We start from the raw sequence: 53,234 nt of genomic DNA, 5'->3' as shown, positions 1-53,234 counted from the left end.
TCATGGCAAAAGGGATGCTGGGCAAGCATACTCTGGACGCTGGACTGGGGCAGTTTGTGAATCAAGTTTTGCCTTGGGTCTGTTTCAAGCGCGGAGTCTACTCCGGCAAGGTTGACCCCAATGGCACGTCTCAAATTTGCCCTGAGTGTGGAGCCAGGGTGAAAAAAGATTTGAGTGTGAGAATTCACGAGTGCCATGAGTGCGGGTCGGTCAAGCCGAGAGATGTTGCCAGTGGTCAGGTCATCAAAGCCCGTGGTCTATCGGGTGTTGAAATTGCGAGTGGAGCCGAGGTGTCGGGGGTATTGGAAACAATATCTAGACAACTGGCTATGAAGCTCGAAAGTCTCAAGAGCGATCCTGAGAAGCCCGCGCTGTACTCGTAGAGTCAGCGCTGGGAGAAGTCACCTCTGTCGGCTGAATGATGTTGGATGAGTGAACCATCTCTTATCTTGAGTGGGTTCAAAGACTTTAGGGGTGTAGTAGCACAACCGAAGTACTTTTGACCTCAATTTTGCAATGGAGAGACAAGGATGCAGTATCGACAGCTTGGTAGTAGCGATTTCAACGTTTCGGAAATTAGTTTGGGTTCTTGGCTGACCTACAGCGGTGGAGTGGAACGACAACAAGCAGAAGCTTGTATTCACAAAGCTTTTGATGTCGGCATTAATTTTATCGACACTGCCAACGTCTATGGAAGGGGTGCGTCAGAATCCTTGTTGGGGGAAGTCTTGCAGGGCGTTGATCGCAGCTCGTACATTTTAGCAACCAAGGTCTTTTTTCCCATGTCGGATACAGACCGAGGATTATCAGCAGCCCAAATTCATAAACAAATTGACGCTTCACTCCAGCGTCTACGTACCGACTATGTAGATCTCTATCAGTGCCACCGCTACGACGTGAATACACCGTTAGAAGAAACAATGGCAGCATTGACGGAGGTAGTAAGGCAAGGAAAAGCGCGCTACATCGGGTTTAGTGAATGGAACCCCTCGCAGATTCAAGCGGCATTGGCCCTTCCTGACGTAGAGCATTTTGTCTCTAGTCAACCCCAATATTCCATGTTGTGGCGTAAACCGGAGGGAGAAGTGTTTCCCTTATGTGCAGCTAATGGCATTAGTCAGATTGTGTGGTCACCTCTGGCTCAAGGCGTTCTCACGGGTAAATACAAGCCTGGAACCACCCCACCCCAAGACTCACGGGCAGCAAATGACAAGATGAATGGGTTTATGGAGGATTTTCGTAGCGATCGCATTTTGAGTGCAGTGCAAGACCTCCAACCGATCGCCCAGCGACTCAACCTCTCAATGGCACAACTGGCGTTAGCCTGGGTGTTACGAGATGAACGAGTCGCCTCTACTATTATTGGAGCCAGTCGTCCGGAACAAGTAGTAGATAATGCCGGAGCATCTGGAGTCCAATTGAGTGATGAGGTGTTGCAGGAGATCGATCAGGTGCTTTCGCCCGCCTTGTCTTACGCTACTGCCCGGTAATCTCAGGCAAAGGAAACCAGTTTTTTCTTGAGCCAGATATCAGCCCTAGCGTGCAGGTAGCAAGGATCAGAATGTATGGCAATGGCCTGATCATAAGCCGCTACCGCAGATCCGTACGCTCCCATCTCTGCCAGCAGCAAACCTCGATTGAACCAAGCTTGATGATACATCGGGTTCAAGAACGTGGCTTTGTCATAGCAGGCTAGGGCTTCTGCGGGACGCTGTAAGGCGCTAAAGGCATTGCCTCGGTAGTTCCAGGTTTGGCTGTTATGCGGTTCTAGTCCTAAGGCGCAATCAAACGCCACGATCGCTGCTTGGTATTGCTCCTCGGCACAAAGGGTACAGCCTTGAGACTGCCACTGCATTGCAGAGTTGAGATTTGATTCTTCTGAAGTCATGCGATCGCCCTTCCCCTTCTGTGGTTTCTCTTCCATTATGCAAAAATTGCCGCCGATAGGGACTTCCAACCAGGTAGAGCAATTCCTGTTAGGATGATTCAGGCTAGCCAATATTTGAGCCAGTATTGCAGCAGCTTTTACCCCTCTCAGCCTTGCAAATGACCCTGTCAATGCCTGTATCTCAGATCCTGCCGTCTCCCATCTGTCCAGGGCTTAGCTTAACTGCTCTGGCTCCTATGCAGGATGTAACGGATCTGCACTTCATGAGTGTGCTAGGCCACTATAGTTGTCCCGATTACTTCTTTACTGAGTATTTTCGTGTCCATCCTACTTCTACTTTAGATAAAAATATCCTGCGATCGATTACCGAAAATCCTACAGGTCGCCCCGTCTTTGCCCAGATCATTGGTGATAGCATTCCTGACTTAGTTCGCGCCGCCCGTGAGTTGAGCCATTACCCAGTCGCAGGCATCGATCTCAACTTAGGTTGCCCAGCCCCCCGCATCTATCGCAAAAATGTGGGAGGTGGGTTATTGCGTCATCCAGAACAGGTGAAGCAAATTCTGAGCGAGTTGAGGGAGGCAGTTGAGGGACTGCTAACGGTCAAGATGCGGATTGGCTTCGACAGTACGGCTCATTTTGATCAACTCCTCGACCTGATCAACGCTTGTCACATTGATTTGCTGAGTTTGCATGGTCGTACTGTGAAGGAGGGGTATCATAGTGCGGTTCACTACGACCTGATTGCCCACGCGGCACAGTCGGTGAGATTTCCGGTATTAGCGAACGGTAATGTCATCTCTGCGGCCTCTGCCAGGTCTGTTCTAGAGGCGACAGGAGCCGCAGGGGTAATGATTGGTCGCGCTGCCATCCGCAACCCTTGGATCTTCCAGCAAATCCGCCAATCTTTAAGTGGTCAACCTATCTTGAGCGTCCCTCTGGGTACAGTTCGTGATTATATTGAGCGCTTGCGTCAAACGCCCACCGCATCCATCGTCAGAGAGCAGGATCGGGTCAACCGGATGAAGATGTATCTCAACTTTATCGCTCTCAGCGTCGATGCTGAGGGAGGCTTCTTGAAGGAGATGCGCCAAGCCCGGACAGAGGCGGAGCTGTTGGGAGCCTGCGATCGCTATTTGTTGAGTGAGCCAGAGGCAGAGTTTGCTGCGGAGCCGTATTCAGGATTGGTTGCTCGCCCCAGTTGCGAAACTCTCAAAAGCCCAGACTATTCTAGAAGACGCGATGGCTAAAGTTAGGATGGGAGAGACGCTTGGCAGTCTTTGGGAACAGATGGCTCAATGGCTCGGAAGTGATTCTGGCGATGGAAAACTTGGCAATCGCTTCGATGGTTGGTCCTTAGCGGAACGTGACCCTGAAGCGATCAAAGCTTGGATGCCGATTTGGGAATGGTTCTATCGTTACTACTTTCGAGTGGAGACAGAAGGGTGGCATCACATGCCAGCTAGCGGCAAGGTGCTAATTGTCGGCTCCCACAATGGCGGACTAGCATCTCCCGATACTTCAATGGTGATGCTCGATTGGTTTCGTCGATTTGGCACGGAGCGTCCTGCTTATGCGCTTATGCATCCGACTGCTTGGCAAACCCCCATTTTTTCCATCCCAGGAGCGCAGGTGGGAGCGATTCAAGCCCATCCAAAGATGGCGATCGCGGCCTTGCAAGCGGATGCAGCTCTGCTGGTTTATCCAGGGGGAGCCCAAGATATGTTTCGTCCTTATAGTCTGCGCCATCGCATTCACTTGGCAGGACACCGAGGATTTATTAAGTTGGCTTTGCGAGAGTCTGCGCCAATCGTGCCTGTGGTCTCTCATGGGGCGCACGAAACACTGATGATTTTAGGCGACTTTTATAAACAAATGCAGCAATTGCATCAGTGGGGTTTTCCCTGGTTGCTGGATGGCAACACTGGGGTATTTCCCATTTACTTGGGGCTGCCTTGGGGGGTGGGAATCGGCCCGCTGCCTAATTTTCCCTTACCCGTGCCGATTCAGACCCGTGTATGTGCACCCGTAGTCTTTGAGCGTTATGGGCGAGCTGCTGCCTGCGATCGCGCCTACGTCGATGCCTGTTACGAACAAGTGCAGGCCCAGATGCAAAGTGAATTGGATGATTTGGTGGCAAAGCAGCAAAATTGGCAATGATTTTAGGACTATCCCAACTATTGAACAGGAAGACTAAAGCCGCTAGAGCCTTTGCTATCAGTGTGGTCATGCTGCTACCAGTGGCTCTCTTTGCTTGTACTGCCCGCAAAGTTGATCAACCTCAGAATCTAGAGGCAACTGCTGCTGTCACGGCAAAACACCCGGTCGCGTTGGTTGAGCCTATTGCAACTGTCCGCGACCAACCAGGAGAAACTTACTCTCTCCTGATTCACCGCAGCGATAAGCGCCTGGAGGTACTAAACAGTCAGGGCGATCGCTTGTATCAAGCCCCAATTGGGATTGGGCAGGGTGGCCTCAAGGAAAAACAGGACATGGCTGACCTAGTAACGCCCACTGGCGAGATGATGGTAGACCTGATTCTTTACAAAAAATCTGCCTATAACCAGATCGCAAACCGAAATGTGGAGCGTTTCGCCCGAATTTCGCAGTTTCGTTCCTTGGTGAGCCAACCGCAAGGCTTGGTCCAGCTATTTCACAACATGAACCACCTCGACTTTGATGGCAATGGAAGCCCAGACAAAGCCTATGGAGATGGCTATATTGGCCTCACCTCAGAGACAACGGTTACGGGACCCAAGATGAGTACGTTTGCAGCAACGCCTTACTGGTTTTCGATCGCCCTGCATGGGACTCCTGATCCTAAGAATATTGGCCAAGCAAATTCTGGTGGCTGTGTGCATCTGGCCCCTGACACGCTGAAGCAGTTGATTGAGCAGGGGTGGGTGCGGCTAGGCACTGTGGTTAAGATTGTAGATTAAGGTTCTATGATTCAGTTTTTGCCAAAGTTGGTAGTGCGAGATTTTAGATGGGCCAGGATATCTCGGCGCGATCGCCAGACGGGGCGGAGTTTTTTCTGAGCCATTAAGGTGAGTTGATCGCTATCTTTCATCATGCTGGGCTGAGTCGCATTGCCATAGCTAGTCAGAACCTCGGCCCGGACGGGGTTAGAGAATTCGATCGCAGCGACGAAGCTATCTCCGTCTACTGCTTGAAACTGACCTTTATCAAGGGGAGCATAGTTGATGGTGCGAAAGATGCCCAACCCGCCGGGGCCACCATTAGCAGGTAGATTATTGGCCTCAGACTTGAGCCGAAAAACATCCCCCCAAGCGATATCTAATGCTCCATAGTTTTTCAGAACCTCAGTGGCAGCAGTTTTGAGAGTAGCGATCGCAGTTTGAGGATCAGCTAAACCGTCTGGGGTGGTGAGAGGGGATTTCTCATCCCAAGGAATGGCAAACAGTTCGGAGCGATCCATTAAATCATTCCAAGCTTTGAAGAGAACGGCACCACGACTCTTGGCTTCGGCTTGGCGATCCCACTTTTGCAAAACCGCGATCGCTTGTTTAACGAGGGGATCGTTAGAAGATTGTGCAGCAGCGGTCAGATCATCCAGAATCCGATCGGCTAGTTCCATGCGGGTAGAGTGCTTGTAGCGAATTAGTTCACTAAAGGAGATCTTTTTATCCTCCATCAACATGCGGAGCGATCGCTGGGCGCGGAAGTAAAGGAAGTCTCTCGGTGCTACATAAGCTGGGAAATCATCAGGATTGAGTGCGGCAGGTAGGGTCGTTGTCCAAGGGGCATCATTGGCATTTTGCAGCCAGCCAGTTTTGGGGTCAACGACACGCGGGAGATCTTCGTAGGTATGAGTGCGAGTCCACAGGGTTTCGGATGTGTTACCGGGAATGATGCCTGACCAATCCGCAAAATTGCCTTGCTTACGAACCGGAACTTGGCCGTTGAAGAAATGCAGAATATGTCCATCGCGATCGGCATAGAGAACGGTAAACATAGGAATCTGCATACGCTTTAGGGCACTTTCAAATTCCCTCAAATTGATAGCACGCGACATCTCCCACCATTGCTCTAGACCTCTTGCTTTATCTAAACCTGCGACCCGTAAGGCGATCGCTTTCCCCTTGGGTTTTGCCACCACCGGGCCATGCACCGAGCGTTGAATTGTTAAGGCTTGTTCTTGCCAAAAACCATCTGCTTGCTTGACTTTGAGCGTCTGTGTCTCCGTAGTGAAGGGGCGCACTTGCCCATCAAACTCATAGCCGCCGTCTCGCAATGTTAGCCCATAGGCATCCCAACCATCGTAGGTGTTGACGGTGTGAGTCCAGCCCATCGCATCATTAAAGGCGATCGCCAGCACTGGAATACCCACCAAGGTGGCACCATAGGCATCAATCCCAGGAGCCTTTATCTGAGCTTCGTACCAGAGAAACAGATCTGTCCAAGGGAGATGCGGGTTCGCCAACAACATCGCCTTACCACTGGCAGAATGAGACGGCGCGATCGCCCAACCATTCGATCCCCCTAAAGGTTCTCCTGGTTCTGCCGCTGCGATTGTAGCTTGTAATGCTTCGGGGTTGACGACAAACGTAAAGTGCAATACCCGTTGAGTATGTGCCAACACATCTACAGGGGAGATAGGCAGTACAGCTTTTAGATCATCCTCAATCTCCTCAGGATGCGCTTTGGCATAGGCATTGATCCCAGTAGCGAAGGCATCAAGATATTGACGAAATTTGGGAGTTTGGGCTTTGTACCAGGCTTGCGATCGCTCTGGGATGCCCATTTTACGCACCCATTGATCGGATTCCACATAGTCTGCGCCCCAATATTCCGCTGCCCGCCCGCGAGCCTGACCATAAAGCCGCAACAGCAAATTGGCATGGCTCTGCATCTGCGCCCACCCAAAAGCTCGAAACAGATCGGGTGTACGATTGCTGGAGATGTGAGGCACCCCGTAGGTATCCCACAAAATCTCGGTGCTGGCAGCTTGACCTGACGGGCCAGAGGTGATGATGATCAACACCAATACGATGGCCAGCAGCAGTGAGTACAGCCGAATTAATTGACGCTGAGACAGGCGAGAGATGAAATACTTCATAAGCTAGACCATATGAACTATAAAAATATAGATAGATTGCTTTAGATCTGGCTCCCCTTCCCACCCCTTCGGGGAAGCAAGCTAAGCAGGGAAGGGGCTGGGGGTTAGGTCTTAATGTCATAATCAGGTACCAGCGTTTCTACATCTCGTAGAGTACGAAAAGCATATCCGCCCACACCTACTAGCACACCCAAAATGGAGAACAAGGTGAATTGTAGGGCCATGCCTGCACCGTTTCCTGTGCCGAAGATACTGCTGAATAGAGGTGCGAGAACGCCTCCGGGTTGCATAGCGGGTTCAAAAACTTTATCGGCAAGAGGGCCAGCGATCGCCAATCCCAAGGGTGCCGCCAATTGAGCAATCAGATAACGAGAAGCAAACACCTTTCCTTGAACTGCCGGATCGACCTTGGAGAGCCAAATCGCTTGATTCGAGCTACCGATGAAGGGAGAAAAGACAGCGGCAAGGAATCCTGTGCCCATCCAAAGCGGTAAAGATTTCGACAATCCCAACATTACACTGCTGAGTTCACCGAAAGTTTGGCCTAAGAGTAAGCCATGAATACGGCGTTTCGGGCCACCCCAGACACTCAGGAGGACACCCCCGACCACACCTCCGATTCCGATCGCGGCTTGAACGCTAGCAAGTGCGGTGGCATTGTCTTGACTGCGAGCCAAAATCATCACAGGTTGAATTGCCCAGGCTGCATTGGTCAGGAGATTGGAATTGAGTAAAAACAGGAGGATCGCTAATAAGCTGGGATGGCGGAAAATATAGCGAAAACCAAAGGTGAATTCTTCCCAAAGTTGAGCTTTAGAGAATGGTTTGGCTTCGATCTGGGGTTGCGGAATGGTAGTCAACCAAACAATGCTGACCGCTATCAGGAACGTGACGAGATCAATCAGGAGAATACCTGGAAGCTTGATTAAAGGATAGAGAATGCCTGCGATCGCGGGAGCCAGAATTGCGGAGCCAGAGTAGGTGAGATAAGAATCCATCGCGGTGGCTCTGGCGTAGTGCTGCTTGGGCACAATTTGCGACATCGAAGTCGAATAGGCCAGGTCTTGAAAGTAACCAAACAGACCATTCACGGCTCCTGCAACATACAAATGCCAAATCGCGAGTTGGTTGGTGAGCAGCAAGCCGAGCAGCATCACGGTAGAGATCCCTGCCATGCCATCGCCAATCATCATCAATTGCTTGCGATTCCAGCGATCGACAAGCACCCCAGCAAAGGAGGCTGCAATCACTTTGGGGGTGCGGGTAAAGAAGAAAATCAAGGCTAAAGGAGTTGCCTGGCCTGTGAGTTCCCAGGCCCAGAGGGTGATCGCAAAGTTGGTCATCTCCGTGCCCAGTACAGACGCAATCTGCCCACTCCAGAGAATGAGGAACTTCCGTAAGCTGGTGGGTTGACTGGATTCCATTCAAGCAGCCGGAGGGGAAGGGATACGAACTAGCAGTTTGGGTAGCAACGATTCTGGCATTTTGGGTGGTTTGACATAGCCATCATCACTGCCTTGATACTGAGCCGCAAAGGTCAATAGATCGCTGGCTTGATCCGGTGACAAATCGGTAAAGTGATAGCTATACTTGCCCGGACAGATCAACGAGGCAGAGCAGGGGCGATCGCAAGTCCACAGACAGCTTGTGGCTTCAATCTGTAACCCAGATGGTTGAACTGCATCAGATGCCAACACTTGATCTAGGAGATGAGGAGCACCGCTTTTGCGATCGGGGCCACAGCCTTTGCAAATGAATAAGGTATGCTCAGACATGCCTAAGCCTCATTGACCAAATATTTAAACAAGTCATCAATCACCAAATTAGCGGCGATCGGGCCACTGCCAATCCAGTACTTTGGCACTTGATAAACGCGATTTTGTTTCACGGCTTTCAGGTTGGCCCACAGGGGATCAGACTTGAGTTGCTCCAATTGCTTTTGAGCATCCTGGGTCGTTTTGGCATCATTCTCGGCTGTCCAGACAAACAAGACATCTCCATCTGCCTGACTTAATAGCTCTCGACTAATCGATAACTGCACCGGATTGCCACCCAGAGCTTTTGCTTCGGAGGCACTCAAATTCTGAGACGACGGACGAGATAAACCTGCATCGGCCAAAATCGTGCCACAGAAGGAGTCCTTTAAATAAAGACTAATGCCGTCTGGATAAACCCGCACTACTGAAACCTGAGTTTGTTTGAGGCGATCTTGCTGTGGATCGCCCGCACCTATCCGTTGTTTAAACTCCTCTAGACGAGCCTTGTACTTTGCCATTAGTTGCTCAGCTTCAGCCGTTTTGCCAAGTGCCTGGGCATAGAGTTGCACTGTCTCCTTCCAACTGCCGCTACCCTGACCGCCATCGATAACTGTAGGGGCAATGCGGGACAATTGTGGATAGATGGCTTTGTGGTCTGTCTGCCACCCTAAAATGAGATCAGGCTTGAGCGCCAAAATCTTTTCTAGGCTTGGAGAACCCGACCGCCCCACATTGGTAATCTCAGCCGCCCGCTCTTGGAGATAAGAGTCATTTACCTGGTTGCTACCAATCGGTTGTACACCCAGGGAGAGCACAGTATCTAACCAACTCAAAGACACCACTCGCTGGGGAGCAGCAGGAACTTGAGCAGTACCCATTGCATGTTGAACCGATCGCGTCTCGGCAGTTGCAGCCGTAGGAGCAGTTAACGGCGGTTGAGAGCTAGAGTCAGAAACGACATCTCGACCACAGGCAACTGTTGTCATTAAGGTGAGCAAAAGCAGCACACTCAAGCGCAGCCAGCGATCGCGATACCCTCGCATCAGGGACGATAATAGCGATCGCCAGATCTCTCCAATGTTTCTGGCAACCTGAAACTTGAGTTGTCGAACCACTCTGAGAATGTTCATGACATACTTTAGAGGATATTTGTCAAATGCGACCTCTCCCCAAACCTCTCTCCGAAGTGGCGAGGGGCTTTGAAATTTCTGACTCCCCTTCCCTAGTAGGGAAGGGGTTGGGGGTTAGGTCAGCAGGGGCTGGGGGTTAGGTGTCCTTAGAACGATACAGACAAAGAACCAATGATCGTGAGGGGATCGCCGGGGTTTACATACTCGCGGAATCCTTCACTGTTCTCGACGTAATCGATATCAAACAGGTTCTTGACGTTAATAGCAGCTCGCCAGTTGTCGCGGCGGTAGAAGACCACAGCATCGGTGCGAACATAGCCAGGTAGTTCAAAGGTGGCATCTAAGTCACCTGCGCGATCGTCGGCAAAGAACAAGCCTGCGCCAAAGCCGAAACCTTGCAAGTTGCCGCTTTGGATCTCGTAGGTAGACCACAAGCTGCCGCTATTACGAGGAACGTTGGTCAGCCGATTACCGACGGTCAACGAGTTATCTTTGGTGATTTCGGCATCAATGTTGGCATAGGAGGCAATGACATTCCAACCGGGAGCGAGTTCTCCGGTGACATCCAGTTCAATTCCTCGGCTACGAACTTCACCGACAGGAAGACTAAAGCGTCTGTTGTTCGGGTCGCGGGTAGCAATGTTAGTTTTCGTCAGTTCAAAGGCCGCTAAGTTGGTGACTAACCGACCGTCAAGAAATTCACCCCGCACCCCAACTTCATACTGGGTACCACGTTCGGGTTCTAGGGGAGAACCGTCAGCACGGATGGATCGAGAGGGTACAAAGGAGCGGCTGTAGCTGCCATAGATGGAAATGGGTTCAATCGGCTGGTAAACCAAACCAACTTGAGGGCTGAAGGCGTTATCATCCTGCTCAAACTCTCGAGCTGAGAGATTGTTAGTTGTGGATTGATCAAAGAAGTCGATCCGTCCCCCTGCCAGCAGAATGAGATTATCAGTCAGATCAATCTGATCCTGTAGATAAAGCCCCACGGTATTGATCCGACTGCGATCGTCACGAACTGGCTCAGTGAGTTCGGATATGTCAGGGCGATCGCCTAAGACAGGGTTGTAGATATCAATGGGGAAGTCAGGATCACCCGGTAAAGATTTCTGTGTCCCTTCTCGCGATGTCCGACCAAAATCTACCCCAGCCAAGAGGGTGTGATCGATCGCACCCGTCGAAAACTTCCCGGTGATGTTGGTCTGAAAGTCTAAGGTGTCTGACTCGTCGTCGTTAGACAAGAAGCGGCGATCGAGTTGACCGTTATCTTGGATAAACCAGGAGTCAGTCCGGTAGTCAAAGGTGTCAGCCTTGGTGAACCGTAAGCCGTTGCGGACTTTCCAGTTATCGTTGAGTTCATGTTCTAGCTGGTAGCCAACCGAAAATTCCTCAACTTCACCTTCATCATCCGGATGACCCAACACGCGATCGTAAGGGATATCGGCAATGCCTTCGCCAATCGCCACAATACCTCGGTCAAACGGACGCTGATCGCGGAGGTAATCAGCTTCGAATACTACAGAGGTGCGATCGCCAATATCCCAAGCCAAAACTGGAGCGACAAAGAAGCGCTCGGTGTCTTGATCAAAATCGCGGAAGTTGCCGCCGCCTTCAAACACAGCATTGACGCGATAGCGCACCGAGCCATCATCGTTGACTGGGCCTGTTAAGTCCACACTGGGACGGAACAACCCAAAACTGCCAACCGATAATTCTGCGCTATAGGCAGGATCAAATAAGGGTTGCTCGGTGACTAAGTTGACAACTCCACCAGGTTCTAGCTGTCCATATAGAACGGAAGCGGGGCCTCGTAAAACCTCAATCCGCTCGATGTTGATGGTTTCTCGCAAGCTGCGTTGATTTTGTCGGAAGCCATTCCGCAAGAATGTATCTTGAGAAAAACCTCGAATCGTAAAGCGATCGCGCGTACCCCCAAAACTATCATCTTGAGCCACACCTGCGACGTTCCGGAGGGCATCACCAATGCGAATCGTGCGCTGATCTTCTACAACTTGCTCTGGCACCACCTGAACCGAACGAGGGGTATCTCGCAGCGGGGTTTCTGTTCTGGTGGCAGAGGTGGCGCGTCTGACTGTGTAACCTTCTTCTTCGTCATCGGTCGCGACGATCCGAATTGCATCAGTTTCACCCTCTGCACCATTGTCTGCACTATCTGCACTAGTGTCTGCGTCATCAGCAACCTCAGATTCACTGGTTGTTTCAGTCTCTGATGTAACATCCTCTGACTCAGTAGCTTCTGGTTCAGCAGGAGTTTCTGTAGTGTCAGCAGGAGTTTCTGTAGCGATCGCGTCAGTAGAATTGACGTTTAAGAATACTGTGTTTCCCTGCCGAGTCAGCGCACTGGTGGGGGCAACCGATTCCCCGACTATGGTGACCCGCACACTATTTGCAGTGAGTGAGGTGACGGTAATTTCTGCAATACCCGCTGCTGGGTTGGTTTGACGAAAAGACTCTTGGTTGGCTAAGCGCAGTTGCGTATTTGACAGATCAGTGATGAGCGTATTGCCAGAACTACTGCTCAAAGCCCGAACCGCAGCACCATTGCTTGTCTCCAAGACGAGTTCTATGCCGCCATCCTTGGGATTTAGTTGAACGTTTGTAATTTGGCTGCTCTGTGCCAAAGCAGGGCTAGCAATCAGAGCGGGCACCACCCCAAGTAAGCCAAGGCTGTAGCTCAGGAACTGCGGTCTACTGGTCATATCTCCTCACGTATCGATGAAAGCACGTTAACTGCAACTGGCTGATAAATCAGCAGCATTTTTGAAGAGACCAATCAACGATGGGTTCGTTGGGCCTCCGTAATCTTGACTAGACTAATTCTCAATTAGAGATCAGTGTAAGCCTGAATGGCATCTTACTACACTTGGAATAGTTCTCAACAAAATTGTGTCTAGGAATTTGAGCAAATGATAAATCCTAGCCATGCTCAAGGCTTGGAATAGATGCAAAGCGGCTTCCCAGTTGAGCAAATTGGATAAATAGCTAGGTGAAGCCTGCCTCTAATTGACAATGATTTTCTTCTAGGGGTTGCCAAGGGTTAAAGTTGAACCTATATTAATTGAGAACTAATGTCATTTACACGAAATTTGTTTTTACCTTTGAATTCTAAATAACGGTTTAATGCAGCGATTACATCATGATTAGCGAAAACGCTAGAAGCGTCACGTAGCAAGACAACTAGCAATTCAACAGAATTTTTAGCGGCTTTATTGACTCATCTCCTCGGCTGAGATCTTGCACCGAGCAACGGGATCGCGATCGCCACTCAGAGATTCAATCAGCCAGAGGAGTCATGACTCCGATCATTCTTCAGTTTTCCGCCTGACGCATCTACAAGGAAGGTAAAGTGTGACTCAGCAAAATGTGGAATTTGCAATTGGTTATGCCACGATGGTGGAATTGCTCCGTGAGCGGGCATCCCATCAAGCAAACCAACGAGCATATATATTCTTGGCGGATGGCGAAACTGAGTCAGACTGGCTCACCTATGCAGAGTTTGATCGGCGCAGTCGGGCGATCGCGGCTCAACTCCAATCGCTGAACCTGCAAGGAGAGCGGGCATTACTCCTCTATCCACCGGGGTTAGATTATCTGACGGCATTTTTTGGCTGTCTTTATGCAGGTGTCGTAGCAGTTCCAGCATATCCCCCCCGCAATGCCCGCAATACACCCAGAATCCTCAGCATGGTGCAGGATGCCGAGGCCGCGATCGCCCTCACCACATCCAGTTTGGTTGGTAAGATTCAGTCTTTATTGAGTGACCATTCCACCACGCTTGCCAATTCTGCAAGCCCCCTAAATCCCCCAATGCTGGGGGACTTTGAACCTAGCGAATCTAATTCCCCCCAGCATATAGCCCTAGCGGGCATACCAGAAAGGGGGGCTAGGGGGGCTACATTCCAATGGTTGACCACTGATCAGTTGCCTGATGATTTAGCGAATGATTGGCGAGAACCGACGCTAACCAGGGATACGCTAGCTTTCTTGCAATACACCTCCGGTTCCACAGGCACGCCCAAAGGTGTGATGGTCAGCCACGGCAACTTGCTCCACAATGCCGCCACGACCTATCAATATATGGGGCATTCTCCTGAGAGTGTGTTTGTCTCCTGGTTGCCTGCTTATCACGATATGGGCTTAATTGGGGGAATCTTACAACCGCTCTATGGTGGCTTCCCTTGTGTGCTGATGCCGCCCGCCACCTTCTTACAGCGTCCATACCGTTGGCTCCAGGCGATCGCCCGCTACAAAGCCACCACGAGTGGTGGCCCGAATTTTGCTTATGATCTCTGCGCACAGAAGATTACGCCAGAACAGCGACAGACTTTAGATTTAAGCAATTGGAAAGTTGCCTTTAATGGTGCCGAACCTATTCGGGGTGAAACGCTAAGAGCCTTTGCTGAAACCTTTGCTGAATGCGGATTTCGCCCAGAAGCTTTCTATCCTTGCTATGGCATGGCAGAGGCAACATTGATGGTATCGGGTGGTTCACTCAATGTTGCGCCGCCGATTAAAAGTGTGCAAGCGATCGCCTTAGAACAAGATCAGGTGATTGAGGCAGCATCCGCAACAGAAGATACACGCTTGCTGGTAGGTTGTGGTCAAATTATCCCTGATCAAATAGTGGCGATCGCCCATCCCCAAAACCTGACATCCTGTGCCGCTGGTCAAGTGGGAGAAGTCTGGGTGACAGGCCCCAGCGTCGGTCAGGGCTACTGGAATCGACCCGAAGAGACACAGGCAACCTTTGGCGCTTACCTGGCGGATACTGGTGCAGGCCCCTTCCTGAGAACTGGGGATCTCGGTTTCTTACAAGAGGGCGAACTGTTCATTACGGGACGGGTTAAAGACCTGATCATCATTCGGGGTCGTAACCTTTATCCTCAAGATATTGAGCGTGTTGCCGAGCTTAGCCATCCTGCCCTCAGAGCGGGTGCTGGTGCTGCTTTTACGGTGGAAGTGAATCAAGAAGAACGGCTTGTGGTGGTGCAGGAACTCGAATTCCGCCAGCAGCCTGATATTGAAGAAGTGGCAGGAGCCATTCGAGCAGCGATCGCCCAAGCGTTTGAAGTGCAGGTATATGCGGTCGTTCTGCTGAAACCGGGACATATCCCCAAGACCACCAGCGGCAAAATTCAGCGTCGGGCTTGTCGGGCTGACTTTTTGGCAGGAAGTTTAGCGGTTGCAGGGAGTAGCGTTGTTGATGTCACTCAGGATGCCAGTGCAGGCAGTGAACTAACTCGTGCTGATTTATTGGCGATCGCCCCTGCTGAGCGTCAAACTGTTTTGCAAGCTGAACTCCAGCGGCAAGTGGCGGCTGTGGTGGGGGTGCGTCCTGAGCAGATCAATCCTGAGCAACCTTTGAATACGCTAGGGATTGACTCGATCATGGCCGTGATGCTGAAGAATGATCTAGAGATCAATCTGGAGGTGACGATTTCCGCCGTTGATTTCTTGGATGATGTCAGCTTGACAGAACTCATGCAGCGGATTCTGTCTCAGCTAGAAGCGGGTATAGTGCGATCGCATCCAGGGATTTCCAAGCATGTTCGCGAAGCGTTTCCTCAGGAAACTGCTACTGCTGACACATATCCCTTATCCTTTGCACAACAACGCCTCTGGTTTTTGTCGCAACTAGAACCCGATAGCCCGTTCTACAATCTACCAGTGGCAATTCAGTTCACAGGTGCTTTGTCTGTTCCGGTGTTGGACCAAAGCTTGCAGGCGATCGCGCAACGGCATGATATCCTTCGAACTCGCTTTGGATCGCAGAATGGACAGCCTGCTCAAGTGATTGAGGCTGATCTAAATGTCCAGCTTTCTATTTTGGATTGCACATCAATACATGATCCAGAACATGATTCAGGAACAGAACTGCGATCGCTGCTGCAATCTGAAGCCTGTAAACCTTTTGATTTAGCGCAATATCCCCTCTGGCGCGCCCAGTTGCTGCGCTTGAGTGATACTCAGCATGTGTTACTCCTCACCTTCCATCATACGATCGCCGATGGTTGGTCGATGACGCGGGTGTTGATTCAAGAATTAGCCGCCTGTTATCAGGCTTTGCAATTGGAGCAAACCCGAGCACTGCCAGAACTGCCGATTCAGTATGTAGACTTCGCCCTATGGCAGCAGCAACAGTGGCAAGCTGGAGCCTTTCAACCCCATCAGGCTTACTGGCAGCAGCAATTGGGGGGATTAACTGTGTTGCAACTGCCCACGACCTATCCGCGTCCGGCGGTGCCCAGTTTCCGAGGTGCTAAATTTGCCTTCGCTCTCTCTCCAGAGCAGACAGTTGGACTCAAAGCATTGAGCCAGCGGGAAGGCGTAACCCTGTTTATGACGCTGTTGAGCGCTTTTAAGGTGTTGCTTTACCGCTACAGTGGTCAGACGGATTTGCTGGTGGGTTCTCCCAGTGCTAATCGCAATCAGCCAGTCCTTGAAGATTTGATGGGATGTTTCGTCAATACCATTGTGTTGCGGACAGATTTAAGCGGCAGTCCTAGTTTTCAAGAACTGCTGAGACGAGTGCGACGGGTGGCGTTGGATGCTTACTTGCATCAAGATTTACCCTTCGATCAACTCGTTCAACAATTGCATCCCGATCGTGATATCAGCCGTAATCCTCTCTTCCAAACTTGGTTTTCCCTCCAAAACATACCAACCTCCAGTTTGGAATTTGCTGGGCTATCGCTGCGATCGCTAGATGTCGATACTGGAACTTCTCAGTTTGACCTCAGCCTGGAGCTAGAAGAGTGTCAGGGCACACTGATGGGCTGGGTGGAGTACAGCACCGATTTGTTTGACCAAGCGGCGATCGCCCGATTTGTGGAGCATTTCCAAACGCTCCTTACAGGTATTCTGCAAGCACCCGATCAATCGATCGCGACGCTCCCTATCTTGCCATCTGCCGAGCGTCAACAGCTTTTGGTGGATTGGAATGCAACAGCTCAGGAGCTTCCAGAACTACCGTTCCAGGAACGATTTGAGCAACAGGCGATCGCCACTCCGGATATGCCAGCGTTGGTTGGTGCAGAGACATCCTTAACTTACAGAGAACTGAATGAGCGTGTTAATCAGCTTACTCACTATTTGCAAAGCTTAGGAGTAACAAAAGGCACATTTGTAGGAGTTTGTTTAGAGCGATCGCCCGATCTCATCATCAGCATCCTGGCAGTTCTCAAAGCGGGTGGTGCCTATGTGCCCCTTGACCCCGCGTATCCCAAAGAACGTCTCGCGTTCATGCTGGAGGATGCACAGGTGACGTTACTGCTGACTCACTCAGACTTATCCTTACCAGATGTCTCTGCTGTTCACCGCATCAACCTCAACACCAGTGAGACGGAGATTGAGCAGCAACCTGCCGGCAACCCAACTTGTACCGCGACGGAAGAAGATTTAGCGTATATCATCTACACCTCTGGCTCCACAGGCAAACCCAAGGGAGTCATGATCGAGCGGCGATCGCTAAATCACTTTATTGCCAGTGCCCTTCAGATTTACGAAATTGAACTGGGCGATCGCGTCCTGCAATTTGCCTCGATTAGCTTTGATGTGGCGGTAGAAGAGATTTTTCCAACGTTGACAGCAGGGGGAACGCTGGTCTTGCGAACAGGTTCGATGATCGAGTCTATGGCTAGCTTCTTGCAGTATTGTTTCGACCAATCCATTACCGTTTTAAACTTGCCAACTGCCTTTTGGCATCAACTGGTTCAAGTTCTCTCTACGTCAAACCTGACGCTACCCGAATCGCTGCGACTCGTGATCATTGGAGGCGAAAAGGCACTGCTGGAGTCACTACGCTTGTGGCAACAACACACCAACCCTCAAATTCGCTTAGTCAACGGCTACGGGCCAACAGAAACCACGGTGACAGCGACCTATTGTGATATTGCTGGATCACGGGCTATACCCTGTGATCAGGAGGTTCCTATCGGGCGATCGCTCCCTAACATGCAGCTTTATGTGCTAGATGCCCATCAGCAACCCGTCCCGATTGGTGTTCCCGGTGAACTGTATATCGGTGGAGCAGGTGTGGCAAGAGGTTACCTCAACCGCCCCGATCTCACCAACGAGCGATTTATCCCCAACCCATTCAAAGATCTCCCTTTCCCCTCACTCCACGCCCCGGGAACGCTTTCAGCGAACACTCCTCACTCCTCACTCCTCTACAAAACTGGCGATCGCGTTCGTTACAGACCCGATGGGCATTTAGAGTTCTTGGGACGGATTGATCATCAGGTCAAAATTCGAGGTTTTCGGATTGAATTGGGAGAAATTGAAGCGGCATTCGCTCAACATCCGAATGTGCAAGAAGCCATTGCGGTGGCGCGAGAAGAGCAACCGGGTCAAGTTCGTTTGGTGGCTTATGTGGTTCCGGTTCACAGTCACCCTCAGGCCCCACAAGAACTGCGTGATTTTCTAAAACAGCGGCTCCCTGACTATATGGTGCCCTCTGCTTATGTCCTGTTGGATGCGCTCCCGCTCACTCCCAGCGGTAAGGTAGATCGTCGATCGCTCCCAGTTCCAGAAGGCGATCGCCCTACCCTTCAGATCAACTATGTGGCACCGCAAAATGAGCTAGAGCAAGCGATCGCAGGAGTTTGGCAAACCGCTTTGGCCGTAGAACAGGTGGGAATTGATGACAACTTTTTTGAACTGGGCGGACATTCTCTCTTGGTGATTCAGGTGCAACAGGCGCTGCAATCGAGCCTGAAGCGAGACATCGCTGTGATTGATTTGTTCAAATATCCGACCGTGCGATCGCTGGCGCAGTATCTCACTCAGCACGACGCTCCCACCGATTTGCAACCTGTTTACGATCGAGCACAACGTCGCAAAGCCGCCTTACAAGACCGACGGGCTAGCAAACCGACAAGACGCTAACTTCTCCCTACGCCTCTAACCTTCATTCATCGTAGAGAACCAAACTCATGACGACCAACTCACTAGATGGAATCGCCATTATCGGCATGACGGGTCGGTTTCCGGGTGCAAAAAACATCCAAGAATTCTGGCACAACTTGCAAAACGGCGTCGAAGCGATCGCCTGGTTTAGTGATGAAGAATTGTTGGCTGCGGGAGTTGATCCCGATCTTTTACAGCATCCCAACTATGTGAAAGCGGGCGCTGTTTTAGAGGGCATTGATCAATTTGATGCCACCTTCTTTGGCTACAGCCCACGGGAAGCGGAGACCTTAGACCCCCAACAGCGCTTGTTTTTGGAATGTGCCTGGGAAGGATTAGAACACGCTGGATATGATCCCCAACGTTATGACGGACGGATTGGCGTCTATGCAGGTGTCGGTTGGGATAGCTATTTGGTCTTTAATCTAGCGGGACATCCACATCTGTTAGATCAAACCTACGGCTATCAAACCGTGATCGGGAATGAAAAGGATCATCTCACCACGCGGGTTTCTTACAAGCTCAACTTGAAGGGGCCGAGCCTTGATATCCAAACCGCTTGCTCTACCTCTCTGGTCGCGACTAACCTTGCTTGTCAGAGTTTGCTCAGCTACCAGTGCGACATGGCTTTGGCAGGTGGCGTGACGGTTTCTGTGCCTCATGGCACCGGATATCTACACCAAACAGGAGGGATTCTTTCACCCGATGGTCACTGTCGGGCCTTTGATGCCCAAGCAGCGGGAACCGTGGCAGGAAATGGGGTTGGTGTCGTGGTGCTGAAACGATTGGAAGATGCGATCGCCGATCGAGACATGATCTATGCCGTGATTAAAGGCACTGCAATCAACAATGATGGTGCGGTGAAAGTGGGGTATACGGCTCCTAGCGTGGAAGGACAAGCTGAGGCGATCGCGGAAGCCCTAGCCGTAGCCGAGATTGAACCGGAGACAATTAGCTACATTGAAACGCATGGTACGGGCACCGCATTAGGCGATCCGATTGAAATTAGTGCGCTGACGCAAGCCTTCCGGAGCCAAACTCAGAAAAAACAGTTCTGTGCGATCGGTTCGGTCAAAACCAATATCGGACATTTAGATGCGGCGGCGGGTGTGACCAGTCTGATCAAAACGACGTTGGCTCTCCATCACCAACAAATTCCGCCCAGCTTGCATTTTGAGCAACCGAACCCACAAATTGATTTTGCCAACAGCCCATTCTATGTGAATACTCAACTCACAGATTGGCAAACCCCTTCTCCAAGACGGGCAGGCGTGAGTTCTTTTGGGATTGGTGGCACGAATGCTCACGCAGTACTAGAAGAAGCACCAAAAATCCCATCATCCGGTAGTTCTCGTCCCTGGCAACTGCTGCTGTTGTCTGCCAAAACTGAGTCTGCTTTAGAGGCGGCAACAACTCGTTTGAGCGATCATTTAGCCCAGCATCCCAATCAGAATTTGGCAGATGTTGCCTATACCCTACAAGTGGGGCGGCAGCGATTTAATCATCGGCGCATGGTGGTTTGTCGGAATAACAACGCTGAAGCCATGCAAATCTTGCGATCGCAAAATCCCAAACAGATCCTCACCCATGTAGAAGCGCCGCAAAGCCGCTCCATCAACTTCTTGTTTCCCGGACAGGGAGCGCAGTATGTCGGCATGGGACGGGATCTCTATCAAAGCGAATCTGTTTTTCGAGAGTGGATCGATCGCGGTTCTGAGCTGTTAAAACCCATGTTGGGATTGGATCTGCGAGATCTCCTCTATGCACCTAATGCTGAGCCTGAACAACTGCAACAGACCGCGATCGCTCAACCTGCACTGTTCTTAGTGGAATATGCCCTGGCTCAACTTTGGATGTCATGGGGAGTGCAGCCGCAAGCCTTGACTGGGCATAGCGTGGGCGAATATGTGGCCGCTTGTTTGGCAGGTGTGTTCTCGTTTGAGGATGCGCTCAAACTAGTGGCAAAACGGGGTCAGCTAATGCAATCCCTACCCACGGGTTCGATGCTGGCAGTTTCACTATCCGAAGCACAGATCAAACCCTGGCTGAATGATGATCTCTCCTTAGCAGCTATCAATGCCCTGAATCTCTGTGTGGTGTCAGGTGCTACGGCTGCAATTGAAGAGTTGCGCGATCGCCTGACTGCCAAAAACATAGAATGCCGTCTGTTGCATACCTCCCACGCGTTCCACTCGGCCATGATGGAACCGATTCTGGCATCCTTCCGGGTCGCAGTGAGCCAGGTAAAGTTACAACCTCCCACCCGACGGTTATTGTCGAACCTGACAGGCACCTGGATGACCGCAGCAGAAGCAACCAGTCCTGATTATTGGGTCCAGCATTTGCGGCAAACGGTACGCTTTTCGGTAGGCGTGAGCCAACTGCTGCAAGAGCCCAACTGCATTTTGCTAGAAGTCGGCCCTGGTCGGACGCTCAGCACCCTGATTCGTCAGCATCAATCTCAGGCCAGTGGTCAGGTTATCCTCACCTCTTTGCGTCACCCTAAGGATGCTCAAAAGGATACCGAATCAGATGTCTCTTTCTTGCTCAATATCTTGGGGCGGCTGTGGTTAGCAGGGGTGGAAATTGACTGGTCGGGGTTCTATGCCGACGAGCAACGGCGACGTTTACCATTGCCCACTTATCCGTTTGAGCGTCAACGTTATTGGATCGATCCTCCCAGCAAGCAGGTAAATTCTACTCCAGCGTCCCCCACACCTACATTAGGTAAAAAGCCAAAGGTGAGCGACTGGTTCTACGTTCCTTCTTGGCAACAAGCTCCCTTAGTAGCACCTGCGATCGCCACTGCCCAGCGGTATCTGATTTTTGCCGATTCATCCGGTGTTGGGTCTGATCTTGCCACTCAGCTAGAACAAGCGGGGCATACAGTGACCAGCGTCATGATTGGCGATCGCTTCATCCAGCAAGATGATCGCACCTACAGCATTAATCCCCAAGCTCCAGAAGACTATCAAACGCTATTTCAGGCAATCCCTCAGCAGCCAACGGCGATCGTTCATTGCTGGAATCTAGAAGAAAAGCGATCGCCTGAAGAGAAGCAAGCTTTGGGATTCTATAGTCTGCTGTACCTGGCTCAACAGAATTCCAACGATCGGATTCATCTGACCTTACTCACGCAAGATTTGTATGACATTACAGGGCAGGAAGCGCTTGATCCAGCCGCAGCCACTAGTTTAGGATTTTGCCGAGTACTGCCTAGAGAACAGCCTAACCTGACTTGCTGCCATATCGATATTGACTCACATACAAGCAACACTTCTTGTTCCCCCCAAAATATAGCCCTAGCGGGCATACCAGAAAGGGGGGCTAGGGGGGCACAACTCGTATCAGAACTGCTCTCCGTTACCTCAGATCACGCCTTCCAGCAAATTGCTTATCGAGGTCGTCATCGTTGGGTGCAATCTTTGCAATCTTTATGCTTGGAGTCTTCATCAGAACCGCAAATTCAATTACAACCTGGTGGGGTCTATCTGATTACTGGCGGATTGGGCGGCATTGGTTTGTCTCTCGCTTGTTATCTGGCTGAATTGGTGCAGGCAAAACTGGTTTTGGTGAGTCGCTCTGGACAGGCAGAATCCCAAACTTTACAAAACCTAGAAGCCTTGGGTGCAGAAGTTTTGGTCGTTGCGGCGGATGTGACGAATCGAGAGCAAATGAGAGATGCGATCGCTCAAACGCTCAAACGATTTGGCAAGCTGAACGGAGTCATTCATGCCGCAGGAATCGCCGGAGGTGGCATTGCTCAGCTCAAAACATTTGAAGCCGCAGCCGCTGTCCTCGCGCCCAAAGTGCAAGGTACGCTGGTTTTGGAGGAGGTGTTGCAGGATATCCCACTCGATTTCCTCTGCCTCTGTTCTTCTCTCAGTAGCATCATTGGGGAATTCGGACAGACGGATTACTGTGCTGCCAATGCTTTCTTAGATGCGTTCGCTCCCTATTGGACTGCCAAATATGGTTCCAAAGCGATCGCGATCAATTGGGATATCTGGCAACAGGTGGGAATGGCTGTGAATACAGCGGTTCCAGAGGCATTACGGCAACAGCGAGCAGATAGCTTACAGCAAGGATTAACCACTGAGGAAGGCGTTGAGGTCTTCAAACGGATTCTTCAAAATGGTTTGCCCCAGGTGATTGTCTCCACCCAAGATCTCCAAGCGGTGTTGGAGCAGCATCAGCAAGCAGTGTTGCAACAAAAATCTCCCTCAATCGATCAGTTTGTCTCCTCCGCATCAGAAGGGCGATCGCGCGATCATCTTCTCCCTCACACGACCTATGTTGCTCCTCGTCATGCCGTAGAACAGCAGATTGCTGATATCTGGCAAGACCTCTTGGGGGTGGAACTCATTGGCATTCATGACAATTTCTTTGAGCTGGGCGGACATTCTCTCTTAGCTGTGCAGGCGGTCTCTCGATTGCGAGATTTATTCCAGGTCGAATTGCCCCTGCGAGTGTTGTTGAGCGAGGCTTCGACGATCGCGGAATTGGCGCAATGGATTGAGTCCCAGCAACCGCAAGATGAGGATTTGGAGGCGATCGCGCAACTCTTGGCGGATATCGAAAACCTCACTCCCGAACAGCTTCAATCCCAATTAGAAACCTCTCGCTAATGGGTTGAGGCGGCAATATTCCGCTTTGAGTTTCTTTTGAGCACACATTACAAACGTAAGGGCGAAGCATTCGGTAATAATTTTTCGGAGAATCTGGCATGCTTCTACCGAATGCTTCGCCCCTACAAGAGGGATTGAAATTGTTAGCAAATTGGCGCTGAAACGATGAACGACCTGGCTAAACGGATTGCGGCTCTCTCTCCAGAACAGCGAAAGCTATTTGAGCAGCGATTAAAACAACAAAAAGAGCAGTCATCTCAGGCTCTCACCATTCCTCGTCGGCAATCTGGGAATTCACTACCCTTATCGTTTGACCAGGAACGGATTTGGTTTTTTGAACAGCTAGAGCCTAATAGTTGTCTCTACAACATGCCCTTTGCGGTGCGCTTAGAAGGCGCACTGAATGCGATCGCCCTCCAGCAAAGTTTCAGCGCCATCATGCAGCGCCACGAAAGTCTGCGAACCACCTTCACCACGCAAGAGGGGCAGCCGATTCAGGTCATTCATCCCATGTTAGATTGCGAACTGGTATTGAGGGAGATCTGCGATTTCCCAACGCCTGATCAATCCCCAGAATCGGCGATCGCATCCTTTTTGCTCCAAGAATCCCAGCGTCCGTTTGACTTAGCTCATGGCCCCTTGCTGCGGGCGGTTTTGCTGACAATTAATCCAACTCAGCATGTGCTTTTGGTCGTGCTGCATCACCTGATTGCCGATGGTTGGTCACGGGGTGTCTTCATTGAGGAATTAGCCGCTTTCTATCAGGCGTTTAACCGTCAACTGCCCGCGTCTCTGCCCGAATTGCCGATTCAATATGGTGATGTGGCTGTGTGGCAACGGCAGTGGCAAACCAGTGAGGCGGCTAAGACTCAACTCACTTACTGGCAGCAGCAGCTACAGGATTTGCCAATTCTGAATCTGCCCACAGACAAGTCACGCCCAGCCTCCCAGACTTTTAACGGTGCAAAGCTTCCGGTACAACTTTCGGCTTCCCTGACGCGATCGCTCAAAGTCCTGAGCCAGCAAGAAAGCGCGACATTGTTTATGACGCTCCTCACCGCTTTTAACCTGCTACTGCACTACTATAGCGGGCAAGAGGATGTGGTCGTGGGCACAGATGTCGCCAACCGCAATCGCACCGAAACCGAACGGCTGATTGGGCTATTTGTGAATCAATTGGTGCTGCGAACCGATCTCTCTGGAAATCCCACCTTTCGGCAACTGTTGGCACGGGTGCGTCAAGTGACAGTAGACGCTTATGCCCATCAAGATCTCCCTTTCAATACCTTGGTGGAAAACCTCAACCCCGATCGGACTTCGGGGCGATCTCCGCTGTTCCAGGTTAAGTTTGTCTTGCAAAATGCCCCGACACCGCCCTTGGCTCTCCCTGGTTTAACCGTAACACCGCTAGAGGAGATTGACACCCAAACAGCAACGTTGGATTTGTTCTTTGCTCTCTCAGAAACTGAACAAGGCTTAGTGGGAGCGATCGATTACAACACCGATCTGTTTGAGTCGGCCACTATCGAGCGTCTAGCAGGACACTTCCAGCACTTATTGGAGCAGATTGTCGCGCATCCCGATCGCCATCTCTCAGAATTCTGTCTTTTAACTTCATCAGAGTGGCAACAAATCACTGCCTGGAATCAGACCGAACAAGAGTTTGCTGTAGAGTCAAGTTCGACGCTGGTAGCGCTGTTTGAAGCCCAGGTTGCCCGAACCCCGAATGAGATCGCCGTCACCTACGAAGACCAATCTCTCACCTACCGCGAACTTAACCAACGTGCTAACCACCTGGCCCACTATTTGCAGTCTCTCGGTGTCGCTCCCGAAGTTTTAGTCGGGATTTGTTTAGAGCGATCGCTGGAGATGATCATTGGCATTCTGGCAATCCTTAAAGCGGGGGGAGCTTATGTGCCGTTAGATCCCTCTTACCCGCCAGAGCGCTTAGCCTTCATGCTCAATGATGCTCAAGTGCCTGTGCTGATAACAATGGCAAGTCATGAGCAACAGTTATCTGTGCCAGGAACCACGGTCGTTTGCTGCGATCGCGATGCCGCCCTGATCAGTCAGCAGAACCTCGACAACCTGGTGAGCGGAGTGACTGCCGATCATCTCGCCTATGTCATTTACACCTCTGGCTCGACGGGTAAACCAAAAGGTGTTTTGGTCAACCATCGCCATGTGGTTCGTCTCTTTACAGCCACACAGCCCTGGTATCACTTCAACGAGCAGGATGTGTGGACGCTCTTTCACTCCTACGCCTTCGACTTCTCAGTTTGGGAAATCTGGGGAGCCTTGCTCTATGGTGGGCGGTTAGTTGTGGTGTCTTACTGGAACACGCGATCGCCTGAAGCCTTTTATCAGCTGCTGTGCAAAGAACAGGTGACGGTGCTCAACCAAACACCTTCAGCATTCCGTCAGTTGATCCAGGCAGAAGCGTCTTTAGGGATATCTGAAGCGCTCAATCTCCGCTTGGTAATTTTTGGTGGAGAAGCGTTGTCTTATCCCAGCTTGCAGCCCTGGTTTGAGCGGCATGGCGACCAAATACCGCAGCTAGTCAACATGTACGGCATTACGGAAACGACCGTGCATGTGACCTATCATTCTGTCTCAATGGCTGCTCCTGACACCAACAAGAGTGTGATCGGCAAGCCCATTCCAGACCTCCAGGTGTATATCCTAAATCAATATCAGCAACCTGTACCGATCGGCGTGCCTGGTGAAATGTATGTGGGTGGTGCAGGTGTGGCTCGTGGCTATCTCAACCGTCCAGAACTCACAAGCGAACGATTCATTGCTAACCCATTAAGCGATTTACAAGTCCCCTCGCCCCACCCTGCGGGAACGCTTTCAGCGAACACTTCCCACTCCTCGCTCCTATACAGAAGCGGAGATCTGGCGCGATTCCTTCCTGATGGCGCGATTGAGTACTTAGGGCGGATTGATCATCAGGTGAAGCTGCGTGGCTTCCGGATTGAACTGGGTGAAATTGAAGCGGCTCTCAATCAGTATCCTGACGTGCGGGAACAAGTGGTGATCGTGCGTGATGAGCTGGCTGGCAGTGGTGATCAATTGGTTGCCTATGTCGTTCCTCACACCGTCGCAGCACTAGACCTAATCTCTCAACTCCGGAATTGGCTGAAGGCAAGACTACCGGAATACATGATTCCTAGTGCCTTTGTGCTTTTAGAATCAATTCCGCTAACGCCTAATGGCAAGGTTGATCGCAAACAGCTCCCTAACCCCACGGAAGAGTCAGTAGTGCGATCGCGCCAAATTGCCCTACCTCAAACCGCCATTGAAAAACAGCTTGCCAGCATTTGGTCGGAACTCTTGAAGCTGGAGAGCATCGGCATTCACGACAATTTCTTTGAATTGGGGGGACATTCCCTGCTGGCGACTCAGGTAATCTCGCGGGTTCGGGAGACTTTGGGGATTGATATCTCCCTGCGGCAAATGTTTGCTTACCCCACGATTGCAGAATTTAGCGCTCAGGTAGAACAAGCCAGCAGTACAACCACGGCAGTTCCGCCTCTACAAAGATTAGCTAAGCGAGACAACTTACCTCTCTCTTTTGCTCAACAGCGGCTCTGGTTCTTACATCAACTAAACCCCGATGACTTGTCCTATAACTGTGCAGGCGCAATTCAGCTCAAAGGACAGCTTGATACGGTAGCGCTAGAGCAAAGTCTGAATGCACTCGTCCAGCGGCATGAGGTGTTACGGACACAGTTTGTCGTTGAGGAGGGACAGCCGATTCAGGTAATCTTGCCAACGCTTCAGGTGAATCTGCCTGTGGTAGATTTGCGCCAACAGGATAACGCTGATCTCAACCAGTACCTCCAGAAGGCAACTCAGCAACGCTTTGACCTCACCCAAGCACCACTCTTCCGATTCACGCTCCTGCGCCTAAATAATGATGACCATACTCTGCTGCTGAGCCTGCATCACATCATTTCCGATGCTTGGTCAATCGGTGTTTTCCTGCAAGAACTGGCTGATCTGTATACGGCTTTTGTCCAAGAACAAGCTCCAAGTCTAGTAGAACTCCCAATTCAATATGCAGACTTCGCAGTTTGGCAGCGTCAGTGGTTGCAAGGAGAGGCGCTGGAATCACAGCTTGCTTACTGGAAAGCCCAGTTTAAGGAGATTCCACCCCCGCTGAAGTTTGCGATCGCCAATTCCTCGCCAGAAGCACCAGCCACTTCCCAAGGGGCACGACATCCCCTCACACTCACAGTTAGCGTGACCACAGCGCTCAAAATGCTGAGTCAGGAGATCGATGCCACTCTATTTATGACGCTGTTGGCTGGGTTTAATGCCTTGCTCCACTACGCCACTCAACAAACGGATATATCTGTGGGTTCTCCGATCGCCAACCGTAATCACCGGGAAATCGAGGGCTTGATCGGCTTCTTTGTGAATACGCTGGTGCTGCGAACCGATCTGTCGGGTGATCCGACGTTCCGAGAACTGGTGCTACGGGTGCGAGAAACGGCACTAGGCGCTTATGCCCATCAAGACTTGCCCTTTGAACGACTAGTGACAGAACTCCAAGTCGATCGCCAACTTGGACAATCTCCGCTCTTCCAAACTTGGTTTGTGCTGCAAAATACGCCAATGCCCGCCTTTGAGCTGCCCGGATTGCAGTTAACCCTGTCTGACCTGGAAATTGGTGTGGTGCGGCATGACCTGAAGCTCGATCTCACCGAAACCGCGACTGGGCTAGAAGGCTTTTTTGAATACAAAATGGCTCGATTCGACGCGATCGCCATCACCCGCTTAACCAACCTCTACCAAACCTTGCTAGAAACCGTGGTCGCCCAACCTGATATCCGCTTGAGTCGTTTAACTCAGGTTTTATCTGAAACAGAGCAACAACAGCAACAACAGGCGGAGCAGGCCTTCCGAGCGACGCAGCGACAAAAACTTAGCCAAATCAAACGTAAACGCTCTTAAAAAACATTTTCAAAGCCATGAGTAACCCAGAATCTCCCTCCCGTCTCAAACTCCAAGGCATTAAACGCCGCGCCGTCAGCTTTTCTGCTTGGACAGAACTAGTCGCGACAAGCCAATTGCAACCAGACCAACCTTTACCGCTGATCATTCAACCCCAAGTAGAAGGATTGAATTTAGAAACCTGGGCACTGAATCAACGGCAGTGGCTAGAAACTCAACTGTTGCAACATGGCGGTCTTCTGTTTCGCAACTTCAACGTCAACAGTGTGGCAGCGTTTGAGCAGTGGATGCAGTCTCTTTGTGGCGCACTGCTCGATTACTCCTATCGCTCCACACCCCGCAGCACCGTGAGCGGCAAGATCTACACCTCGACCGAATATCCGGCTGACCAATGGATTCCGCTCCACAACGAGATGGCCTATAGCCGCAGCTATCCGCTGAAGATTGCCTTTTACTGTGTGCAACCTGCTGTTGAAGACGGAGCAACGCCGATCGCCGACAGCCGCAAGATTTTCCAGAAGTTAGATAACCAGATCAAAGAACGCTTCATCGAGAAACAGGTGATGTATGTCCGCAACTACGGGGGTGGCTTAGATCTGCCCTGGCAAACGGTGTTTCAAACCTTCGATCGCAGTGAGGTAGAAGCTTACTGCCAGCAAGTGGGCATTGAGTGGGAATGGCGTAGTGACGATCGCCTTAGAACTCGGCAGGTGTGTCAGGCGATCGCAACCCATCCAGTCACAGGCGATCGCGTTTGGTTCAATCAGGCGCATCTGTTCCATGTGTCGAGTTTGGCTCCGGCGGTGCGCGAATCTTTGCTGGCGGTGGTTCCCCCCGATGAGTTGCCCCGCAATGCCTACTACGGCGATGGTTCTGCGATCGAAGATTCTATTCTTGACGAAATTCGCGAGGTGTATCAGCAGGAAATGGTGATTTTCCCCTGGCAACAGGGCGATATTTTGCTGCTCGACAACCTCTTGGCGGCTCACGGACGGACTCCATTTGTCGGTCCCCGCAAAGTAGTGGTGGGGATGGCGGAATCTTGTGAATCGCTGCCCTAGTGTCCAATACGGGCTGCGTTGTGTACACAAGCCTTAGTCTGCTGGAAACTCCCTGAATTGGCCCCCTCAATCCCCCAATACTGGGGGAAGTCAAGAGTCTAGTTCCCCCCAGTATTGGGGGGTTAGGGGGCAAAATGCCAGGAATCTAGCCTAATCACACAGCTTAATCACAACGGTAGCAGCCTGCCCCTTCCCTATCTGTCCGATCGCCTCCTCTAGACCCGATACTCCAGATTCAATCATGCAAACTCCAACCCTTGAAGGATTCCAGCTTTCACCGCAGCAACAGCGACTTTGGCAGTTTCAGCAAGAGCAGTTGTCTCCCCATTGGACTACCTGTCTGGTTTGCATTGAGGGAGATCTGCAAGCCCAGGTTCTAGAAGCAGCCATTCAGCAGGTGGCGCAACAGCACGAAATTCTCCGCACCGCGATCGCTGTTTTGCCTGACGCTGATCTACCTTTGCAGGTGATTACCGACCATCTACCGACACTAGAATCTTGGGATGGGTCAGAGCCATTGCCGTTAAATCTAGATGCTGGTGGAACGGATCGCTCTCCACTGACGGCACGTTTGGCAAAACGGGAATCGAATCACCATCTCCTGCAACTCGTGCTTCCGGTTTGGTGTACCGATGCGATCGCCCTCACTCATCTCGTCGATCAAATCAGTCAAGCCTATGTCGCGATCGCTCAAGGAGAAGAATACACAGTTGATCCAGTGCAGTATGCTGATCTGGCTGCTTGGCAATGTGAACTGTTAGAAAGCGAGGAAGCCGCAAGCGGGAGAGCCTACTGGCGGCAGCAACCCTGGATGCCATTGGAGCATTTGCAACTCCCATTTCAACAGCGATCGCCTGAAAAATTAGGGTTTCAGCCGCAGCAGTTGACCCTAGAAATTTCTAGTGAACAGACACAAGCACTCACCGCGATCGCCCAATCTCATCAGGTTTCCCTCTCAACCTTACTCCTAGCAGCTTGGGAAGTCTTACTCTGGCGGCACACCGATCAATCCACCTTTATTTTGGGTGTGACAGATACGGGTCGGCATTACGAAGAGTTGGAATCGGTACTGGGTCTAGTGGCAAAAGTCCTGCCGATTGCCTCTGATTTAGAAGCAACTCTCCCCTTTACCACCCTGCTTCCGCAAATTCACACCTCCCTCCAAACCGCAGCCCAATGGCAAGAAGCCTTTACCTGGAAGGATGTGCCAGAAATGGCGATCGCCAATCATCCACCTTTTCTCCCTTTTGGCTTTGAATGTTTAGAGCACACATCATCCTTCATCTCTGCTAATCTCGATTGGACAGTTCAAGAGCGGCAAGTTCACATCGAACCGTTTCAGCTCAAGCTGGTTGCTCAGCAGCGTGGAGAGCTAAGCCTGGAACTGCACTACAACGCTCAAGCATTTGAAGCTGAAGCTGTTCAGCAATTGGCAGGACGATTGACGGTTCTCTTAGAGAGCGTGATTCGCAATCCTCAAACGGTCATTGGTGAATTCGAGATTCTTACAGAAAGCGATCGCCAGCAATTGCTGATCGACTTCAACGCAACGACTACCGAGAATTCACCTGTTTGCATTCACCAGCTATTTGAGGCACAGGTCGCGCGATCGCAGAGCATTTCCACAGGAAAATCGCCCAATCAAGTTGCGGTGGTGTTTGAAGATCAATCACTCACCTATCAACAGCTCAACGACAAAGCCAATCAACTGGCGCATTATTTACAGCAACAAGGCGTTGATCTAGAGACTCCAGTAGCTATCTATCTAGAGCGATCGCTGGAGATGATTATTGCCTTACTCGCCGTTCTCAAAGCAGGCGGGGCTTATGTGCCCTTCGATGCTAGCCTGCCACCTGCGGCATTATCATCACGGCTACAAGAGGCGGAGATCTCAGTTCTGATCACACAATCCTCCTTGCGGGCCAAGCTTGCTCCTGATATGTCATCAACCGTGGTCTGTCTGGATGATGAATCGCAAATTACCCAACTGAATGGAAAATCTAGCTCCAATTCCCCCCAGCATATAGCCCTAGCGGGCATCCCAGAAAGGGGGGTTAGGGGGGCCGCACCAACTAGCTCAGTCACGCCTGCCAATCTAGCCTATATCCTGTTTACCTCTGGTTCCACTGGGAACCCCAAAGGCGTGGCTGTGGAGCATCGGCAGCTTAGCAACTACTTGTATGGGGTTCGGCGATCGCTCAAGCTTGACGAACTACCTCCGGGTGCAAATTTTGCCCTAATGTCTACCTTCGCAGCAGACTTGGGCAACACGATGATTTTTGCCTCCCTCTGCTTTGGTGGATGTCTGCATATCCTCTCGCAGGAGCGGGTGATGAATCCAGTGGCGTTGGCGGAATATGGCGATCGCTACCCCATCGACTGTCTCAAGATTGTGCCCTCCCATTTGCGGGCGTTGCTGACCTCTTCGGAAGCGCATCGCTTTCTCCCCCGTCAGCGTTTGATTTTAGGCGGAGAAGCCTTGAATCAGGAATTGGTTGAGCAAGTGCGGCAACAAGCTCCTAATTGTCAAATCTTCAATCACTACGGCCCTACGGAGGCAACGGTCGGCGTTCTCACCCATGCCGTTGATCAGGCTACTCCTGAAACTGAGATCGTGCCTTTAGGAACTCCGTTGGCGAACACCCAAATTTATCTCCTGAATGCCTGCCAACAACCTGTGCCGATCGGGGTTCCCGGTGAAATCTACATTGGTGGCGCAAATGTAGCACGGGGATATTGGCGGCAGGTAGAGCTTACTGAGGAACGGTTTATCCCTAATCCATTTAGGGAAAATGAAGAACAAATATTTCCTCCTCACTCCACCCTACGGGAACGCTTGCAGCGAACACTCCTCACTCCACCCTACGGGAACGCTTGCAGCGAACACCCCTCACTTCTCTACAAAACGGGAGATCTCGCCTGCTATCTTCCTGATAACACGATCGCGTTTTTGGGTCGAGTAGATGATCAGGTAAAAATTCGCGGCTTCCGGATTGAGCCTGGGGAAATAGAAGCCGTTTTGCAGCAGCATCCTGATGTGCGATCGCTGGCAGTGATCAAACGAGAAGATCAACCGAATCAGCCGCAACTGGTCGCTTATGTTGTACCGCAAACTCCTGACACTCCGATTTTGGCCGAGTCTTTGCGATCGTTCTTGGCAGCGCGATTACCAGACTATATGGTGCCGTCTGCGTTTGTCAGTCTGAAAGCCTTACCCCTGACTGCCAATGGTAAGTTGGATCGGCAGGCATTACCCGTTCCCAAAGCTCAGAATGCGATCGCCAAACCCGTCTTTGCTGCGCCTCGCAATGATGTTGAGCGTCAACTGAGTGTCATTTGGTCAAGTATTTTGAATGTCGCTGAGGTGGGGATTCACGACAACTTCTTTGAGTTGGGGGGAGATTCGATTCTGAGCATTCAGGCGATCGCTAAAGCCAATCAAGTTGGGTTACGCTTCACACCTCGGCAGTTGTTTGAACACCAAACGATCGCTCAATTGGCTATGGTGATTGACACTCAGTCACAGAATGAGTCCCTGGCGGCTCAAGGACTGGTCACGGGTGCTGTTCCCCTAACCCCAATTCAGCATCGATTCTTTGAGCAAAATTTGGTCGAACCTCACCATTGGAATCAAGCTGTTTTTCTAGAAGCTCAATCTCCGCTACAAGTTGAAATCTTGCAGCAGGCGCTCCAACATCTGATCAGCCACCATGACGCACTGCGGCTGAGGTTTGAGCGTTACGAGGATACTTGGCAACAGGTGAACGGCAGTCTGGAGACAGAGATTCCTTTGGCTGTGATGGATCTCTCGGAACAGTCTGAAACACAGCAGCAAGAGGCGATCGCGCAAACCTCAAATTGGGCGCAAACCAGCCTGAATTTAGAGACAGGCCCACTCCTGCGCCTGGTGTTGTTCCACTTAGGTAATCAACAACCTGATCAACTGCTGATCGTGATTCACCATTTGGCCGTAGATGGGCTGTCCTGGCGGGTGTTGTTAGAGGATTTGCAAACAGCCTATCATCAGCTTGAGCAAGGGCGATCGATACAGTTGCCGCCGAAAACCACCTCATTCCAGCAGTGGGCGCAGCAATTGCAAACCTATGCTCAGTCGGCAGCCTGCCAGCAAACAGCAGATTACTGGTTGCATCTGCAAAGTCCGATCGCTCCCTTACCCGGCGATCGCACCGGAGAAAATGCGATCGCGTCTACCCAAACTCAATCTATTTCGCTCAGCGTTGATGAAACCCAAACCCTCCTTCAAACGCTGCCCAAGACCCAGCGAGCACAGGTCGATGAAGTATTACTGACCGCACTAGCCCACAGCCTCGCCACTTGGACAGGCAATACAGACCTCCTGATTGATTTGGAAGGACATGGACGGGAAGCGCTCTCAGAAGTGGATGTCTCTCGGACGGTGGGCTGGTTTACTGCTATCTACCCTGCCCGTTTAACAGTGGAGTCTCAGGCAGACGTGGGTAAGATTCTGCAGTCTGTCAAAGAGCAGTTGCGGCAGATCCCTCGCAATGGTGTGGATTACGGGATTTTGCGTTATCTCAGCTCCGACGCGGAAGTGCGAACCAACCTCCGAAAGGCACCGCAAGCTGAAATTTTGTTCAACTACTTGGGGCAATTTGACGCTAATTTAGCGGCCTCCTCGTTGTTCCAATTGGCAACCACGGATACCGGAGCTACCCGCAGCCCGCAAGCTCAACGGCAGCATTTGCTAGAAATCAATGCCTTGGTACTGTCAGGACGTTTGCAGGTGGAGTGGACTTACAACCCACAGATTCATCCACGGCAAACGATCGAGCAAGTCACGCAGCAGTTTTTGGCGAGTTTGCGATCGCTCCTCAACCCCGCTGATTCTTCTGCTGGCAACGGCTTTACGCCTTCTGACTTTCCGCAAGCCAACGTCAGCCAAGCCGATCTGGACAAACTGTTCGCCCGAATGAGCCAAACCCGTGGGGGTGCCCAATGAACTTGAACCAAATTGAAAATCTATACGAGTTGTCTCCCACTCAGCAAGGGATTCTGTTTCACAGCCTCTACACGCCCGAAGCAGATATTTATGTAGGTCAGTTTGGCTGCGTCCTCCAAGGAGACGTTGATCCCTCACAGCTCGAACAGGCATGGCAGACAGTCATCCAGCACCATCCAATTCTCCGCACCGGGTTTCAGTGGGAGGGGTTAGAAAAGCCGCTGCAAATTGTTGATCGGCAAGTAACGCTGACGTTGGAGCAGTTCGATTGGCGATCGCAATCTCTGGAAGTCCAGCAGAACCAATTGCAAGCCTATATTCAGCAAGATCGGCAGCGAGGTTTTGATCTGACTTGCCCCCCTCTGATGCGGCTCAGCCTGATTCGACTGAGTGGCGATCGCTATCACTTGATTTGGAGCAAGCACCACCTGATTTTGGATGGTTGGTCAACCGCGATGGTATTGCAGCAAGTCTGGACAACTTACGCTGCTTTGCGTCAGGGGCAGACACTCCCAATTATCAATAGTCGCCCCTTTGGAGACTACGTTGCTTGGCTGCAACAGCAGGATTTAGCCGCCGCAAAAGCCTTCTGGCAAGACAGCCTCAAAGATATGGCCGCTCCCACCTCGATTGCCATTGACCGACGACAGGGCGATCGCCATACATCCGGTGCCGTGGCACGTCAGCAGCTTCAGCTTGATCCAGAAACGACTCAGGCTCTGACGCAATTTGCCCGTCAACATCAGCTCACCCCCAATACCCTGATGCAGGGAGCCTGGGCGTTGCTGTTGAGTCATTACAGTGGCGAAGCAAATGTTTTGTTTGGTACCACCGTTTCGGGTCGTCCCCCCGCTTTAGCCGCCGCCGAGACAATTGTGGGACTGTTGATCAACACCCTCCCTGTCTGTGTTGCGGTGCCTAAACAGGCAACTTTACTGCCCTGGCTGCAACAGCTCCAACTGCACCAGGCAGAGATGCGGCAATACGAATACACGCCCCTGGTACAGATCCAATCTTGGAGCCAAATTCCTAAGGGCACGCCGCTCTTTAATAGCTTGTTGGTCTTCGAGAATTATCCGATTGATGCCAGTCTGCAACAGGCGACCGACTTGGTGGCGGTACAAGACATCTGGACATTTGAGCAGACCAACTATCCGCTAACGGTCGTTATTCAACCAGGCATCTCCTGGCAAGTGGAGGTAATCTACGACGAGCAACGATTTGAGCCAGATGCGATCGCCCGTCTCCTGGGTCATCTACGCACCTTACTAGAAGGCATGATCGCCAACCCAGATCAATCTCTGGCTGATCTCCCTCTCCTCACTGCCGCTGAACAACATCAGTTGTTTGTTGAGTGGAACGCGCGTGATCGCAATACTCAAACCCTTCCCCCTGGCTGTGTTCATGAATGGTTTGAGGCACAGGTTGAGCGTACCCCTGATGCCATCGCCGTTACCTACGCAGACCAATCCCTCACCTATCGAGAACTGAATGAACGTGCCAATCAATTGGCTCACTACCTGCGTTCCCTTGGCGTTGGTACAGAAGTGCTGGTTGCCATAGCTGTGGAGCGATCGCTCGATCTCATCGTTGGCTTATTAGGCATCCTGAAAGCGGGTGGTGCTTATGTGCCGCTCGACCCTGCCTACCCGCCCGATCGCATTGCCCTGATGCTGGAAGATTCCCAAGCTCCAGTACTGGTGACGCAGCGATCGCTGTTGGAATCTTTGCCTCAATCTAAGGCGCAAGTTGTTTGCTTGGATCGTGATTGGGATGCGATACGAGCAAGCTCAGGCTTCGCCAACGCCCGTTGCAACTCGGAAAACCCCGTCAGTCAGGTTACGGGTGAAAATCTGGCCTACACGATCTACACATCAGGCTCCACTGGCAAGCCCAAAGGCGTACAGGTTCCCCATCGCGCCCTGGCAAATTTCTTACACTCAATGCGTCAAGAACCAGGACTCACCGCCGCAGATGTCTTGCTATCTGTCACAACCATCTGTTTTGACATTGCAGCTCTAGAGATCTATCTGCCACTCATCACAGGGGCTCGCGTGGTGCTAGCTAGGCGAGAGATGGCAATGGATGCCCAACAGCTCAGCCAACTGATTGAGCGATCGGGAGCCACGGTGATGCAGGCTACCCCCGCGACCTGGCGGCTCTTGTTAGCAGCGGGATGGCAAGGAAATCCCCATCTCAAAATTCTCTGTGGCGGTGAAGCTTTATCCCGTGAACTGGCGGATCAACTCCTCGCTAGAAGTCAGTCACTCTGGAATATGTATGGCCCGACGGAAACCACGATTTGGTCAATGGTGGAACGGGTGGAGCCTGGAAGTGATCCGGTGCGGTTAGGTCGAGCGATCGCCAATACTCAAATCTATTTGCTGAATCAAGATCTCCGACCTGTCCCAATTGGGGTGCCAGGAGAGCTACACATTGGCGGGATGGGGTTAGCGCGAGGCTATCTCAATCGACCGGAGTTAACCAACGAACGATTCATTCCCAACCCCCTCACTCCTCACTCCACCCTGCGGGAACGCTTTCAGCGAACACTCTTCACCCCTCACTCCTCACTCCTCTACAAAACCGGGGATCTAGTTCGCTATCTCCCCGATGGCACGATCGAATTCTTAGGACGGATTGATCACCAGGTGAAGCTGCGAGGCTTCCGGATTGAACTGGGTGAGATTGAGGCAGTGCTGGGGCAGCATCCAAACGTGCGAGAACAAGTAGTGGTTCTGCGGCAGGAAGCTGGTGAGAATGGGCAACTGGTTGCTTATGTGGTGCCTCAACCGGATACCAAACTTGACTCCGCTCAACTGCGAGACTGGCTGAAGGTTAAACTGCCGGAATATATGGTTCCGGGGTCTTTCGTGACCTTGGATGCGTTACCGCTCACGCCCAATGGCAAAATCGATCGCAAACAATTGCCTGCACCCGATTGGACAGAATTAACCAAGGCGTTTGTCGCTCCTCGCAATCCCAGTGAGGAAAAGCTGGCTGAACTGTGGGCACAGGTTTTAGGAGTCAGCCCGATTGGCATTCATGACAACTTCTTTGAGCTGGGGGGACATTCTCTCCTGGCAACGCAGGTGATGTCGCGGATTCGAGAAGCGTTTGAAGTGGAGCTGCCGTTACGGTGCTTGTTTGAATCGCCCACTGTGGCAGATCTCGCCGCAACCATTACCCAGGCGATCGCTCAACAGACCGGAGATTCTCAACCCAAGCTGCAACCTGTCGATCGCGATACTGCTCCTTTACCCCTTTCGCTTTCGCAGCAACGCCTCTGGTTCCTCAACCAACTGGAACCCAACAGTTCTGCTTATCACCTCTCCGCAGCACTTCGGTTTACGGGCGATCTTAATGTGGCGATTCTGGAGCGTAGCTTGAATGCAATTCTCGAACGTCACGAAATCCTTAGAACTCGGTTCCAAATCTTAGATGGCGAACCTGTGCAAGCGATCGCCCCTACCTTACAGCTCACCATCCCGATCGTTGATTGGCAAGATTTGCCACCCTCTGCTCAAGCAGCCGAAACAGCACAATTCATTCAAGCTGAGATAGAACAGGCATTTGATTTAGGGCAAGCGCCGCTATTCCGGATCAAACTGCTGCGGTTGAATCCTACCGAGCATCTTGCCGTTTTCATCCTGCACCACATCATTACCGATGGCTGGTCGATGGGCGTTTTTGTGGAAGAGTTGACGACGCTCTACACCGCATTGGCTCAAGGCCATCCATCTCCTTTGCCACCCCTCGCGATTCAATATGCCGACTTCGCCATCTGGCAACGACAACGCTTACAGGGAGAGTTTCTAGAGCAACAGCTTGCCTACTGGACAGAGCAACTTCAAGATGCGCCCGCTCAGCTAGCCTTACCTGCGGATAATTTAGCGCCTGGGTTTAAGGGAGAAAAGCGATCGCATATCCTTCCTGCTGCTCTGAGCACCGCTGTAAAAGGCTTAGGGCACCAAGAAGGCGCAACCTTGTTTATGACGTTATTGGCTGCATTCAAGCTGTTGCTTTACCGTTATACAGATCAGAGCAATCTCTGTGTTGGTTCTCCGATCGCCGGACGCACGCAAAAAGAGACGGAAGCGTTGATTGGCTTCTTTGTGAATACGCTGGTGCTACGAACCGATTTGAGTGGACAGCCCAGTTTCCGAGAATTGGTGCAGCGGGTGCGGGAAGTAACACTGGATGCCTATGCCCATCAAGAAGTGCCATTTGAAAAGCTGGTGGAGGTGTTGCAACCAGAACGGCATTTGCATCAGACACCGCTGTTTCAGGTGTTTTTCAATCTGCTTAACTACCGTGACTCGAAGCTAGAACTGCCTGGAGTTACCGTAGAGGCGATCGCGGATGACCACACTCATTCCAAGTTTGACCTGACCCTTTATGCCTGGGAGCAAGCGGATCAGATTCATCTGGAATGGGTCTACAATGCTCACCGCTTCGGCCCAGAACGCATTGCCATTATGCAAGAGCAGTTCCAGGGTTTGCTAGAACAAATGGTGATCAATCCTGATGAGAGAATTACTCAATTCTCGCTAATCACACCGACTACCCAATCGTTACTGCCGAACCCAGAAGCCCCATTACGAGAAAGCTGGGCAGGTTCAATTCAGGGCCACTTTACAGAGCAGGCAAAACGTCATCCCGATCAGCTTGCCATCGTCGATCGCGATCAAACTTGGAGCTACGCTGAGCTAGATGCCTGGAGTAATCAACTGGCGCACTACTTGCGATCGCATGGCATTCAATCTCAAGAGGTCGTAGCAATCTATGGCGATCGTTGTGCATCTTTGGTTTTGGCATTGTTAGGGGTTTTGAAAGCGGGTGCTGCCTTCTTAATTCTTGATCCCTCCTATCCCGTGGGAGCCTTGCGCGATCGCCTCCAAATTGCTCGTCCTCAAGCCTGGATTCAACTTGGTGCAGATCTACCTGATGAATTGCAGGTTGTCTTACAAGAACTTTCTTGTCGTTGTGAGTTGAATTTATCTGTGCGATCGCGATCTACCATTGCTCAGTGTCTGCAAGACTACAACTCCGACGATCTAGGCATTGAAGTAGATCCTCATGATCTGGCTTATGTCACATTCACCTCTGGTACAACCGGAGAACCGAAAGCTGTTTTGGGAGAACATGCCCCGTTATCTCACTTCTTCCAGTGGTATCACAAAACCTTGCAGCTAAATCCAAGCGATCGCTTCTGTCTGCTCTCTGGGCTAGCTCATGATCCTCTCTTGCGAGATATCTTTTCGCCCCTGTGGATTGGCGCAACGCTGCATATCCCTGATGCTGAGCAAATCATTACACCGGGATGGTTGCAAGCCTGGATGCAACAGCAGGAGATCACGATTAGTCACCTCACTCCCGCAATGGCGCAACTCCTAATGAGTGAAGGTGTAGGAGACAGTCAGCCAAAAGACATCCCATCCTTACGCTATGTCTGCTGTGGTGGGGATGTATTGACCCGATCGCTGGTCGAACGGTTACGGGCGATCGCTCCTGCTGCCACCTGCATCAATGTCTATGGTGCCACCGAAACCCCGCAGATCATGGGGCATTATGTAATTCCGCCCACAGTTGCGATTGCAGAATTGCGCGATCGCCTCCCCATTGGCCAAGGTATTGATGATGTGCAATTACTCATCTTGAATGAGACCCAGAAGCTAGCTGGCATCGGGGAAGTAGGTGAGATTTATGTGCGATCGCCCTACTTAGCGCGGGGTTATTTGAATGATGAGATGCTAACGAAAGAACGCTTTATTGAGGCCCCCCTAGCCCCCCTTTCTGGTATGCCCGCTAGGGCTATATGTTGGGGGGAACCAGAGTCAAAGTCCCCCAGTATTAGGGGATTAAGGGGGCAATGCCTTTACAAAACTGGAGATTTTGGCCGCTACCTTCCTGATGGCAACATTGAATATTTGGGACGACGAGATCATCAGGTCAAGATTCGCGGATTTCGGGTGGAATTGGGTGCGATCGCGGCTGTTCTCACGCAACATCCTAATGTGCAAAATGCCGTGGTGATCGTGCATGAGGAAACCTCCCAGCCCCAGCGCCTCATTGCCTATGTTGCATCGCCGTGCCAAACAGTAGATCTGGTGGATATCCTGCGATCGCACCTGAAAGCGCAATTGCCCTCCTACATGGTGCCCTCAGATATTGTAGTTTTGGGCACTCTGCCGCTGACACCCAATGGCAAAGTCGATCGCAAAGCCCTACCGATTCCTGATCGGCAGCAGAAAGTTGCCACCTCTAGTCATCCGCGATCGCCGATTGAGGAAGTCTTAACCGGAATCTGGGCGCAGGTTATAGGGTTGGAGAACGTTGGGATTCATGAGAATTTCTTTGACTTGGGCGGTCACTCTCTGTTGGCAACGCAGGTCATCTCTCGCCTCAATCGTGCCTTTCAGATTGAATTACCGCTGCGAGATTTGTTTGAAGCGCCAACCGCCGCAGGCTTAGCAACTCGAATCGAAACTGCTTTACGGTCTGCCTCCGGAGAGCCGCTTCCAGCCATTCAGCTAATTTCTAGCCAACAAACCACCTTTCCGCTCTCATTTGCCCAGCGCCGCTTGTGGGTGTTGGATCAGTTGGAACCGGGGAATCCGTTCTACAACATTCCCATTGCCGTGAAGCTGAGTGGTGCACTAGAAATTGCGGCCTTAGAGCAGAGTTTTCGAGAAGTTGTCCAACGCCATGCCTCCCTCCGAACCATCTTCACCACGGTAGATGGCGAACCTGTACAAGCGATCGCTCCTCATCTCCTATTTGATCTTCCCATCACTGATCTGCAAGCTTTACCCCCAGCAGAACAAACAACCGAAGTTCAGCGGCTAATCGAGCAAGAAGCTCAACATGCTTTTGACCTGTCTCAAGGGCCATTGCTACGAGCAACGCTACTCAAACTGAGCGAGGTTGAACATATCCTACTGCTAAACCTCCATCACATTGTTTCCGATGCCTGGTCAATGGGAGTGTTGGTGCGAGAGTTGGCCGATTTGTATGTAGCTTTTGTGAGACAGCTTTCCTCTCCCCTTGTCGCTCTGCCAATCCAATATCCTGACTTTGCGGTGTGGCAGCAGCAATGGTTACAGGGCGATCGCTACCAAGCTCAGTTGGATTACTGGAAGCAGCAACTTGGTGGATTGCCCGTTTTAGCCTTGCCGACCGATCATCCTCGTCCCCCTGTGCAAAGTTTCCGGGGTGCGAGTCAAACAATTCGGCTATCGCAGGATTTATCTGGGCAGTTGCGATCGCTCAGCCAGCAATCAGGCGTGACGCTGTTTATGACCTTGCTGACAGCGTTTGAGGCATTGCTGCACTGGTATACCGGACAGGAAGATCTGGTAGTCGGCACAGACATCGCGAACCGTCATCCGGTAGAAACCGAGGGCTTGATTGGCTTCTTCGTGAATCAACTGGTATTGCGAACTGATGTTTCAGGCAATCCCACCCTGACCGATTTGCTGCATCGCGTGCGCCAAGTGACTTTGGATGCCTACACTCATCAAGACTTGCCGTTTGATCACTTGGTTGAAGCTTTGAATCCCCCACGGGACTTGAGCCGCACGCCACTCTTCCAGGTGAAATTTGTGCTGCAAAACGCGCCGATGCCCTCCCTGTCGCTGGCCGATCTGAATTTGGAGGTGTTGGATGTCGATCGCGGCACTGCCAAATTTGATCTGCTGATCAATCTGGCGGATACCCCAGAAGGTATCCAAGGCTCGCTTTACTACAGCACAGATTTGTTTGAAGCCGCCAGCATGACCCGACTGTGGGAACGGTTTGAACTGGTGCTCCAGCAACTCACGACCGACCCCAATCGCCAGCTCAGCGATGTAGCAACTGCGCTCACCGAAGCCGATCGCACCCAACATCGGCGATCGCAGCAACAGAAATTACGCCAGATGCGACGGAAGGTGACACCGATTTCGTAATCTCCTTTTCTCACGCCAGACCTTGACGACCTAACCAGACAACTCGCACCATGCAACAGCTAACTCAACCCTCAGCCAACCTGAAAGGTTACGAACTTTCCCCGCAGCAAAAGCACCTGTGGATGGTGCAGCAGATCACTGAAGAAAATGCCGTCCAACCTTATCGAGTCCAAGCAGCAATCTCCATTACAGGCGCGATCGCTCCAGCGATTTTCCAAGCTGCTCTACAGGATGTGATCGATCGCCATGAGATCCTGCGAACCACCTTTCAATCAGTTTCTGGTTTGGATCTGCCGCTCCAAGTGATTCAAGAGGCTCCCACTGAGGCGATCGCGATTCTCGATTGGAGCCATCTTGCAGAATCTGAGCAAGCCGTGGAACTGGAGAATTTGTGTCGAGCGCGATCGCTGCCGCTAGAGCAGAGTTTGCAGTGGAGTTTGATTCGTCAGTCGTCTGAGCAACATTGCCTGATGCTGAGCTTGTCTGCCTTGTGTGGCGATATGCTCACGATCAAGAATTTGGTGCAGGAAATTGCCCAACAGTATGCTCTGTGTCTGCAAGCGTCTCCCTCATTAGAAGTAGAGGAACCGTTACAGTATGCGGATTTAGCCACCTGGCAAAATGAACTGCTGCAAGAAAACAACGCCACACCGAACTATTGGCGAAAAGTCGATGATGCGGGACTAGAAACGCTCTCGCTGCCCGTTCAACCCACGGCCCGACAGGCTGCACTCCAGCCCGAAAAGCTCGCCTGGACAGTTCCATCTGCCTTGGTTGACCAAATGGGCAGTGACGCGATCGCGGATACTCTACTCACTGCATGGCAAGTTTTACTGTGGCGACTGACGGGGCAAGAAACGCTGTTGCTGGGTGTAAGCCTGGATGGTCGCAACTATGAAGAGCTGGAGCCTGCGATCGGTCTATTGTCTCGCACCTTGCCACTATCCTCTAAGTTACAGACCAATCTCACCTTTCAACAAGCGCTACAGCAGGTGCAGGCTTCTCGGCAGGAGATGGCACTGCATCAAGACGCTTTTGCCTGGGCGCAGGGATTACCGATTCAGGGTGCAGGCTTAGAAACGCGCATCTTACCGTTGGCATTTGAGTTTGTCGAGCAGTCTGAATCTTGGACAAAGGCTGGCATTCGTTACGCGATCGCCCAACTCGAAAGCTGCACAGATTATTTTTGGATCAAGCTGCGAGGCATTCAACAAGCAGATAGCCTTACGGTGGAACTGCAATACAACGCCGCTCAGTTCACGGCAACAGACATGCAGCGGTTGTTTGAAGAGTTGCAAACCCTGCTGACTCATGCACTTGAAGCTCCCGATACAGCGATCGCTCAACTAGAGATTTTGAGTGCCGCCGAACGCGAACAACTGCTGGTCACATTTAACCAAACACAGGCCGAGTTGCCTCCATATCAGTGTTTACATCCGTGGTTTGAAGCACAGGTTTGTCGCACGCCTGACCAGATTGCTGTAATCTTTGGCGATCGCCACCTTACCTATAGCCAACTCAATGCTCAGGCCAATCAACTGGCGCATTATCTGCGATCGCAGGGTGTCGGCCCCGATATATTAGTGGGAATATGTGTGGAGCGTTCCCTGGAGATGGTAATTGCCCTCCTGGGGATTCTGAAAGCGGGTGGAGCCTATGTGCCGATCGATCCGGGATATCCGCGCGATCGGATTGCCTTCATCTTGTCAGACACGCAAACACCTCTGCTGCTCACGCAGTCGCATTTGTTGTCTCGCTTGCCAGATACCCAAACTCCCATCTTTTGCCTCGATCACAATTGGCAAACCGTTGCTACATCCCCCACCGATAACCTCGACCCCATCACCGATCCTGACCATTTAGCCTATGTGATTTACACCTCTGGCTCGACCGGGCAACCCAAGGGGACGCTGATTCACCATCGGGGGTTGACCAACTATCTCAACTGGGCAATTCAGGCTTACGAAGTCGCAGCAGGCGAAGGCAGCCTGGTTCATTCCTCTCTGGCGTTTGACTTGACCGTGACTAGCTTGTGGTCTCCCTTGCTGGTAGGGCGGAGTGTCGAGCTACTACCCGATGATCCGAGCCTGGAAACGTTGCGGGACGCTTTAGCGCGGCGAAAAAACCTCAGCTTGGTCAAGATTACCCCCGCTCACCTCAGCGTGTTGAGCCAGCAATTGACTCCTGAGCAAGTCAGAGGATGCACCCGGCGGTTCATCATTGGGGGCGAGAATCTCACGTCGGAGTCACTCAGTTTTTGGCGCAAGGCAGCTCCCGATACCTTACTAGTGAATGAGTATGGCCCCACTGAAACCGTCGTGGGTTGCTGCGTTTACACCATTGCCACAGATGATCCAGAAGTAGGATCAGTGCCGATTGGTCGCCCCATTGCCAATACGCAGCTTTATGTCCTAGATGAATACCTGCAACCCGTTGCGATCGGTGTGGTTGGGGAACTGTTCATTGGTGGTGCGGGACTGGCGCGAGGATATTTGAATCGTCCTGAATTAACGAACGAAAGATTTGTCACGAATCCATTCTCAAAGTCCCCCAGAATTGGGGGATTTAGGGGGCTTGCAAAGAGTTCCGAACCTAGCCCCCCTTTCTGGTATGCCCGCCAGGGCTATATGTTGGGGGGAATGAAAGCAGAGGAATCGGCTCGTCTCTACAAAACTGGAGATCTCGCTCGCTATCGTCCTGATGGAACACTGGAATACTTGGGGCGGACGGATCACCAAGTCAAGCTCAAAGGCTTCCGGATTGAGCTGGGTGAGATCGAGACTGTGTTGCGGCAGCATCCCGATGTACAAGATGCGATCGCCCTAGTTCACACCAATTCATCGGGTCAGCAACGCCTAGTCGCCTATGTGGTTCCGGAATCTTCTAAAACATTAGATTCTGAGATCCTGCGATCGCATCTCCAAGCGCGGTTGCCAGAGTATATGGTGCCTGCGATTTGTATATCCATTGCGGCCTTCCCTCTCACCGCGAATGGCAAAGTCGATCGCCGCGCCTTACCCGATCCCGAAGCTCAAACGCAAAATCGTCAGGCGCAGTTCGTTGCACCGACAACCCCTGCTGAAGCTCAGTTAGCCGAGATTTGGGCACAATTGCTGCGCTTAGAGCAAGTCGGCATCCATGAGAACTTCTTTGAATTGGGCGGCGATTCTATCCTCAGCATTCAGATGACAGCTAGGGCGAATCAAGCGGGGCTAAAAATTACGCCGAAGCAGGTCTTTGAGCATCAAACGATCGCCAAACTTGCCGCGATCGCCGTTCCCGCCACTGCTATTACAGCCGAGCAGGGGAGCGTGACAGGTACATTACCGCTGACTCCGATTCAGCACTGGTTCTTTGCCCAAAACATGGCCGAGTCACACCACTGGAATCAATCGCTGCTGTTGGAAGTTCAGCAACCTCTGACACCAGAAACTCTCCAGCAGATCGTGACGCATTTGATGCAGCATCATGATGTCTTGCGATCGCAATTTATCCAAGCTGAAAACGGTTGGACAGCCACCCATGCCGATCAAGAGATTCTCGCACCTGTAACCGTGGTGGATCTATCGGGTGAATCGGAGACGGTGCAGTCAGAAAAGATCACCGCGATCGCCTCCGAACTGCAAGCTCAACTGAAGTTAGAGCAAGCTCCCTTAATGCGGGCAGCACTATTCCAATTAGGCGCGAATCAGCCCAGTCGCTTGCTGATCGTCGTGCATCACTTGCTGATTGATGGGGTTTCCTGGCGGATTTTGCTAGAAGACTTCCAGACGGCTTACGCTCAACTCCAGCGGCAACAACCAATTCAGCTACCCGCCAAAACGACCTCCTTCCAGCAGTGGGGTGAAGCGCTGCAAACCTACGCGCGATCGCAGACGTTGCAACAAGAGCAAGCATTCTGGCTCAACCAAGCCCAACAGGCACAGCAGGATGATCTATCTCTCCCTGTCGATGATCCGAGTGGAGAGAATACGGTGGGGCGATCGCAAACCGTTACCGTGACGCTCACACCGGACGAAACTCAAACCCTGTTGCGAGATCTCCCAACTAAACACCAAGTTCAAATTCAGGAAGTTTTGCTGACTGCCCTGACGCAAACCTTGACTAATTGGACAGGACAATCTGCTCTTTGGCTTGATCTGGAAGGACACGGACGAGAAGAACTGTTTGAGGAGCTTTCTCTCTCTCGCACCGTTGGTTGGTTTACGGCAATCTTCCCCCGCTTACTACACTACAAATCACAAAATGCTCTGAGTCTGCTCAAATCGATCCAAACGCAATTGCGGCAGGTGCCTAACAACGGCATTGGCTATGGCATTCTCCGGTATCTCAGCCAAGCATCAGAGCTGCAAGCCGTTTCCCCTCCTCAAGTTTGCTTCAACTATTTGGGGCAAACGGACGCAACGTTTAACACCGCCTCTCTCTTCCGTCCAGCCCAGGAGTCTAGTGGTGCCTCACGTAGCCCACAGGGAGAGCGATCGCACCTGTTAGAAATCAACAGCATCATTGCAGATGGACAACTGCGAGTGCATTGGACGTTTAGTAACGCGATTCACCAACCCAAAACGATTGAATCTCTCACGCAGCAATTTCAGGCAAACTTGCGATCGCTCCTCTCCCTGGAGCCACAAACGCAACCAACTCCCAGCTTCTCTGCCGCCAACCTCAGCGCCTCCGACCTTCAGAAACTCATAGCTCAACTGCAATCCGGGAAGAAACGCTAATGCAGATGGAAAATATCGAAGACATTTACGAACTTTCGCCCACTCAGCAGGGATTGCTCTTTCACACGCTCCATGCGCCTGAATCGGGGGTTTATTTTGAGCAGTTTTGCTGGCAGTTAAATGGGCCGCTCCATCAATCTGCGTTCCAACAGGCTTGGCAGCGATTGTGCGATCGCCACTCGATTCTCCGCACTGCCTTTTGCTGGGAAGCCTTGGAGCAACCCTATCAGGTGGTGTATCGACAGGTGGAGCTACCTTGGGAAGAGCAAGATTGGCGACAGGTCTCTGCTGCTGATCAGGAGGAGAAACTGCGGGCTTTCTTGAAAGAGGATCGCGATCGCGGTTTTGTTTTGCCCCAAGCGCCCCTGATGCGCTGCACACTAATTCAAACTGCGGAAACATCTCATTACTTTGTCTGGAGCCACCATCACCTTTTATTGGATGGCTGGTCTACGGCGCTGTTGTTTAAAGAGATTCTGGCGGATTATCAGGCTTTATCGCAGCAACAATTCCTTAGATTAGAACCACCTCGTCCTTATCGCGATTACATTCTCTGGCTCCAGCAGCAAAATCCTTTAAGTGCTGAACCCTTCTGGCGGCAATATCTTCAGGGCTTCACAGCACCCACAGCGGTTAATTTAGAGCAACCACAAAACACCAACCCAAAAGGCGATCGCGGTGAGCAGCAAATTTACCTTTCAGTTGCTACCACCCAAGCTCTCAAAACCTTTGCCCAACAGCAACGATTGACGCTTAATACATTGGTGCAAGCAGCCTGGGCTTTGGCGCTCAGTTGCTATAGTGGGGAATCGGATGTGGTCTTCGGGACTGTGGTTGCAGGTCGTCCGCCCACCTTGCCCGGGGTGGAATCAATGGTGGGGCTATTTATCAACACACTACCTTTGCGGGTGCAAATGCCAGCAGAGGCAAAGCTAATTCCCTGGCTACAACAGCTTCAAGCTCAACAGATGGAACGGCAGGAGTATGAATATAGCTCCCTAGTGCAGATTCAGCGCTGGAGCGAAATCCCTGCGACGTTACCTTTGTTCAATAGCATCTTGGTATTCGAGAACTATCCGATCGATACCACGGTGCGATCGCCTGCCACAGATCTCACGATCGAGCGGATCAGCACCTTCGAGCAGACCAACTATCCCCTGACGATCACCGCGATTCCGGGTGAGGAACTGCTGCTCCAGGTTACTTACAATGCCCAGCAGTTCACGGATGCCGCGATCGCCCGTCTTCTCGGCCATCTGCAAACAGTTCTGGAACATTTTATTCATCAGCCTCAAACTCGCCTGAAAGATCTCTCTCTCCTTACCCTCGCTGAACAAAACCAGCTTCTAATCGAGTGGAATAATTTAGAGCCGCCCGCAGATGATTACACCTTGGGAGACGTTGGCTCTTGTCCCCCCCAGTATATAGCCCTGGCGGGCATACCAGAAAGGGGGGCTAGGGGGGCAAAAGTTGCTGTAGAAAACCCAGCAGAAGTAAGCTCAACCCTTTGCCTGCATCATCTCTTTACAGATCAGGTAGAACGGACTCCTGACGCGATCGCTCTGGTTCATGAAGATCAGCAGCTTACTTATCGTGAGCTGAATCAAAAAGCGAACCAACTGGCTCACTATCTGCAATCTCTTGGTGTTGGCCCGGAAGTTCTGGTGGGGGTTTGCCTGCCGCGATCGCCCCATCTGATCATCAGTCTCCTGGCGATCCTCAAAGCTGGGGGTGCGTATGTGCCGCTTGACCCCAATTATCCAGAAGAACGCCTTTTGTTCATGCTGTCAGATGCTCAGGTGGCGGTATTAATTACCCAGGAACAGATGGAGGGTCAGCGCATCCCCACAGTGCCGACCTGCCACCGGGTTGCCCTAGACACCGACTGGGAGCATATCAACCAACTACCCGATAAGAACCCTGAAAGTGCCGTCACAGCCGAGAACTTAGCTTATGTGATTTACACCTCTGGCTCTACAGGCGTGCCCAAAGGGGTGGCAATTCAGCATTCTAGCCCTGTCGTGTTCGTAGAATGGGCAAAAACCGTCTTCACCGAAGCAGAGTTAGCCGGAGTTCTGGCTGCGACTTCCATTTGCTTTGATTTGTCAGTTTTTGAGATCTTTGTACCTCTCAGCTGGGGCGGTCGGGTGATTTTGGCAGAGAATGCCTTGCACCTACCCACCATCCCTGCGGCCTCTCAAGTGACGCTGGTCAATACCGTGCCCTCCGCGATCGCCGCACTCTTACCTGGCCCGCTTCCAGTTTCCGTTCGCACCGTCAACCTCGCTGGTGAACCACTGCAACCCGCCTTAGTGCAGCAGCTCTACCAGCAACCCACGATCGAGCGAGTCTTTAACCTGTATGGCCCATCGGAAGACACTACCTATTCCACCGTGGCACTGATGCAGCGTGGGGATTGGAGCACTCCCTCCATTGGACGAGCGATCGCCCGGACTCAGGTTTATCTCCTAGACGCTTATCTCCGTCCCGTTCCCATCGGTGTCCCCGGCGAACTGTACCTGGGTGGTGCGGGGCTGGCACGGGGCTATTTGAATCGTCCTGAGTTAACCCAGGAAAAATTTATCCCTAATCCGTTTCGAGATACTGAGGCCAGCCTCCCTAACCCCTCAATGCTAGGGGGAATTAAAGCAGGGATATCTGATCGCCTCTACCAAACCGGAGATCTCGCTCGTTACCGTTCTGATGGCAATATTGAATTCCTGGGACGGATTGATCATCAGGTCAAAATTCGCGGCTTTCGGATTGAATTGGGTGAAATTGAGTCACTCCTCAGCCAACACCCAACAGTGCAAGAGGTGATTGTGGTGGCGCGAACCGATCAACCCGATCAAGCGCGTCTCGTGGCTTACATTGTGCCTCATTCTAAGGAGGGAGATAGCGATCGCACACCAACATCCCTCCAGCAAGTCTGGCGCGATTACCTGGGGCAGCGGCTACCCGCTTACATGATTCCGGCGGCATTTGTGATTTTGGATGCCTTGCCGCTCACACCCAACGGCAAGATCGATCGCAAAGCGCTCCCCTCACCTGACTTCAATATCCTCGAATCAACAGCGATCGCCCCACCCACAACCCCAACCGAAATTGAGTTGGCGCAGATCTGGAGCGAACTGCTCAATGTAGCTTCAATCGGCATTCACGACAATTTCTTTGAGCTAGGAGGTCACTCGCTCCTCACAACGCAACTGCTTTCCCGCATGCAAACTAGCTTTGCCGTTGATCTATCGCTTCGGCAGTTGTTTGCCTCCCCGACGATCGCCGACTTAGCGACCTTAGTTGATCGGCAACTACATCCCGATCAAGCTGAGCCATGCTCTAGCGATTCGTCTCCTGATCTGATGGCGGATACGGTACTGCCTGCGGATATTCAACCCAGCTCTCCCTTTCAACCTATTGCTCCTAAGCATTTGCTACTAACCGGAGCGACCGGATTTCTGGGTGCCTTCCTTCTGGCCGAATTGTTACGGCAAACTGAGGCAACTCTCTATTGCTTGGTGCGGGCAGAGGATGAATCAGCTGCTCAGCAAAGATTACAGCGATCGCTGCAAACCTACAAAATCTGGCAAGAGGAATGGCGCGATCGCATTGTGGCGATTCCTGGGGACTTAGCGCAACCTGATTTAGGGCTGTCTGCTGTTCAGTGGCAATTCCTGGCTGAAACACTGGATGCCATTTATCACAATGGAGCCTGGGTGCATCATGCCCTACCCTATGCCAGCCTCAGAGATGCCAATGTTGTGGGGACAGAAACAGTGCTGCGCTTGGCCTGTCAGCATCACACCAAACCTGTCCACCTAATTTCTACCAGTAGTGTCTTTGCACCTACCGAGAAGGGTGGAGTACAGACAATTTGGGAGCAAGATATCCCTAGTCTGGAAACATTGCCACATAATGGTTATGTACAAACCAAGTGGGTGGCAGAACGGCAGGTGATGAATGCTCGCGATCGCGGTTTACCAGTGGCCATCTATCGTCCCGGACGTATCTCTGGAGATAGTCAAACCGGAGTCTTCAACGCCAACGACTTTCTCTATCAATTAATCATTGGTTGTGTCCAGCTTGGTAGTGCACCCGAAGGAGAGATGCCCATTGACTTTATCCCTGTAGATTATGTCAGTCAAGCGATCGTGCATCTATCACTGCAACCGACAGCCCTAGGGCAAGCCTTTCATTTAGTGACTCCCCATCCCTTATCTGCCGAGCAGTTGATCCACAAAATTCGATCTCTCGGCTATCCCTTGCAACGATTACCTTACAGCGAGTGGCGATCGCAACTGCTAGAGATTGCCCAACACCAGCCAGATCATCCACTCTATCCGCTGATTCCCATGTTCCCCCCTGCCAAGGAAGCTGCCTCTAGTACAGCCACGCTGGAGTTTGACTGCCGCAACACCTTAGCAGGATTAGCAGGCACTTCGATTCACTGCCCGTCTATTTCCGACTCGCTCCTCGACACCTACTTTGCCTACTTGATTCAAAACGGCCACTTAACTCCACCCGTACCCGCACCAGCCCATGCAAACTCCTCTCGCTAAACCCATCTCTGAGTTCTCTTCTGTCTTGGCTGCCCGCGCTGCTCAGGCAGGCTTAAATGCTCGTCAGCAAGCCTATCTGGAGAACTTTATTACCCAATACGATCAGCGGCACCAAACCTCCAAACAGCTCGCCCAAACCTATCGCTCGGTTTTAGCAGATGCGCGGGTCGGGGCTGGGTTCGAGCCGTTGCTGAAAGAACTGGTGTACCCGATTGTGGGCGATCGCGCGGCTGGCTCTAGAGCCTGGGATGCCGATGGCAACGAATATGTCGATTTCCTCATGGGGTTTGGGGTGCATCTCTTGGGGCACAATCCCCCAGTGGTGCAGCAGGCGCTGATCGAACGCTTGCAGCAAGGTATGGCGTTAGGGCTGCAATCTGATCTGGTTGGAGAAGTCGCTACTTTAATCAGCGATTTCACTGGGATGGAGCGAGTCGCCTTTAGCAATACAGGCACCGAAGCGGTCATGACTGCGATCCGACTGGCCCGCGCCGCGACCAAACGCCAGAAAATTGTTTTATTTGCCGGGTCTTATCACGGTCATTTTGATGGCACCTTGGTAAAAAGAGACCCGACTGTTACGGAGCAAACAGGGCAGGCAGTTCCCCGCTTCCCCGGTGTTCCCGCTGCGATCGCCCAAGATGTCTTGGTGTTGAAATACGGAGATCCGCGATCGCTGGAAATCATCCAAGCGCATGCCGATCAGCTAGCAGCAGTTTTAGTCGAACCTGTGCAGAAACGGCGTTTAGATCTCCAACCACAAGCTTTCTTGCAACAGCTCCGCCGACTGACCCAAGACCAAGGAATTGCCCTGATCTTTGACGAAATGCTGACTGGTTTCCGGATTCATCCGGGTGGGGCACAAGCTTGGTTTGGCGTGCGGGCTGACATCGCCACCTATGGCAAAATCATCGGCGGCGGTATGCCCATCGGTGTGATTGCTGGAAGTGCGAAATACCTAGATAAAATTGACGGTGGGCAATGGCAGTATGGCGATGACTCCGCTCCCCAAGTTGAAACTACTTATTTTGCGGGCACCTACTGTAAACATCCTTTAGTGATGACAGCAGCTAAAGCAATTTTGCAACACCTCAAAGCTGAGGGAGATTCCCTGCAACAACAACTCAATCAGCAAACCCAACAATTGAGCGATCGCCTCAACCAATACTTTACTCAGGTGGGTATCCCGATTCAAATGGTGAATTTTGGTTCTCTCTTCGGCCCTGCCAGTGATGATGCTACGACCGAAACTTCTAAGCAGTCGGCAGCTTCGATCACCATGATTCTCTTGTCCTATCATCTGCAAGATCAAGGGATTCTGCTATTCCCCGATGGTAGCGGCATTCTTTCAACAGCTCATACCGATGCTGATAGCGATCGCCTTTTAAGGGCTGTCGAAAATAGTGTCCATGCTTTATACCAAGGGGGCTTCCTAGGCTAGTCATGATTTTTTAATCATGTTTAGGGGGTTGCAAATAAATAACACCCCTGTCAAGCAGGAAGAATGGTGATATCCCATTTGGGTAAAGTTTCAGACCGTTGCCAGAAGGGGAGATAGGATTCTAATTCCTCAGCCAGCAATTTGAT

At 51.7% G+C, this 53,234-nt stretch carries 20 protein-coding genes; 14 read left to right on the top strand and 6 right to left on the bottom strand.

Going from position 1 to position 53,234, the window contains the following annotated elements; genetic code table 11:
* On the top strand, nucleotides 1-383 hold a 383-nt coding region (locus KME12_20980), incomplete at its 5' end, for a transposase (protein ID MBW4490262.1).
* A gap of 147 nt (nucleotides 384-530) precedes the next feature.
* Nucleotides 531-1,490 carry an aldo/keto reductase family protein gene (locus KME12_20975; GenBank protein MBW4490261.1) on the top strand — a complete coding sequence of 320 codons (960 nt, stop codon included), beginning with the start codon at nucleotides 531-533 and terminating at the stop codon, nucleotides 1,488-1,490.
* Between the two features lie 2 nt (nucleotides 1,491-1,492).
* Here the strand turns inward: KME12_20975 and KME12_20970 are convergent, their stop codons facing one another.
* Nucleotides 1,493-1,888, bottom strand: coding sequence for a tetratricopeptide repeat protein (locus tag KME12_20970; protein ID MBW4490260.1), 396 nt, complete (start codon nucleotides 1,886-1,888; stop codon nucleotides 1,493-1,495).
* A gap of 170 nt (nucleotides 1,889-2,058) precedes the next feature.
* On the opposite strand from KME12_20970, the gene KME12_20965 reads away from it, so the two are divergent.
* The 3 genes from KME12_20965 to KME12_20955 are packed head-to-tail and all read left to right on the top strand — an operon-like array spanning nucleotide 2,059 to nucleotide 4,827.
* On the top strand, nucleotides 2,059-3,138 hold the full coding sequence (locus KME12_20965; protein ID MBW4490259.1) for a tRNA-dihydrouridine synthase family protein: 1,080 nt from the start codon (nucleotides 2,059-2,061) through the stop codon (nucleotides 3,136-3,138).
* Nucleotides 3,139-3,178: 40 nt separating this feature from the next.
* Nucleotides 3,179-4,048 carry a glycerol acyltransferase gene (locus KME12_20960; GenBank protein MBW4490258.1) on the top strand — a complete coding sequence of 290 codons (870 nt, stop codon included), beginning with the start codon at nucleotides 3,179-3,181 and terminating at the stop codon, nucleotides 4,046-4,048.
* 20 nt (nucleotides 4,049-4,068) lie between these two features.
* Nucleotides 4,069-4,827 carry a L,D-transpeptidase gene (locus tag KME12_20955; protein ID MBW4490257.1) on the top strand — a complete coding sequence of 253 codons (759 nt, stop codon included), beginning with the start codon at nucleotides 4,069-4,071 and terminating at the stop codon, nucleotides 4,825-4,827.
* A gap of 11 nt (nucleotides 4,828-4,838) precedes the next feature.
* Here KME12_20955 and KME12_20950 read toward each other — a convergent pair whose 3' ends face one another.
* From KME12_20950 to KME12_20930, 5 genes are all read right to left on the bottom strand, one after another.
* A complete protein-coding gene (locus tag KME12_20950) occupies nucleotides 4,839-6,968 on the bottom strand; it encodes an acylase (protein MBW4490256.1) in 2,130 nt (709 codons plus the stop codon).
* Nucleotides 6,969-7,072: 104 nt separating this feature from the next.
* A complete protein-coding gene (locus KME12_20945) occupies nucleotides 7,073-8,392 on the bottom strand; it encodes an MFS transporter (GenBank protein MBW4490255.1) in 1,320 nt (439 codons plus the stop codon).
* Nucleotides 8,393-8,743 carry a DUF1636 domain-containing protein gene (locus tag KME12_20940; protein MBW4490254.1) on the bottom strand — a complete coding sequence of 117 codons (351 nt, stop codon included), beginning with the start codon at nucleotides 8,741-8,743 and terminating at the stop codon, nucleotides 8,393-8,395.
* Nucleotides 8,744-8,745: 2 nt separating this feature from the next.
* The gene (locus KME12_20935; protein ID MBW4490253.1) at nucleotides 8,746-9,855 is read right to left on the bottom strand and encodes an iron-siderophore ABC transporter substrate-binding protein; all 1,110 of its coding nucleotides are present in this window, start codon (nucleotides 9,853-9,855) and stop codon (nucleotides 8,746-8,748) included.
* A 146-nt stretch (nucleotides 9,856-10,001) separates the two neighbouring features.
* Complete coding sequence (locus KME12_20930; protein ID MBW4490252.1) at nucleotides 10,002-12,578, bottom strand: TonB-dependent receptor; 2,577 nt, start codon at nucleotides 12,576-12,578, stop codon at nucleotides 10,002-10,004.
* Nucleotides 12,579-13,227: 649 nt separating this feature from the next.
* Here KME12_20930 and KME12_20925 point away from each other — a divergent pair.
* From KME12_20925 to KME12_20885, 9 genes are all read left to right on the top strand, one after another.
* Entirely contained in the window at nucleotides 13,228-18,765 is a 5,538-nt protein-coding gene (locus KME12_20925; GenBank protein ID MBW4490251.1) for an amino acid adenylation domain-containing protein, read from the top strand.
* 47 nt (nucleotides 18,766-18,812) lie between these two features.
* Nucleotides 18,813-23,414: an SDR family NAD(P)-dependent oxidoreductase gene (locus KME12_20920; GenBank protein ID MBW4490250.1), complete on the top strand. Its 4,602-nt coding sequence runs from the start codon at nucleotides 18,813-18,815 to the stop codon at nucleotides 23,412-23,414.
* 165 nt (nucleotides 23,415-23,579) lie between these two features.
* A complete protein-coding gene (locus KME12_20915; protein MBW4490249.1) occupies nucleotides 23,580-28,376 on the top strand; it encodes an amino acid adenylation domain-containing protein in 4,797 nt (1,598 codons plus the stop codon).
* A 17-nt stretch (nucleotides 28,377-28,393) separates the two neighbouring features.
* Nucleotides 28,394-29,437, top strand: a complete 1,044-nt coding sequence (locus tag KME12_20910) for a TauD/TfdA family dioxygenase (GenBank protein MBW4490248.1) — start codon at nucleotides 28,394-28,396, stop codon at nucleotides 29,435-29,437.
* A 241-nt stretch (nucleotides 29,438-29,678) separates the two neighbouring features.
* A complete protein-coding gene (locus tag KME12_20905) occupies nucleotides 29,679-34,418 on the top strand; it encodes an amino acid adenylation domain-containing protein (GenBank protein ID MBW4490247.1) in 4,740 nt (1,579 codons plus the stop codon).
* Complete coding sequence (locus KME12_20900) at nucleotides 34,415-42,367, top strand: amino acid adenylation domain-containing protein (protein ID MBW4490246.1); 7,953 nt, start codon at nucleotides 34,415-34,417, stop codon at nucleotides 42,365-42,367. Before KME12_20905 ends, KME12_20900 begins: the two co-directional genes overlap by 4 nt.
* 50 nt (nucleotides 42,368-42,417) lie before the next feature.
* Entirely contained in the window at nucleotides 42,418-47,091 is a 4,674-nt protein-coding gene (locus KME12_20895) for an amino acid adenylation domain-containing protein (GenBank protein ID MBW4490245.1), read from the top strand.
* Entirely contained in the window at nucleotides 47,091-51,647 is a 4,557-nt protein-coding gene (locus KME12_20890; protein ID MBW4490244.1) for an amino acid adenylation domain-containing protein, read from the top strand. Before KME12_20895 ends, KME12_20890 begins: the two co-directional genes overlap by 1 nt.
* The gene (locus tag KME12_20885; GenBank protein ID MBW4490243.1) at nucleotides 51,628-53,088 is read left to right on the top strand and encodes an aminotransferase class III-fold pyridoxal phosphate-dependent enzyme; all 1,461 of its coding nucleotides are present in this window, start codon (nucleotides 51,628-51,630) and stop codon (nucleotides 53,086-53,088) included. The genes KME12_20890 and KME12_20885 overlap by 20 nt, the downstream gene beginning before the upstream one ends.
* The last annotated feature ends 146 nt before the right edge of the window (nucleotides 53,089-53,234 follow it).

The sequence above is a fragment of the Trichocoleus desertorum ATA4-8-CV12 genome, assembly GCA_019358975.1.
In the GTDB taxonomy this organism is placed as follows: domain Bacteria; phylum Cyanobacteriota; class Cyanobacteriia; order FACHB-46; family FACHB-46; genus Trichocoleus; species Trichocoleus desertorum_A.
This window is presented reverse-complemented; position numbering and strand designations above follow the sequence as displayed.

Coding starts and splice junctions, on each gene's coding strand:
- KME12_20975 (MBW4490261.1), top strand. CDS start 531: ATGCAGTATCGACAGCTTGGTAGTAGCGATTTCAACGTTTCGGAAATT.
- KME12_20970 (MBW4490260.1), bottom strand. CDS start 1,888: ATGACTTCAGAAGAATCAAATCTCAACTCTGCAATGCAGTGGCAGTCT.
- KME12_20965 (MBW4490259.1), top strand. CDS start 2,059: ATGCCTGTATCTCAGATCCTGCCGTCTCCCATCTGTCCAGGGCTTAGC.
- KME12_20960 (MBW4490258.1), top strand. CDS start 3,179: ATGGCTCAATGGCTCGGAAGTGATTCTGGCGATGGAAAACTTGGCAAT.
- KME12_20950 (MBW4490256.1), bottom strand. CDS start 6,968: ATGAAGTATTTCATCTCTCGCCTGTCTCAGCGTCAATTAATTCGGCTG.
- KME12_20945 (MBW4490255.1), bottom strand. CDS start 8,392: ATGGAATCCAGTCAACCCACCAGCTTACGGAAGTTCCTCATTCTCTGG.
- KME12_20940 (MBW4490254.1), bottom strand. CDS start 8,743: ATGTCTGAGCATACCTTATTCATTTGCAAAGGCTGTGGCCCCGATCGC.
- KME12_20935 (MBW4490253.1), bottom strand. CDS start 9,855: ATGAACATTCTCAGAGTGGTTCGACAACTCAAGTTTCAGGTTGCCAGA.
- KME12_20930 (MBW4490252.1), bottom strand. CDS start 12,578: ATGACCAGTAGACCGCAGTTCCTGAGCTACAGCCTTGGCTTACTTGGG.
- KME12_20920 (MBW4490250.1), top strand. CDS start 18,813: ATGACGACCAACTCACTAGATGGAATCGCCATTATCGGCATGACGGGT.
- KME12_20915 (MBW4490249.1), top strand. CDS start 23,580: ATGAACGACCTGGCTAAACGGATTGCGGCTCTCTCTCCAGAACAGCGA.
- KME12_20910 (MBW4490248.1), top strand. CDS start 28,394: ATGAGTAACCCAGAATCTCCCTCCCGTCTCAAACTCCAAGGCATTAAA.
- KME12_20905 (MBW4490247.1), top strand. CDS start 29,679: ATGCAAACTCCAACCCTTGAAGGATTCCAGCTTTCACCGCAGCAACAG.
- KME12_20900 (MBW4490246.1), top strand. CDS start 34,415: ATGAACTTGAACCAAATTGAAAATCTATACGAGTTGTCTCCCACTCAG.
- KME12_20895 (MBW4490245.1), top strand. CDS start 42,418: ATGCAACAGCTAACTCAACCCTCAGCCAACCTGAAAGGTTACGAACTT.
- KME12_20890 (MBW4490244.1), top strand. CDS start 47,091: ATGCAGATGGAAAATATCGAAGACATTTACGAACTTTCGCCCACTCAG.
- KME12_20885 (MBW4490243.1), top strand. CDS start 51,628: ATGCAAACTCCTCTCGCTAAACCCATCTCTGAGTTCTCTTCTGTCTTG.